The sequence below is a fragment of the Allokutzneria oryzae genome (assembly GCF_042429765.1).
GTDB classification, from domain to species: domain Bacteria; phylum Actinomycetota; class Actinomycetes; order Mycobacteriales; family Pseudonocardiaceae; genus Allokutzneria; species Allokutzneria oryzae.
The window spans coordinates 1-57,259 of sequence record NZ_JBHLZU010000034.1 but is presented as its reverse complement, the minus strand read 5'-3'; the positions used below and the strand labels follow the sequence as shown (position 1 = coordinate 57,259).

Below are 57,259 nucleotides of genomic sequence, written 5' to 3'. Positions count from 1 at the left end.
ATCGAGCGCCGGGGCGAGGGCTACGTGCTGGAGACCGAGCCGGAGTCGGTGGACCTGCACCGGTTCCGCGCGCTGGTGGCGCGAGCGCGCTCCGGTGACCGCGACGAGGGGGCCGCGGAGCTGCTGGCCGAGGCGCTCGGGCTGTGGCGCGGCGAGCCCTTCTCCGGGATGGACACGGCGTGGGCCGCTGACACCCGCACCGCGCTGCTGGCCGAGCGGCTGGGTGCGGAGCTGGACCACAACGACATCCAGCTCCGCCTCGGCGGGCACGGCGGCCTGCTGCCGAACCTGCTCTCCTGCGCGGCCGAGCACCCGTTGCACGAGCGGCTGGTCGGCCAGCTGATGCTGGCGCTCTACCGCGACGGTCGTCCGGCCGATGCCTTGGAGCAGTACCAGCACCTGCGGTCCCGGCTGTCGGAGGAGCTGGGCACCGAGCCGGGTCCGGCGCTGCGCGAGCTGCACCACCAGGTGCTGGCCGACGACCCCGCTCTGCCCGGCGCCCCGCCGCGGGTCGCGAACGCGCCGGTGCCGCGCCAGCTGCCCGCCGCGCCCCGGCTGTTCGTCGGGCGGGGCCGCGAGCTGACCGCGCTCACCCGGCGCATGGAGATCCAGCGGGAGGCGGGCGAGGCCGCGGTGGCGCTGGCCGTCGACGGCCCCGGTGGCATCGGCAAGACGTGGCTGGCGCTGACCTGGGCGCACGCCAACCTCGACCGGTTCCCCGACGGCCAGCTCTACGTGAACCTGCGCGGGTTCGCGCCGCAGGCCGAGCCGGTGCCGCCGTCGCAGGCGCTGCGGGCGTTCCTGGAGGCGTTGGGCGTGGCCGACACCGCGATCCCCGCCGACCTGGACGCGCGGTCGGCGTTGTTCCGCAGCCTGGTCGCGGGGCGGCGGATGCTGATCGTGCTGGACAACGCGCGGGACAGCGCGCACCTGGTCCCCCTGCTGCCCGCCGATCCCGCGTGCACGGTGCTGATCACCAGCCGGGACCGGCTGACCGGGCTGGCGGCGGGGCACGGGGTCCAGCCGCTGGACCTGGAGCTGCTCGGCGAGCGGCACGCGCGCGACCTGCTGACCGAACACCTTGGCGCGCACCGGGTTCGGGCCGAGCCTGGCGCCGTCCGCGAGCTGCTGAGCTGCTGCGGCGGGCTCCCGCTGGCGCTCGGGATCGTCTCGGCACGGGCGATCGCGCATCCGGACTTCCCGTTGTCGGTGCTGGCGGAGGAGCTGCGCGACGCCTCGGCCCGGCTGGACGCGCTGGACGTCGACGACACCGAGCTGAACCTGCGCACGGTGCTGTCGTGGTCCTCGCGCGCGCTGGATCCCCACGCCGCCAAGGTTTTCGCGACGCTCGGGCTCGCGCCCGGACCGGACATCGCGCTCCCGGCGGCGGCCGCGCTGACCGGCCTGTCGCGGTCGGCGACCCGGGTCGTGCTGCGGACGCTGGAGACCGCGAACCTGGTGTGGCAGCCGGCTCCCGGGCGGTACCGGATGCACGACCTCGTGCGGTTGCACGCCTCGGAGCAGGCGGAGGGATCGCTCAGCGACGACGAGCGGCGGGCGGCGCTGCGCCGCCTGCTCGACCACCTGCTGTGGACCGGTCACCGGGCCGCGCTGCTGATGAAGCCGAACCGCACGCCCTTGGAGCTGGCGGAACCGGTCAGGGGCGCCGACCCCGTCGAGCTGGCCGACCGGGACGAGGCGGCCGCGTGGTTCACCGCGGAGCGCCTGGTCGTGCTCGCCGCGATCGACGTGGACTGGCCCGAGTACACCTGGCGGCTGGCGTGGATGATCGCCGACTTCCTCGAACAGACCTGCCAGTGGCATGAGTACGTCGGCTCGCAAAGGAAAGCGCTCGCCGCCGCACAGGAGCTCGGCGACCTGGACGGCGAGGCGCGGGCGAGCCGCAACCTCGCGCGGGGGCTCGGCAGGGTCGGCACGCGCGAGGAGTCCATGGAACACCTCGAACGCGCGCTCGAACTCTCCCGCGAGCGCGGCGACCGGTTCAACGAGGGCATGGCGCACCTGGACATCGGCATGGTGCACAACAACGCCGGTGATCTGCGCGGCGCGCTGACGTGTGTGCGGGAGGCGCTCGCGGTCTTCGAAGCCGCCGGTCACCGGCACGGCCAGGCCATGGCGCTGAACAACATCGGCTGGTGCCTCGCCGAGCTGGGCGAGCTGCGCGATGCGCTGGCGTACTGCCACCGAGCCCTTGCGCTGCAAGAGGAAACGGGCGAGCCCGGAGCCTGTGCCCGGACGATGGACAGCATCGGCTACTGCCACCACCGGCTCGGTGAGCACGCGGAGGCGGTGACGTGGCTGAACCGCGCGCTGGACTCACTGCCGGACAACGACCTCGGCAGCCGGATCGAGGCGCTGACCCACCTCGGCGATGCCAGGCACGCGCTCGGCGAGCACGACGCGGCGCGCACGGCGTGGCTCACGGCCGCGGACCTCGCCGGCACGACGGGGGGACCGGCGGCCGACGCGCTGCGCGAGCGGCTCGGCGGCCACGTGCTCACCCCGTCGCCCTGAGCTCCCGTGGCACCAGCAGGACCTCGCAGTCACGGGTGACGCGGACCTTGGCGATGTCGTCGCGGCTGGGCACCTCGTACATGGCGGGCAGCAGCAACGCCTCCATGACCGCGCGGGCCGCTCGCGCACCGGTGCCCAGTCGCAGCGCCCTTTCGGCGATGGCCGGGAGCGCGCCCCTGGCGAACTCCAGTGCCACGCCGTCGTAGCGGAAGAGCTCCTGGTACTGCTTGACCAGCGCGTTGCGCGGCTCGGTCAGGATCCGGGTCAGCGCGAGCTGGTCCAGCGGCCGCACGGCGGTGACAACCGGCAGCCTGCCGACGAACTCCGGGATCAGGCCGAACCGCACCAGGTCCCGCGGGGTCACGTCCGCGGTGTCGTCGGCGGCACGGACCTGGGAGCCGAAGCCGATGCTCGTCGCGTCGGAACCCCTTTCCAGGCCGGGGAAAGCGCCCGCGACGATGAACAGCACGTTCGTCGTGTCGATCTGGATGAACTCCTGGTGCGGGTGCTTGCGACCGCCCTGCGGCGGCACGCTGGCGGTGGTGCCCTCCAGGATCTTCAGCAGCGCCTGCTGCACGCCCTCGCCCGAGACGTCCCTGGTGATCGAGGGGTTCTCGCTCTTGCGGGCGATCTTGTCGATCTCGTCGACGTAGACGATGCCCCGCTGCGCGCGCTCGATGTCGTAGTCGGCGGCCTGGACCAGCTTGAGCAGGATGTTCTCCACGTCCTCGCCCACGTAGCCCGCCTCGGTGAGCGCGGTCGCGTCGACGAGGGCGAACGGGACGTCGAGCAGCCTCGCCAGGGTCTGCGCGAGGTAGGTCTTGCCGCAGCCGGTCGGGCCCATCAGCAGCACGTTGGACTTGCCAAGCTCCACTGAGCCGTCCGAGCCGTCGCAGTGCCCGATGCGCTTGTAGTGGTTGTAGACGGCGACGCACAACGCGCGCTTGGCCTCGTCCTGACCGATCACGAACTGGTCGAGCAGCGCGCGGAGCTCCCGGGGCTTCGGCAGCTCGCGGTCCTCGGCGGGCGGCTCCAGCTCGTCGTCGATCAGCTCGTTGCACAACCCGACGCACTCGTCGCAGATGTGGACCCCCTCCGGTCCCGCGATGAGCCTGCGCACCTGCTCGTGGCGCTTGCCGCAGAAAGAGCACCTGGGCAGGTCGTTCCGCACGGGCCACCTCACTGGAGTCGCACAACGGGATGACGTGACCAGATGTTCTGATCATCTGTCCAGAAGGTAACCCGGGACCCCCGCGGAGGGCAACGTCGATCTCAGCTCGCGCTGAGCAGGGAGTAGCAGGCCAGGTGCAGGGCGAGGCGCTGGTCCGGCGAGTCCAGGTCCACCCCGCGCGCGCGGATGCGCTCGATCCGGCCCAGCACGGTGTTGCGGTGCACGCCGAGGCGCGCGGCGGCCTGGCCGGTCGAGCCCGCGCAGTCCAGCAGCGCGACCAGGGCCGCCAGCAGCACGTCCGCGTCCGGCGCGGCCAGCAGGTCGGCCAGCGCGACCCGTGCCGCCGCCGCGACCTCGGCCACCGGCAGGCACGCCAGCACCGCGCGCGGCCCGAGCGTGCCGAACAGCTCCACCCGCTCGCCGTCGCGGCGGCCCGCGACCGCCGCGGCCAGCCGGGCCTCGCCGATCGAGCGGCGCAGGCCGTCCACGCCGCCACCGGGCAGCCCGACACCGGCCGCGAGCGGCACCGGGCTGCCGGTGGCGCCCAGGTGCTCGCGCAGCAGCCGCGCGACCAGCTCCGGCGAGTCGGCGTCGGTCCACCAGCTCACCCAGCCCTCGCCCCTCGGGACGAGCGGCAGGTGCGGGAACGCCTCCTGCCACGCCGCGATCACCCTCGGCGTGGTGGCCTCCGGGTCGGCGGGCGCGTGGTCGGCGACCTGGAGGTGCACCGCGACGTGCTGGCCGTCGACCGCCCAGCCCGCCTCGCGCGCCAGCCGCTCCCCCTCGGTGTTCTCCTCGCGCAGCAGCGTGTCCAGCAGCAGCCGGTCCTTGGCCGCCTGGTGCACCGGTCCGAGCCATGCCCGCCCGACGCACGCGGCCAGCGGCGCCCGCGCCAGCCGCAGGATCGTGCGCACCGTGGACGCCCAGGACGGCGACCACGCGGCGAGCTGCGCCACCAGCCGCGCCCACGGCCTGCCGTCCGGACCCGGCACGTCGACCTCGATGCGGCGCTGGCCAGCAGCCTGGTCGGCGGCGGCACGGCCGGCGAGCACGTGGCCTTCCTCGGTGACCAGCGCGACGAGCACGCCCGGCACCTCGGTGTTGACCACGCCGACGATGTCGCGGACGGTGGCGCGCTCGCCGAAGAGCACCGCGCAGCGCGAGGTCAGCCGGGCGCGCGCCGCCTCGGTGTCGGCGACGGCGGCGGAGAGCTCCAGCGCGTGCTGCGCCGGGTCGGTGACCACGAACAGCGGGACCCTCAGCCGCTCGGCGAGCTGCGCGGTCGGGTTGGTCACGACGATGTCGCTGGGGGCGATCACGCAGGAGGCGTTGCGCTCCCACGCCAGCCGCAGCGCGGACTCCAGCGCCCACGCGCCCAGCGCCGCCGTCCCGTGCAGCACCACGGCGGAATGCGGCTCGCACTGCCGGATCTCCTCCAGCTCCGCGACCAGGACCACCCCGGAGACCTGGCGCTCCAGGTCCTCGGCCGCGAACACCTTGGCCTGGCCCAGCGGCCCGAAGTGGACCAGCTCGGCGACGCTGAGCTGCTCCGCGACACCCTTGCGGTTCACCTACGACCCCTCCTCGCGTGGGTGGGCGACCCCGAAGCCGAACGCGCGCGGCCCGGCAAGCGCCAGCCCGGCCCGGGTGTGCCACAGGGGATCGGCGGGCATCACCAGCACGTCCACGTCGTTGCCGATGGCGACCTGCTCCAGGCCGACGATGTGCGGCTCGCGCTGGTCCAGCAGGCACAGCACGTCCGGGACGGCCGCGGCGACCATGCCGTCGATCACCGCGAGGAAGATCTCGCTCTGCCCTTCGAGCCGGATCATCCGCCCGTCCGGCCCCGGTTCGCGCACCACCACGCTGGTCGGCGCGGCCGGGTACTGCCGAGCGCCGACGGTCCTGGTCGCGTGGCCGAGCTCGACGACCCGTCCGCCGCCGAGCACCCGGGCCTGGGCCACCGAGGCCAGCCCGGCCAGCAGCGTCGTCCGGTCGGGCGCGCCGCGCAGCAGCCTGCCGACCTCGACGACCTTGCTGGTGGAGCCGCGGATCGCGCACGTCCGCAGCTGGTCCACAGTGGACGGATAGGTGGCGCACAGCATCCAGCCGCCCGCGGCCTGCATCGCCGAGCGCAGCAGCAGCTCCGACCGCTGCAGGGAGGTGTCCAGCATCAGCACGTCCCCGGCAAGGCTGACCGCGGCGAGCGGGCCGATCGGCAGACCTGCCATGGCGTAGGTGGTCTGGCTCACCAGCGGCAGCACCCGGCCCATGCCGTCGCAGTCCACCAGCGGCAGCCCGAGCGCGGCGGCCGCGGCGACCGGGAACAAGGCGTTGGGGCCGCTGGCGTTCAACGAGACAACCGCGTCCACGCGCCTGCCGAGCCGGGCCTCCAGCGCGCGCACCGCCAGGACCGCCTCGTCTCCGTACGGCGGGAGCTCCAGCATCGGGCCGAACCCGCCGATCGCGCCGATGGCGACGCACAGCGCGTCCCCGTCGAGCTCGTCGAGCCCCACCATGCGCACCGGCCCGGTGCCGCGCAGCAGCTCGGCGAAGTTCTCCCTGGTGCCGTCGAAGTGCGTGCCCCCGGCCGAGGAGCACGTCAGCTGGCTCCCGGTCTGGATGGCGGGCAGGTCGTCCACCGTGATCTCGGTGATCACCGAGGGACCTCCTCGGGGAGGCTGCCCGCGCGCACGTGCAGCCGGTAGGCGTCGCGGCCGAGGAAGGCGAGCGCCGTCGCGACCGAGCTGACCACGCGTTCGCTGCCCGGCCGCGCGCCGCTGGCCGCGACCAGCGTCATCGCCTGCTGTTCTGCCAGGTGCTGTTGCCGCTGCAGCTCGTCGAGGGTGTCTGCGGGCACGACGACGTCCAGCCACGCGCTCGGCTCGGCGCACGCCGCGCCGACCGCGCAGGGGTGCGCCTCGGAGCGGACCGGGACCAGGTCGGGGCCGATCTCCGTGCACAGCCGGTCGGCCACGTCGCGGCCCTGCGGGCCCATGGCGGCGATCACCCGGGGACCGACCAGGCTGCGCAGCTCGGCGGTCACCGCGGGCACCCCCTCGTCGGTGCGGACGTTGAGCACCGGGATCGGTGGCACCATCCGGACCCCGAGCCTGCCCGCGAGGTCGGAGGCGATGCGCGGCATCCCGTCGGCGACCTGGCCGAGCGCGACGAGTCCGATGCCCGCGAGCACCACGTGCGCGTCGGGCCGGTGGGTGAGCACGGCCGCGCCGGTGAGCGCCGTTGCCGCGTCCGCGCCGACCCCGCGCACCGGGACCGCGCGCAGCCGCTTCGCCGAGACCCTCCCGCCGTCCCCGGTGGCGAACCAGCAGCTCGGCGGGCCGGGCAGGGCGGCGGTCAGCCGCTCGCAGCGCTCGATCAGCTCCTCCGCGGCGCCGAGCAGCGCGGCGTTGACGATCGTGGTGGCGTCGCGTTCGAGCAGGCCGAGGCCGCCCCCGTCGTTGGACAGCCGGATGCGCAGGTCCGGGAACTCCTCACGGAGCCGGGCGGCGACGGCCTCCTCGTGCCCGACGCAGGTGGCCGCGCCGGTCGCGGTGATGGTGAGCGTGCCGAGCCCCGCCGCCCGCGCCTCCGCCGCCGCGCGCACGGCCGCGTCCAGGTCCACCGGCGTGAGCTCGGCGCCGAAGAGGTCGTGACCGCCGGTGATCACACCGCGCCAGGCCACCAGCGACCGGACCAGCGGGGAGGGGTGGCCGGGCGCACGCGGCGGGCGCGGCAGCACCTGGAGCGCGGCGACGGGGGTCGCGGGCCGGACCGTGAACGCCATCGGAGGCAGGCCGGGCGAGCCCACGGCGCGCAGGGAGTGCTCAAGCAGCTCACCGACGTTCCAGGTCACGGAGTCCACTGTGGACTTCGCGGCGGCGGTGAGCTCGCGCAGCAGGGCCGAGAGTGCGCGCCAGCCGCCCTCGGCGCGGCCGGCGGCGGCGAGCGCCCTGCCGGAGTGCACGAGGGCCCCCTCGGCGCCGGAGGCGCCGAGCCGGACACCGATGCGCATGACCTCTCCCCCGGAGCCGCGTCAACGGCTCCGGGGGTGATCAATACACCGTCAGCGCGTCAGTGTCGAACAGCCGTTCGCCGACCCGAGTACTCCCGCACGACGTGAGCAGGGGAAACGTTTCCGTCCAGCAGATCGGCGTCGATCAGTTCGACGACCCGCCGCGCCGCGGGCCCGTACCCGCCGCCGCCCCCGGTCAGGCAGCGCACCACGTCACCGGCGCGCAGCCGCAGCCCGTTGCACTTGAGCAGCCGCCGCTCGTCCGGCCGCCCCGGGTTGACCACCACCTCCGGCCCGGCCGCGTCCCCGCCGCCGAACAGGCCCCACGCGGGGGTGACCGACCGCTCGAACCACAGCGACAGCGTGCAGTCGTGCAGCGCGACGTACTCGCGGACCACGCCGTTGCCGCCGCGCCAGCGCCCGGGACCGCCGGAGTCGGCGCGGATGCCGTACTCGGTGACCCGCAGGGGGAACCGGGTCTCGAAGACCTCGATCGGCATGTCCTTCAGCGAGCCGTTGACGTTGTTGATCAGCGCGGTCTCCCCGTCGCCGCCCTCCCACGCGCCCCACCCGCCGAGGGTGGCCTCCAGGCTCACGTAGTCGCGGCCGGAGCGCGGATCGGTCCCGGCGTACTGCACGATCATCGAGTCGCCGTGGCTGGCGGCGGCCACCCGCTCCGGCATGGCGGGCGCGAGCGCCTTGGACACCAGGTCGATCAGCAGCCCGAGGTGGGAGAAGTACCACTGGCACGCCGCGGGCGGGCGTGCCCCGAACACCGAGCCGTCGCGGACCTGGACCGCCAGCGGGCGGAACGAGCCGCCGTTGCCGGGAACGTCCTTGCTGATGAGCATCTTGTAGCCGACCCGGCAGGCCGAGACCGCCTGCGCGGCGCCGCAGTTGACCGGCCCGGTGGTCTGGTCGGCGGACTCGGTGAGGTCGAACTCGATGTCCTCACCGGTGACGGTGATCTTCAGCCGCACCGGCACCGGCGTGTCCAGGTCGATGCCGTCGTTGTCCAGGAAGCCCTCCGCGCGGTAGACCCCGTCCGGGATCTCCCGCACCACCGCGCGCTCCAGCCGCTCGGTCTGGTCGAAGATCTCCTCGCTGGCCTCCAGCAGCGTCCGCGCGCCGAAGCGCTCGACGATCTCCGACAGCCGCCGCTGGCCGATCTCGATGGTCGCGATCATCGCGTTCAGATCGCCCATGGTCGGGTACGGGAACCGCACGTTGGTGCGCACGGTGTCCAGCACGCCGTGCACCGGCTCGCCCGCCGAGACCAGCTTCTGCGGCCCCAGGCGCAGCCCCTCCTGGAAGATGTTCACCGAGTCCATCGACCCGCCGGGGTCCTTGGAGCCGACGTCGATCCAGTGCGCCCGCGTCGCGGTGAACCCGGTGAGCGCGCCGCCGGTGAACACCGGACCGAAGATCGTCACGTCGTTGAGGTGGGTGCCGCCGAGGTAGGAGTCGTTGAGGACCCACACGTCGCCCGGCCGCCACACGTCCCTGCCGAAGCGCTCCTCGGTGAACCGGGTGCAGACCTCCAGGTTGCCCAGGAAGATCGGCAGCCCCGCCGACTGGCCGAGCACGCGGTGCCGCGCGTCCAGCAGCGCGACGACGCAGTCCCCGCACTCGTAGATCACCGGCGTGTAGGCGGAGCGGATCAGCGTCGCGTTCATGTCCTCGGCGGCCGAGGTCAGCGCGTTGCGGATGATCTCGACCGTGACGGGGTCGACCGTCCGCGCGCGCACCGTTGTCGCTGTCATGGCAGTGGTCACCGTTCCTGCTCGATCACCAAGGAGCCGAGGTCGTCCACCGCGACCGCGTAGCCCGGCGGGACCACGGTGGTCGCGGTGGGTTCGAGAACCATCGCGGGGCCGGGGAAGGCGTGCCCGCTGAGCAGGTCGGCACGCCACACCACCAGCGTGTCGACCGGCTCGCCGTCGAAGACCACCGGGCGGCGCTCGTGCGGGAAGCCCGTCGAACCCGCCCTGGGCAGCCGCTCCGGCTCCGCACGGCCGAGATCGCCGTAGACGGTGGTGCGCAGCGCCACGAACTCCACAGGAGCACCGGGGTTGGCGTGCCCGTGCCGCCGCTCGTGCAGCCTGCCGAAGCGCGCGGCGACCACGTCGAGGAAGTCCGGCCGCGCGGGCTCCTCCGCGCTCTCCAGCGGCACGGTCAGCGCGTACTCCTGCGCGGCGTAGCGCAGGTCCACCGCGTGCTCGGCGCGGCGCGCCCCCTCCGGGACGCCCTCGCTGTCCAGCGACCGCAGGCCCTGCTCCGCCATCGCGGCGAGCCGGCTCGCCAGGTCGGCCCCGTCCAGGTCGGCGTCCAGGCGGTAGTACGGCTCGGTGAGGTCGCGGCGGATCTCCGTCTGGAGCATGCCCCACGCGGAGAACGCGCCGGGGAAGCGCGGCACGACGACCTCGCCGATGCCGAGCTCGCGCGCGAGGAACACCGCGTGCATCGGCCCGGCGCCGCCGAAGGCGACCAGCCCGAAGTCCCTCGGCTCGATGCCGCGCGCCACGGTGATCGTCCGGATCGCCTGCGCCATCTTCGCGTTGGCCACCGCGCAGATCCCCTCGGCCGCGGCGACGGTGTCCAGGCCGAGTGCGTGGCCGAACCCGGTGACCACCTCGCGGGCGGCCTCCGGGTGCAGCTCCAGGCGCCCGCCTGCGAAGGACCCCGGGTCGATGCGGCCGAGCACCAGGTTCGCGTCGGTGACCGTGGCCTGGTCCCCGCCGTGGCCGTAGCAGGCGGGGCCGGGCTTCGCCCCCGCCGAGTGCGGGCCGACGCGCAGGCCACCCGCCTCCACCCACGCCACCGAGCCGCCCCCGGCCCCGACGGTGTGGATGTCGACCGCGCTCATCAGCATGGGCAGCCCGTCCAGCCGCACCTCGGGCGCGATGTCGGGCTTGCCGTCCACCACCATCGAGACGTCGAAGGACGTGCCGCCCATGTCGATGTAGATCAGGTTCGGTCGGCCCATGGCCCCGGCAAGCGCGACCCCGCCCATGGTCCCGCCGACCGGTCCGGACAGCAGCGTCTGCAACGGCCGTCGCCGCGCCGACGCGGCCGTGGTCACCCCGCCGGAGGACTGCATCACGTGCAGTGGGACGGTCATCCCCCGCTCGGCCAGCTCACCGCCGAGCCGGGCGAGGTAGTCGCGCACGGCGGGGCCGATGTAGGACTCGACGACGGCGGAGGAGGTCCGCTCGTACTCGCGCCACTCGTTGGCCGTCTCGTGCGACAGCGACACCGCGACGTCCTCGCCCAGCTCCTCTGCGAGGATCTCCCGCGTCCGCAGCTCGTGCGCCGGGTTGAGGTGGCTGAAGACGTAGGCCACCGCGATCGCGCCGAAGCCCTCGCCGCGGTAGCGGGCCGCGGCCAGCCGCACGGCCGCCTCGTCCAGCGGCTCCAGCTCGGCACCGGCGGCGTCGAAGCGGCCGCCGACCGCGACCACGTCCCTGCGCGGCACCAGCGGGTCGGGCTTGCGGAAGTGCAGGTCGTACATCCTGGTCCGGGGTCCGCGCGCGATGTGGTAGACGTCCCGCGCCCCGGCCGAGGCCAGCAGCAGCACCCGGACGCCGCGCCGCTGGAGCAGGCTGTTGAGCCCGTGCGTGGTGCCGTGCACCAGGAAGGTGATGTCGGCGGGTCGCTCGACGACGGAGCCGACCGCGTCCAGCACGCCCTCGGCGAGGTCGTCCGGGGTCGTCGGGTACTTCCCGATCCGGTAGCGGCCGTCCCGTTCGTCGTAGGCCACGACGTCGGTGAACGTGCCGCCGATGTCCATGGAGACCCGTGCTCCGCTCATGGCGCGGAACGGTAGCCACCGGGGGAATCGATCATCTGTGCACGACGGACATCCAGGTGGCCCCGCGCAGTGCACCGCGCCTACCTGCGCCGTGAACGCCAAACGTGAAAGCCAGACATCCCACGTCTAGCGGGCCGCACAGTCGGGGGGACCCACGCTGTGCTCACCGCCCATCCCTGTACTGGGGTCGCTTCATAGAGTGATGACTCCATCATTTGTGGCCGTCCGTGTTGACGCGGTCGCGCCAGCTGGTCGCCAGCCAGGGAGGAGAGCAGCACCATGACCGCTCTTGAGCGTGCGGAGAGCTCCGCCGTGGACTTCCAGGCGTGCCAGATCCTGTGCCTGGACCTGCCGCCGGACATGCCCGCCGTGCGGGTGGTGCACGAGCTCGACGGCATCGCCAACCCGGTCGACCCGGCCCGTCTGCTCAGCGTCGGCCACGCCATGTGGTCGCAGTGGACGGACGACCCCGGCCACGAGCGGCCGGAGGTGCTGCTCGGCCTCGAAGGCGACGGCATCGTGCCGACCCTGGCGATGTCCCTGGCCTCCGGCCTGCCCTACCACCTGGCGTGGAAGCTCGACCACGGCAGGCTGCCCCGGCCGCGCGGCGCCGAGCTGTTCACCTACAACCAGCTCGCGGGCAAGCGGGTGCTGGTGGTGGACGCGGCGCTGTCGAACAGCCACATGATCGCCGGGCTGGTCTCGGTGCTGCGCGAGGAGGGCGCCACGGTCGTCGGCGTCGCCTGCCTGACCGAGGACCGCCCCGGGGTCGGCCGCCGGGTCGTGGAGGCCACGGGCGTGCCGATGACGGCGCTCTCGTACACCAGGTAACCCGTTCGGGGCAGGGTTTTCCCTGTTCAGCGGCTTGACTGGGGCTTGCCCTTGACTACTGTCCTCAAGCACACCGCCCCAGGCACTCCGTGCGAGGCAGCCCTCCGTTCTCCTCCTGAGCGCCTGCCGTGGGCGTGGAAGGAGAGATCCGGTGCTTCCCGTCGACAGAGCCCCGAACGACAGGGCCCCGCACCCCAGGGTCCCGCACCTGCCTGCCCTGCACATCCAGCGCGAGCTGCGCGGTTTCGCGGTCGTGGTGACGGTCTTCGGGGAGGTGGACCTCGCGGCCGCCCCGGCACTGCACGCCGAGATCAGCACCGCATCGGCACTGGCGACCCCGCCGTCCCCGGTGGTGCTCGACCTCCAGCGGGTGGAGTTCTTCTCCTCCGACGGCCTCAGCCTGCTCGCCCGGCACCACCAGCTGTGCGCCCGGCACCGGACGCCGCTGCGCGTGGTCGCCACGACCGAGCCGGTGCTGCGCCCGATCCGGCTGACCGACCTCGACCGCACCCTCGCCCTGTTCGGCAGTGTGGCCGCGGCGCTCAGCCTGCCGCCCACTCCTCGTGACGGTTCCAGGCGCCCAGCTCCCGCCGGCTCTCGAAGCGCCGCACCGCGCCCGTGACCGGGTCGGTGAACTCCAGGACCTTCGCGAGCAGCTGCAGCGGCCGGGTGAAGTCGTCCAGCGGTTTCTCCGTCAGCACCGGGTAGAAGTCGTCGCCCAGGATCGGCACGCCCAGCCCGCTCATGTGCAGCCGCAGCTGGTGCGTGCGCCCCGTTCTCGGCAGCAGCCGGTAGCGGCCGAGCCCGTCGCGGTGCCCGGCCAGCTCGACCCGGGTCTCGCTGTTGGGCGGGGCGTCCACCTCCCGCGCGGTGATCACCCCGCGCTCCTTGACGATGTGGCTGCGCACCGTGCGCGGCAGCTCCAGCTCGGGGTCGTGGCGCGCGATCGCCTCGTACTCCTTGCGCACAGCGCGGTCCCGGAACATCGTCTGGTACTTCCCGCGCAGCTCCGGGCGGACGACGAACATCACCAGCCCCGCCGTGACCCGGTCCAGCCGGTGCGCTGGCACCAGGTCCGGCAGGCCGAGGTCGTGCCGCAGCCGCACCAGCGCGGTCTCCATCACGTGCTGACCGCGCGGAATGGTGGCCAGGAAGTGCGGCTTGTCCACGACGAGCAGGTTCTCGTCCCGGTGCACGATCCCGATCTCGAAGGGCACGGGCACCTCGGTGGGCAGGTCCCGGTGGAACCACACGTAGGAGTCCGGGGCGTACGGGGTGTCCGGCCCGATCGGCCCGTCGAGCCCGACGATGCGGTCCTCGCGCAGCATCATGTCGATCCGCTCGGGGGCGACCCTGGGCAGCCGCTCGACCAGGTGGTCGCGGACCGTCGCCCACGGCCCCTCGGCGGGCAGTCGCAGCCGTGCCGGGTCGAGCCCGTTGCGCTGCGGCAGCGGGGCCTTGGGCTTGCGTCTCATCACCGCGAACCCTAGCCGCCGCGAGCAGGGCGGCAGAACGGGCCGGCCCCTCGGACGCCGGTCGAGCAGTCCCTGTCAGGCGCGCGCCAAGCCCGTGCTGGAGTCCCGCCCCACCACCGGCGCGCTGCCCGCCTCGGACATCATCTGCTGACTGGGGCGAGAACGGACGCAACAACCCGTCGTCTCCGACCACATGAGGGTGTGACACCAAGGTTCGCGGAGGTGGCTGAGCTGAGCTACGCGGAACAGCCGCCCGATCCGCCCGACACGCCAGAGACCTCCGACGCCCGGCTGTGGGAGCTGATCGCGGCAGACGACCACGCCGCGTTCACCGTGCTGTTCGAGCGGCACGCGCAGGCGGTGTGGAACTACGCCTACCGGCTCACCGCGTCCTGGGCCGCCGCCGAGGACCTGCTCGCGACCACGTTCATGACGGCGTGGCGGCGGCGGCACGAGGTCCGGCTCGTCCGGGACAGCGCGTTGCCGTGGCTCTACACCGTGACCGGCAACCTCTCGCGCGGTGAGCACCGGCGGCGGGGGCGGTTCCTGCGGCTGCTGCCCAGGCTCTCCGTCGCCGAGGACGTGCGCGACCACGCCGAGGAGCTGGCCGAGCGCGCCGGGACCGCCGAACGGCTGCGCCGGGTGCTCGCCGAGATCGAGCGGCTGCCCCGGTCGGAGCGGGAGGCGGTGCGGCTGTGCCTGCTGGGGCGCACCAGCACCGCCGACGCCGCCGCCCTGCTCGGCATCTCCGAGGTCAGTGTCCGTTCCCGCCTCTCCCGGGCCAGGGCCCGGCTCCGCACTCTCCCCGAGGACGACCATGTTGAATGACCGCGAGCTCCCCGACCTCGTCCGGCAGCGCGCCCGTGAGCGGGTGCTCACGTCGCTGCGCGCCGAGCGCTCTCCCTTTCGCACCAAGAGTTTCGTGCCCATCGCCGCGGCGGCGAGCGGCTTCGTGGTCGTCGGCTCCGCCATCGTGGCCGCGGCCGTGTTCGCCGGAGGGGCCCGGACCGTGACCCCTGCGGCACCGGTGGTCGCGCTGAACGAGCAGAACTGGGTCTTCACCCCCGAGCAGCACTACCGCGTCAAGCACGACTGGGCGACCCCCGACGACCTCGACCGCTGCCGGAGCGCCGGGCGGGAGTTCCCGGCGTCGTGGCAGTGGAAACCGGTGATGACCGCGACCGCCAGGGGCGCGACGGTGATCCCGTTCCGCTCCGCGGAGGGCGTGGCGTTCTGCGAGCTGACGCCCGCCACCATCAGCCTCAGCCCGATCCTCACCGACGGTCCCGGCGGCGATCCCGCGCGGATCCTGTTCACCACGGCGGCGGGCTCGGTGGCGGGCGTGGTCCGCCCCGACAGCCCGAGCGTGCGACTGACGAGGCTGGGCAGGGACAAGCCCGAGGCTGCCGACGTCGCGGTGCACGACGGGATCTTCGTCGCGCCCAACGCTTTCAGCCTCGTCGGGGCGCGGGCCGGGCTCAAGGTCGGTGGTTCGGCGAGGCACGAGGGTGCCGACTACCAGCTGCCGCCGGAGCTGGTGCCCTCACCGACGCCCGCGGTCACCGACCGGCCGCAGCCTCCCGGGGACCGGACCACCCCGGACGGCGTCCGCCTCGGCGAGTGCCTCGCGGGGCAGGTGTCCCCGCCGACTGTGGACGAGGCGAGCTGGCAGCCGGGCGCCTACCTCCGGCTGAACGCGCGCGAGACCGTGCAGCTCGGCCGCTACGGCGACATGATCGCGTCCTGCATGACTGACGGCACCAAGCGGACGTTGCTCGTCGACGACCACAACCCGCTGTACGCGCATGACCAGCCGACGATGCGCACGATCACCTTCAAGGAGCGCTTCTACGACTTCCGCGGGAGCGCTCAGGGTGGCAGCTCCAGCAGCACGGTCGTCGTCGTGGGCCGCGTCCTGGACGAAGCGGCGCGGTCAGTGAGCCTGGTTCGCCCGAACCAGCCCGAAGTGCGGGCGGTGATGGCCAACGGGAGCTACATCGTGCCCGGTGTGGAGCTGACGCAGTGGCCCGCGTCGAAGGACCTGCCGACTCGGCTGGTGGTGCGAGACGCCGACGGCGCGGTCCTGGAGGACGTGCGGGTGCGGATCTGAGAGGTGGTCATGTCCACAAGGGACGATCACCGCACGGCATGAGCAGGGCACGGCGAGTGCTGGCACTGGGACGCTGTCCGCACCCGGACTCCTGGTAGGACTGGCAAGCCCCTGACGCCTGTGCCGACGGCGTCGACGAAGGCGCGTCAGTGGTGGTGGCCGTTCCGGCCGAGGGTCTCCACGGGGCTCGCGCCGGGACGGCTCCACTGCGGAACGGGGCGGCTGGTCGGGCCCCAGGTGGCGTTTCCGTCCGCGTCCGAGCGCCAGGACCAGCACGAGCTGCGCCCCTCGGGCCAGCCATCAGGGTTGTCCTCCCACGCCTCGCCGCGGCCGTAGGGCGTCATGTCGAGCAGGCCGAGGGACCCGTTGACCCGCTCGTTGCCACGGCCCGTCGTGGAGTAGGTGAGGAACACGCGGTCGCCGTCGCGCAGGAAGCAGGTGAGGTTCCCCATGTTGTCGCCGACCGGCGCGTCCACGTCGCGCACCGAGTACCAGGGCTGGGTGTAGCCCATGAACTCGACGTAGGAGGCCACCTCGTCCCACCTACCCGTGGTCAGGATGGCGAACGAGACGCCGCGGGCGTTGAGGTAGACGGCGTCCTTCAGGTGCCAGGCCGTGGTGGTGCAGCCCTCGCACTGCCCCTGGTGCGGCGCGCCGTCGTGCCACATGTGCTTGTAGACCACGAGCTCGTCGCGGCCCTGGAACAGGTCCAGGAACGGGACCGGGCCATCGGGGCCGACAACCTCGACCGTCCCGTCGAACTCCACCATCGGCAGCCTTCGGCGGGCCGCGGCGAGTGCGTCGCCCTCGCGGGTGTGGGCCTTCTCGCGGACCAGGAGCTCGTCACGGGCGGCCTGCCAGGTGGCCAGGTCGACCACGGGCGGGCGGCCGGGCAGCGCGGTGGTGGGGTCGTCCGGCGTGGCTGTCATGGCGCCCTCCTCGGTGTCTCGTGTCGGGCGGCATCGTACGACCGTCCTCCGACAGTCACCGGAACAGACGCGCGACCCGGCCGAGTGGCCGGGTCCGCCCCTGCCCCTCCTGGTCCTGTTCCTACCTGCAGCGCAGGGACTTGCTCAGCATCAGGAAGTTCGTGACCTTGCCGTCCTTGACGTCGAAGGCCAGCACCCAGTCCGGCTTGCCGTCGACCGGGATCTCGTAGCGGCCCCGGTCCTCCTTCATCCCCTTGTCCCCGTAGGCCTTCGTCAGTTCATCCACAGTGGACTCACGTCCGATGCCCTCCGCGGTGCGGGCGAACGGCGGGGCGGAGATCAGCCGGAGCTGCCCCTGACCGAAGGACACGCCACCGGACTCGTTGGCGCGCTTGATGCGGGCCGCCGACCAGGCCGAGGAGTTCGCCGAAGCGTTGCCCATCCGCTTGAGCGCCTCGGCCGACTTGGCGAGCAGCTCCGCGCGTTCTGCGAAGTCGGCCGCGGAGGTGCCGTTCTTCGCCCGCAACGCCTCAAGCTTCGCGCGCATCTCGGCGTTGGCCTTCTTGGCCGACTCGTACTGCTTCTCGGCCGCGTCCTCCAGGGCCATCCGCGCGGGTTCCGGCGCGGGGCCGCCCTGGAAGGAGTAGTCCTCGCACCCGGTCACGACCGCGACCGGAGCCGGGCCGAGCGCGCCGGTGGCCAGCGCCTCGTCCTTGGTCATCCCGATCCTGAGCTTGCCGAAGCGGTCCGGGCCGAAGGTCGTCGCCTCAGCCCCCTCCTTCGTGCCCAGCACCGGGTCCTCGGCGAACAGCCACACCGCCCCGCCCGCGACCAAGGCGGCCGCGAGGACGCCCGCCCCGATGCCGATCCACACCCTGCGCGCCGCCCCCGCGGCGCTTCCCCCAGTTGTCATAGCGGAAAGCCTAAGCCAACGGGGACAGCCGTTTTACCAGGTGAGCGGCCTGTCACCGGCCGACTACCACTGGCGACGGGGACGGGAGGCTCCCGTGCTGCCTGGCACGGGGAGCCGTTGCTCGCTCTCCCCCGCGGCGCGGTCCGGGCGGGTGCTTGGCGGGGCCTGGCATTGGTGGGACTGTCGTCGTTGCGCCATCCGGACGCGGCGATGCGGCTGGGCGACGGCCTGGTGGTGAACTGCGACGCGCCCGCCGAGCACGGGTTCGGGCGGGTGCTGGAGTTGTTGTGCCAGCCACTGCCGGAGGTCTAGCTATGCTGGCTCCGTGATCGAGTTCCGGATCGACCGGCGGTCCGGCGTCGCGACGTACGTGCAGCTGGTCCAGCAGGTCGAACAGGCCCTTCGCCTGGGGTTGCTCTCCCCCGGCGACAAGCTGCCGACCGCGCGCGAGGTCGTGGAGGCGACGGCGATCAACCCCAACACGGTGCTGAAGGCCTACCGCGAGCTGGAGCGCTCCGGGCTGGTCGAGGCCAAGCGCGGGATGGGCACGTTCGTGCGGCGCTCGCTGGCCAGCGGGCAGACCGGCAAGAACTCGCCGCTGCGCTACGAGCTGTCCAAGTGGATGGGCCACGCGCGCGGCGCCGGACTGGTCCGCGACGACGTGGACGCCCTGTACATGGATGTTCGTACGGAGAACTACCCCAGCCCCTGACCTGCGGTTACTCGACTTCCACTACTTAACTGGTGAAAGGGCACAACCCGATCGGGTGCCGCACGTCTTCCAGGGCATGAGAAGACGCACGCTCCTGGTGGTGACACCGGCGGTGGCCGCCGCCGTGGCGATCGGCATCGCGGTCTGGCCCAGCTCGGACGCCTGGGCCTCCTCGTGCACCGGCGAGATCACCCCGACCAGGCAGTCCGCCGAGGTCAAGGACGCCGCCAGGGTGATCCAGTCGGCCGCGACCGGCACCTCGGCCGGGATCGCGATGGTGGACCTGACCGGCTGCACGGACGTGGCCGGGGTCAACGCCGAGGCGAGGTTCCCGTCCGCCTCCGTGGTGAAGCTGCTGATCGCCCTGGACGCGGTGGAGGGCGGCAAGAGCGCCCCCGCCGGGCTCGACCGGATGCTCTCGCTCAGCGACGACGCGGCCGCCAGCGCGCTGTGGACGGCCAACGGCGGCCCGGAGATCGTGCGCCGGACCGCCGCGAAGCTCGGCCTGGAGCAGACCCGGCCGCCCACCAGGTCCGGCAAGTGGGGCGAGACGACCACCTCCGCCGCCGACGTCGCCCGGATCTACCAGTACATCTCGGCGAAGCTGCCGAAGCAGCGGCGGGTAGAGCTGACCGACGCGCTCTCCGCGGCGCCGCGCACCGCCGCCGACGGCTTCGACCAGTACTTCGGCATCCCCGACGGGCTCCCGGGCCAGTCGTGGGCGATCAAGCAGGGCTGGGGCAGCACCGACAGCCGCACGGTGCTCAACACCACCGGCATGGTCGGCGGCAAGCGCCGCTACGTCGTGGTCGTGCTGACCACGTGGCCGAAGGGAACCCCTTGGCACACCGCGACAAGAGCGGTCACCGAGGCGGTCGGCGAGCTCCAGGGGCTCACCGGCGCGACAGCGCTGGTGTGACGGCGACGACCGAAGGCGCGGCCACCGCGAGGAGCGCGGCGGCGGCGAACGCGGGCAGCCACCCTGCCCCGTCGATCACCCATCCCACCACGGCAGCACCGGCGAGCTGCCCGGCGGACAGCGCCAGGAACGACGCGGCCACCGCGGAGGGCTCCCCCGCGGCGAGCACCATCACCGTGGTCAGCGCGACATAGCTCGCCCCGAACACCGCGGCGGAGACCATCGCCAGTAGAACCGAATCCGGCGCAACAGCAAGGGAAACCGTCGCCACCGCGAGCGCACCGGTCAACGGCCGCCACGCACGGGCGAGCCCGACACTCGCGACGACGTCCCCGGTCACCGCGGCCACGATCCCGGCCGCGCCGAGCACGATCCAGAACAGCGCGGACTCCACGCCTCCGAACCCGCCGACCGTGACGACGAGATCCCGGCCGAAGGTCACATAGGCCGCGCTCGCCGCACCGACCACCGCGCTCGCGACGACCAGCCTCGGCGCTCCACGCGACCGATCAGGCCGTTTCCCTTGGCGGGACGGCAGTTCCCGGCCCACGAGGGCCACCGCGCAGGTCGCCGCCAGGCTCAGCGCGGCGAACAACGCCCACGCCACTCGCCAGTTGCCGCTGGCGAACACCGCCGACGGCCCGCTCACCAGCACGCCGACCCCGGTGCCCGAGTTGACGATCGCCTGCGCGGCGCCACGACGCGCCTCACCGACGCCGCGGTTGACCATCGAGACCAGCGGCGGCGTGGCGAGCCCGGTGCTCGCGCCCGCGACCAGCACGCCGACCGCGAGCGCCGGGCCCGATCCGGCCGCCGCGACCAACGCGGTCCCCACCGCGGCGGTGGCGGCGGCGAGCACGGCGGTGCCGCGGTCGCTCCACCGGGCGGTCAGCGCCGCGCTGAGCAGGACGGCGAGGCAGTAGGCGGCGTACCCGGCGGAGGCAAGCGCCCCCGCCACCGAGGCGGTCAGCCCGAACTCGGCGCGGAACTCCGGCAGGTAGAGCCCGTAGGCGTAGCGGCAAAGCCCGTAGGTGACGGCGATGACGGCCACTCCGGCCGCGACCAGCCGCGATTCGACGGTGCGCACCGGCACCCCTCCTATAACGGTCGTTCTACTAGAACGGCCGTTATACTCGTCCGCATGGCAACGAAGCGCAAGCCCGCGGCGCCACGGGGGACCGCCCGCGAGCGCCTCATCGCGGCGGCGAACGAGCTCTTCAGCCGGGACGGCATCGCGGCGACCCCGGTGGACAAGGCGGTCAGCAGGGCGGGCGTGGCGACGATGACGCTCTACCACCACTTCTCAGGCAAGGACGGCCTCGTGGTCGCCTACCTGGAGCACCGCAACGAGCACTGGAACGCGAGCTGGGCGGCGCGCATCGACCGAGCGAAGTCCACAGTGGACAAAGTGCTTGCGATCTTCGACGCGCTCCAGGCGTGGGCGGACTCCGGCGAGATGGCACGGGGCTGCGCCTTCGTCGACGCGGCCGCGGAGATCACCGACCGCGCCCATCCCGCGTGGGCGGTCATCGACCGCCACAAGGCCGACCTGCTGGCGCGGCTGACCGAGCTGACCGGCTCGTCCCGCGACGCTCAGCGCGTCCTGCTGCTCTACGAGGGCACGCTGACCGGGCTGCTCATCGGCCACCTCGACGACCCGGTCGGCCAGGCCCGCGAGACGGCCCGCGCGCTGCTCTCCGGCTGACCGTGGCGGAGAACGGGGTTTCGGGCAGCGCCACAACGTAGGTGATGTGCAAGCGGACCTGCCTACCGTGCTGGGGGTTCCACTTCCCAACGGAGGAGGGTCCGATGCACCGCACCACCACCGGCGTCCTCGCGGCGCTGCTGTTCCTCGCGGGCCAGCCCGCACTGGCGGCGGCGAGCCAGGACGTCAACGCCGAAGCCCGGCCCGCGTTCCAGCTGCCGTTCCCCTGCAACCAGAAGTGGCGGCTCGACACGTGGGGCCACGCGCCCGCGCTGGACATGGTCAAGGAACCCAACCAGGTCGGCACCGAGGGCGCGCCCTACGTGGCCTCCGCCGACGGCGTGGTCAACCAGTCCTTCTACCACTCCAACGCGGGCAACATGATCCAGATCAACCACGGCGGCGGCTGGTTCACCACCGGCATCCACCTGCAGTCCCGGGCGGTGGGGGTCGGTGCCCGGGTCAAGCGGGGCCAGGTGATCGGCCGCGTCGGCAAGACCGGGCCGACCTCCAACGGCCACCCGCACCTGCACTACGAGCAGGCCTACGACCGCAACGGTGACGGCCGGGCCTCGTGGGGCGCCGCGGGCACCGAGCGCGTCCGCCCGGTGTTCAACGGCGTCGAGTACGGCCAGGCCAACGGCAAGACCTGGCGCAACGTCGCCAGCCGCAACTGCTAGCTTCCTCGCACCAAGAAATGATCTCGCGACGATGCGGTCCCTGAGTCGTTGTGGAGGCGTAGAAGGCTGCCCACGGACTACCGTTCGTCGTGGTCGATCTGCTGGTGTCCGGGTGACCTGGGATCAGGTCACCCGGGCACAGGTTCGTGATTGTGCGGTGCTGGTGTCCTCGGCCGCACTCGCGGAGGATGATGTGGCTGGGCCGCTATCTGGCGCGGGAACGATCCCGTCTGGAGCCAGAGACCAGCAGTCCGGCTTTCCCTGCCAGAACCGCCTCACCGCAGCTCCGGAATGCGCGGCGGTAGGCGTGCGGGCTCAGCCAAAACGTCGCGCCCGTTCTCTTTGTCACCGCAACAACGGCTGGTCGTGCGGGGCGACGGCAGCGAGAGTTCAAGGACACCTGTTGAGAGCATCCGCACAGGAGCAGCTCGCCTTGGGCCGCGCATGTGGGCCATTCATGTGTTTCACCGCGCTTCCTCTCCTAAGCGGAGCCGGAAACCTTACCGTGAACACCGGCACCAGAAGGCGAAGACCACCCTCGGTGCATCTTGGTTGAGTGCCATGTTCACACACGCACCATCGACGATGAATCCCCTGGCACTCCGTCGAAACGCCGTCGCGCAGAAGCCGGACACCACTTCCGCTCCTGAGCGGCAACATCACCCCAAGGGGAACCAATGCGACTCCATCCCTTCAGAACCGCAATCGCCGCCGCGGCAGTCGCCACAGGCGTCGCACTCGTCACGGCACCGGCCGCGAGTGCCGCCCCCGGCCTGACGACAACGGCCGACAGCGTCACACCCGTCACGTCGGCAGCCGATGCCGTGCCTGGCGCGACGCGAGTGTCGCAGCACGACCGGCAGTACCTGACCAAGGCCTACCAGGGTTACCTCGCCGACCTCAGGGCAGCCCGCCTCGTCCGCGCCAGGGGACCGTACGTGCGCTGCTACCACATCTACGACTTCGCCGCGAAGGTTCTCCACGACCAGCAGCAGCGGGTGCATGACCTGGTGCCGGTCGCCCGTCGGCTCGGCGTGCGGCTTCCCCAGTCGCCGACCCCGCGACAGATCGAGGAGCTCAGGAAGCTCGGCAAGCTGTTCAGCGGAGACATCAACGTCTTCTACAAAGCCTGGCTCCGCATGCAGATCGCCACGCACCAGGAGTCCATTCGACTCGCCGAACGCGTTCTCCAGTCCGGGAAGTCGCCCGAGGTGAAACGACTGGCGGAAGCAGCGGTGCCCATCCTCCGCAGTCATCTGGAGGAGCTCCGCTCGTGGCGTCAGGTCAGGTGCGGGTGACGCACACCGTCACCACGGGCGGACCGACGTGCACCACGACCGGGATCGTCGAGCACCGCCCGGGACACCGAGAAAAGGGAAGAGCACTCACATGACGAAGAAGAGGTGCTTCACCGCTCTCACGGCAGGCGTGGTCATCGGCGGGGCGTTGCTGAGTCCCGGCGCCGCGGCTGCGGAGAGCGCCGTCGACGTAATCACCGCCCGGCCCGCCTGCGGGGACGTGAAGGACGTGTCGTACCGGACCGGCGAGGCGCACTGGACGATCACCTGCACCGGAGGCTGGACGCGGGTGAACGGCTGGGTGAAGGACAAGCTGCCGTTCTTGGGCTGCGCCGAGGTCTACGGCACGTGGGCCGACGGCGCGGACTTCGGCACCGTGAAGACGTGCTGGCCCGAGGGTCCGAAGCAGTTCAACAAGTCTCATCGGGGCATGGGAGCCCAGATCTTCTTCCGGGTCGTCTGAACACACGCTGCCCGGTCGTCCCGTCGTGGCGGCTACGGCCCTCGGTCGCGGCCACCACCGCCGGACCGGGAGATCGCCGCTAGCGCCCTTCGTTTCCCGCCAGAGCCGCCTCACCGCCGCCCCGGAACGCGCGGCGGTAGGCGTGCGGGCTCGTTCCCACGAGCCGCTTGAACCGGTCGCGAAACGTTGTCGGGGAACCGAAACCGACCTGCGCGGCGATCCGCTCCACCGAGTGCGCGGTGGTCTCCAGCAGGTACTGGGCCTGCCTCAGCCGCGCGCGATGCAGCCACTGCAACGGTGTCGTGCCCGTCTGCTCGCGGAAGCGGCGGTTGAGCGTGCGCGTGCTCATCGACGCGCGCGCCGCGATGTCCTCAAGGGACAGTTCACGCCCCAAGTTCTCCGCGAGCCAGCGCAGCAACGGCTCCAGCGTCGCCCCGTCCGGCGCGGGCGGCTCGTGCACGATGAACTGCGCCTGTCCACCGGCGCGCTCCAACGGCATCACCATCATCCGCGCGGCGTCGGCGGCGACCGCGGATCCGTGGTCGTTGCGGATCATGTGCAGGCACATGTCCAGTCCGGCCGCGGCACCGGCGGAGGTCAGCACCTGGCCGTTGTCCACGTAGAGCACGTTGGGGTCGACGGAGATCCGCGGGTACCGGCGCGCGAGCTCGGCGGTACCGAGCCAATGCGTGGTGGCGCGCAAGCCATCCAGCACTCCGGCCTGCGCCAGAACGAAGGCGCCGACGCAGATCGAGGCGATCCTGGTCCCCGCCGCCAGCGCGGAGCGCAACGCCGACACCACCGGTGCGGCCAGCTCCAGCGACGGGTCACCACGGCCAGGAACGATGATGGTGTCCGCCGCGGACAGCCCGTCCAGCCCCCACGGCGCGCGCAGAGTGAAGACACCCGCGTCGATGTCGTTGCCCGCGCCGTCCTCCGCGCAGACCCGCACCCGGTAGGCCTGCTTGCCGCTGGGCAGCACCACCCGGCCGAAGGCGTCGATCGGCATGGCCAGATCGGAGACCACCACGTCCTGCAGCGCGAGCACCGCGACGGTGTGCATGGCAGGAACATAACCACACGACGGCACCGGGCAACCTCTTCGGCGGAAGAATTTTCCTTGCGCATCAGGCACTGTCGGGCGATTGCCAAAATCCGGTGGTCAGCGGTGTTCTTGCCAGCCGTCCCCGTTGCCGGGTCTCACCCGAAAACGCACCGTTGATCCAAAAGGCGCATATGACTGAGCTGAATGGTGCAGCCGCCCCCTACAATGCGCCCGTGAGTGAGATGCCCGTGATCGCGGCGCTGCGACAGGTCGTCGACGACATGGTCCGCGGCCTGCGCGAACTGTCCGGCCACCAGCTGCCGATCGCCGCGATCTCCGAGCTCGCCCTTCAGTTCGAGGCCGAGCTCGCCGTGATCGAGCCCTCCCTGGCCGCCCTCGCCGCGCGGGACCCGCACGGCCCGGTCGCCGAGACGATGACCCTGCTGGTCAAGGCCCGCGCCGCGCTCTCGGCGGAGACCTTCGATCCCGCCTCGATCCAGCCCGGCATGATCCGGCTGCGCTCGGCGGCCCGGCGACTGGAGGAGACCTCGGTCCCGGTCCCGGTCGGCGCGCACCGCGCGCCCCAGCCCCAGGAGTGGGCACTACCCGGCTAGGTGTATCTGGCCGTCACGTTGGTGACACCCCTGGCGCGATCACCCACGCGCCCCTCATTTCGCGTTTTGTAGGCTTAACGCGATTTGGGAGCGCTCTTTCGCGCATCAAGGTGACAAAACGCGAAAACCCGGCCACCCCGGCCACTCCGGCCAGGCCGCGCACGGGGCGCTGCCCGGCTAGCGGAGGTACGGCGCGATCACCAGCATGCCCTGGGGATCGGCCGATGCCGGGTCGGTCTCCACGCAGGCGGCCAGCCCGGCCCGCACGGCGCCCGCGTCGATCCCGGCGCCGATCATCACCAGCTGGGTGCGGTGCGCCTCGCCCGCCTCCCACCGGGACCGTTCGAAGCGCAGGAAACCGCCGACGGTGTGCAGCACGTGCTTCTGCCGGTGCCCGCGCAGTCCGAAGTGGACGAACCCCTTCATCCGGTACAGGCCGGCCGGGCGGGAGTCGAGGAAAGCCATCAGGCGGCGGGGGTTCAGCGGCTGGTCCGAGCTGAACTCCACGCTCTCGTACCGCGCGTGCGCGTGCTCGGAGTGGTCGTCGTCGAGGTCGTCGAAGGACAGCTGCCGCACGACCTCCTCGCGCTGGGGCCGCTGCTCGAACAGCAACGCGGGATCGACGCGGCCGTGCGCGGTCGGCAGCACCGGCTTCCCCTTGCTGAGCCCGGTGACGGTCTTGAGCAGCAGCCGCAGGTCCTCGTCGCCGACCCGGTCGGTCTTGTTGAGCACCACCAGGTCCGCGTAGCGCAGGTGCTTGTCCAGCTCGGGGTGGCGCCGCCTGCTGGCCTCGAACTCGGCGCCGTCGACGACCTCGACCAGTCCGCCGTAGCAGAGCCGGGGGTTCTCGCTGGCCAGCACCATCCGGATCAGGTCACGGGGCTCGGCGAGGCCGCTGGCCTCGATGACGACCACGTCGATCCGCGCGCTGGGCCGGGCCAGCCGGGCCAGCAGCTCGTCCATGCCGGAGGCGTCGACGACGCAGCACAGGCAGCCGTTGCCCAGCGAGATCATCGAGTCGACCTGCCCGGCGACCTGCAGGGCGTCGATGTTGATGCTGCCGAAGTCGTTGACCACCACGCCGATCCGCGTTCCGCCGCTGGTGGCGAGCAGGTGGTTGAGCAGGGTGGTCTTCCCGGAGCCCAGGAACCCGGCGACGATGACGACGGGAATCTGCTTGTGCCCCAACGACAATCCTTCCGAACGTGATCACGGCCGCTCGACGAGCAGGAACCTGGTCAGGATAAGCCTCAGCATCGCGAGCTCCTCGGCGAGGACGAGGTCGCGGTCCGTCGCCGCCCGCGTGAACACCGCGTCGACCAGCGCGACCACCCACCCCGCCGTCCGGTCCGGGTCCAGCCCCCGGTCGATCCGTCTGAGCCCGGCGGCGCGGCGCAGCAGCCCGGCGATGCCCCCGCGCAGCGCGGCGTCGTTGCGCGCGAGGACCACGGCCAGCTCCTCGTCGCGCCCTGCCTGCGCGATCACCTCGGTCACCAGCCCCGCGGCCCCGGGGTCCTCCAGCGGTCGCACCTGCGCCTCGACCAGCTCCAGCAGCCCGGCCACCGGGTCCTCCGCCTCGGCGGCCCGCGCCACGTGCCCGGCGATCAGCTCGCCGTCCTGTTCGAAGATCGCCACGAAGACCGCGCGCTTGCTCGGGAAGTAGTGGAACAGGCTGCCAGAGCTGATCCCGGCCCGTGCGCAGATGTCGGCCGTCGTGGTCCGCTCGAAACCCTTGCGGGAGAAGCAGAACTCGGCGGCTCCCAGGATGTGCGCGCGCTTGGCCTCGTGCCTGGCCGGATCGACGGTGCGCACGTCAGCGCTTCGCAGTCAGTCGCCAGTACTGGCGCTTCTTGTCGTCGCGGACCACCACTCCAAGCTTGACCAGCTCGGTGCGCAGCAGCCGCACGTCCTCGTCATCACTGCGGCTGATCGCGCGCTTGCGGGCTTTGAGAAGCGCGTCAGCGCCCGTGGGCAGCCCCGGGGTGTCCTCGACCCAGAGCCGGTAGTCCCCGCTGTGGGGATCGCCGTCAGCCAGCCACGTGTACCCGGTCGCGGTGAACGCCTCGCGCAGGGCCTTCGCGTCGAGGTCGGTGTTCTCCGACGCCAGCTCCTGGCCGTCGGCGCCCAGCAGCACGAGTTTCTTGCCGTCCAGGAAGACCGTCCCGACATCGGCGCCATCGATGCTCGTGGTGTCGTCACCGCGTTCGAGCACGACCCGCTCCGCCGAGACGGTCACCCGCAGCATGTCCATCGCGACCAAGAACGCGAGCGCGAGGCCGGCGAGCGCGCCGACGCCGATCAGGACCCAGTCCGGCACGGACTCGGCGAGCTTGAACGGCCCCTGCAGCGGGGCCCACGGCAGCGCGGCGACCCACGCGGCGAGCGGCTTGACCGCCCAGCCGACGCCCGCCCCGAGCACGGGCCCGCCGACCCACGCGATGATCCACTCCCACGCCCTGTGCGCGACGACGCGCTCCCCCGAACCGGTCACGCGCTCATTATTAGAGCGACCGCTCGGTTTAACAAAATCCCTCACGTCCGCAGCGGGTTTTCGCTCCGCCGCAGGGACGGATTCCCTTGCGCACCAAGGCGATCAGGGCACCGGGGAACTAATTTCATTGGACACTGAAGTAATCGCGGAAGCCGAATACGGGGCGTGTTCGTCTGCACGTTGCAGTGCCCGAACGGGCTAACCGGACCCGCCTCCAGGGCGAACGACGGGGTTGGCAAGATACGGCTCTCAACACCGGGCACACGTGGGACGACGGAAGGATCCGGGTGAACTCCGACACCACACAGGTCGACGATCTCCAACTCATCGCGCTGCCCAGCGCCGTGAACTGCACCGATCTCTTCGTGCGCTTCGCGTTGAGCGAGTGGTCACTGCGGCCGATGGTGGAGGAGACGAGCCGGGCCGCGTGCCAGCTGGTCACCGAGGTGGTCGACAACGCCGACCCGCGCGCGCCGGGCCTCATCACGGTGCGGCTGCGGGTGTGCGGGGACCGCCTGGTCGTCGAGGTCGACGACGGCCGCCTGGTCAGCCGTGAGCTGCCGCTACCCGCGGGGCTGACCGGCTCCTCGGTGCCGCTGCCGCGCCGCGAGCGCAGGCGGTCCAGGGCGGCCGAGCAGATCTCGGCCGAGCAGCCGGTGCACGGCGGTGCCGAGATCGGCCACGAGGTGATGCAGCGGATCCTCTTCGGCCTCAACCGCGACCAGGACTAGGACCCGTCCCGCGAGTCGCCCTCACCTGCACGGCCCTCCTTTCGCGTTTTGTCACCTTGATGCGCAAAAGAGCGCTCCCATTTCACATTAAGGTGACAAAACGCGAAAACCCCGGCCACGCCAGCTGGTGCACGCGTGCTCGGGGGCGCGGGGGCGGTGCCACCCCGGGGCATTAGGACGACGTGCAGGACAGGCTCTAGGACCCGTCCCGCGCACCACCGGTCCCGACCGGTGCTGTGGTCCTTCACCCGGCGGCTACTTGGTGGTGTCGGTCAGCAGCGACAGCTCCTGGTCGAAGTCGAACCACAGCGGCTCCTCGTCCGGCGCGACGACCTCGTAGGTCTCGTTGAGGAAGTCGACGAGGTCCTCCGGGTCCACGCCGAAACGCGCCTGCCCGGCCGGCGTGCTGAACTCCAGCACCACCACGTCCAGCTCGTCCATCACCGGCCAGATCCGGACGTCGCCCTCGCCCGCCTCGGCGAGCAGTCCGTCGGCGAGCAGGTCGCGGGCGAGGATCCACTCCACGCTCTGGTCGCCGTAGGGGTTGAACAGCACGCGGACCGCGTACGGGTCGCGGGTGGAGTAGCTGAGCTCGACCTCCACGGCGACCGGCGAACCGGCCAGCAGGTCGAACATCGCCGCGGACCGGATCTCGGAGTGCTCCCTGCTCATCGCCGTCGTCCCTTCCCTCACCGTTGCTCGGACGGGGAGGGGACGAACGAGTCAGCGAACCTTGACGCGGTTCCGCGTGCGTCACACCCGATCGTGCTATCGGAGCGCGGAAATCCCGGGCGCCACCACCGGGACGAGTGACAGACTGCGGCGGTGTTGCTGACGATCTCCTCAACCGCGGGAAAGGCCACTGACCTGGGTTTCCTGCTGCACAAGCACCCGGAGAAGGCGCAGACCTTCGACGTCTCCGGGGGCTCGGCCCACGTCTTCTACCCGGAGGCCACCGACCATCGCTGCACGGTCGCGCTGCTGCTGGAGGTGGACCCGGTCGCGCTGGTGCGCGGCCGTCGCCCTGGTGGGACGGACGGTTTCTCGCTGACGCAGTACGTCAACGACCGGCCGTACGCCGCGTCCTCGATGCTGGCCGTCGCGCTGGGCAAGGTGTTCCGCACCGCGATGGCCGGCCGCTGCGACCTGCGCCCGGAGCTGCCGGAGCAGCGGCTGCCCTTGGAGATCTGTGTTCCCGTCCTGCCGTGCCGGGGCGGTGCCGACGTGGCGAGGCAGATGTTCGAGCCGCTGGGCTGGGCCGTGGACGCCCGCCCGGTGCCGCTGGACCCGCGGATGCCGGAGTGGGGCGACTCGCGCTACGTCGAGCTGCGGCTGACCGGCGAGGTCCGGCTGTCCGAGGCGTTGAACCACCTCTACGTGCTGCTTCCCGTGCTGGACAACGCCAAGCACTACTGGGTCAGCCCTGACGAGGTGGACAAGCTGATCCGCGCGGGCGAGGGCTGGCTCGGCGCGCACCCGGCCCGTGAGGTGATCACGCGGCGGTACCTCGCCCACCGCGGGGAGCTGGTGAGCACGGCCGTGGGCAGGCTCGCCGAACGCGACGACGCCGAGCCGGAGGTGCTGGACAACGCGGTGCCCGACCCCGCCCTCGCGGACGGCGAGGAGGCGGAGCCGAAGGTCTCGCTCGCGTTGCAGCGGCGCGGTGCCGTGCTGGCGGCGTTGCGCGGCGCCGGTGCCGCGCGCGTGGTGGACCTCGGTTGCGGTGAGGGCGCGCTGCTCCGCGACCTGTTGGCGGACGCGAACTTCCGCGAGGTCCTGGGCGTGGACGTCTCGCACCGCGCGTTGGAGTTCGCCGCTCGCAAGCTGCGCCTGGACCGCATGCCCGACCGGCAGCGCGAGCGGCTGACACTGCTCCAGTCCTCGCTGACCTACCGCGACGACCGGCTGCGCGGCTACGACGCCGTGGTGCTGATGGAGGTCATTGAACACGTGGACCCGCCGCGCATCGGCGCGCTCGCGTCCACGGTGTTCGGGTACGCGCGGCCGACCACGGTCGTCGTGACGACGCCGAACGTCGAGTACAACGTCCGCTACGAGGACCTGCCCGCCGGGACGATGCGGCATCGCGACCACCGTTTCGAATGGACTCGCGCGCAGTTCCGCGAGTGGGCCGACGGCGTCGCGGCCACGCACGGCTACGGCGTCCGGTATCTGCCGGTGGGCCCGGAGGACCCGGAGCTGGGTCCGCCGACGCAGATGGCCGTTTTCTCAGTGGTGGGGGCGTGATGAGCATCGATCTGACAATCCCGGAGCTGTCGCTGGTGGTGCTCGTCGGCGCGTCCGGGTCAGGCAAGTCGACCTTCGCGCGGGAGCACTTCGGGCGCTTCGAGGTGGTCTCCAGCGACTTCTGCCGCGGCCTGGTCGCCGACGACGAGAACGACCAAGCGGCCAGCAAGGACGCCTTCGAGGTGCTGAACTTCATCGCGGCCAAGCGGCTCAGCGCCGGGCGGCTGACCGTGGTCGACGCGACGAACGTGCAGCCGGAGGCGCGCAAGAGGCTGGTCGAGCTGGCCCGCGCGCACGACGTGCTGCCGGTGGCCATCGTGCTCGACCTGCCGGAGCAGCTGTGCCACGACCGCAACTCCACGCGCCCGGACCGGGACTTCGGCGAGCACGTGGTGCGGCGGCAGCGGGCGCAGCTGCGGCGCGGGCTGCGCGGCCTGACCAAGGAGGGTTTCCGCAAGGTCCACGTGCTGCGCGGCGAGGAGGAGGTCGGGCAGGCGCGCGTCGTGCGCGAGCGGCTGCTCAACGACTTCCGGCACGAGACCGGGCCGTTCGACGTGATCGGTGACGTCCACGGCTGCCGCTCGGAGCTGGAGGCGCTGCTGACCTCGCTGGGGTACACGATCACCCGCGACGCCGAGGGGCGTGCCGTGGACGCGGCGCACCCCTCGCGGCGCGCGGTGTTCGTCGGCGATCTCGTCGACCGCGGCCCCGACTCCCCCGGCGTGCTGCGCCTGGTGATGGGCATGGTCGGCGCGGGGCACGCGCTGGCGGTGCCGGGCAACCACGAGAACAAGCTCGTGCGGTCGTTGCAGGGCCGCAACGTGCAGGTGACACACGGCCTCGCGGAGACCTTGGAGCAGTTGGAGAAGGAGACGCCCGAGTTCCGCAAGGAGGTCGAGGAGTTCTGCCACGGCCTGGTCTCGCACCTGGTGCTGGACGGCGGGAAGCTCGTCGTCGCGCACGCCGGGCTCAAGGAGGCCTACCACGGCCGCGCCTCCGGGCGGGTGCGCAGCTTCGCGCTCTACGGCGACTCCACCGGGGAGACCGACGAGTTCGGCCTGCCGGTGCGCTATCCGTGGGCGGCGGACTACCGGGGCAAGGCGATGGTCCTCTACGGGCACGTGCCGACGCCCGAGGTCGAGTGGATCAACAACACGATGTGCCTGGACACCGGCTGCGTGTTCGGCGGCAGGCTCACCGCGCTGCGCTACCCGGAGAAGGACGTGGTCTCCGTCCCCGCGGAGAAGGTCTGGTACGAGCCGACGAAGCCGTTCCCGACGTCCACTGTGGACAGTTTGGCGCCGCGTCGTGAGCCGGACGCGCTCGACGTCACCGACGTGCTCGGCAAGCGGGTCGTGGAGACCGCGCACCACGGCCGGATCAGCATCAGCGAGCAGAGCGCGGCGGGCGCGCTCGAAGTGATGAGCCGCTTCGCCCTCGAACCGCGGTGGCTGCTCTACCTGCCGCCGACCATGGCCCCGAGCGCCACCTCCACCCAGCCGGGGCTGCTGGAGCACCCGGCCGAGGCGTTCGACAGCTTCCGGGCCGACGGCATCGCCGAGGTCATCTGCGAGGAGAAGCACATGGGCTCCCGCGCGGTGGTCGTGGTGTGCCGCGACGAATCGGTCGCCGCGTCCCGGTTCGGCGCGTCCGGCGGCACCACCGGCGCAGTCCACACCCGCACCGGGCGGCCGTTCTTCGACCCGTCGCTGACCGAGCGGCTGCTGTCGCGACTGCGTGCCGCGGTCACCTCGGCGGGCCTGTGGGAGGAGCTGGACACCGGCTGGCTGCTGCTGGACTGCGAGCTGCTGCCGTGGTCGGCGAAGGCGGAGGACCTGCTGCGCAACCAGTACGCCGCGGTCGGCGCGGCGGCCAGGACCGCCTTGCCCGCTGCGGTGTCCGCGCTGCGGACGGCGAGCGAACGCGGCATCGACGTCCAGGAGCTGCTGGACCGGACGTCGGCACGCGCGGACAACGCGGAGGCGTTCACCGAGTCCTACCGCCGCTACTGCTGGCCGACGTCCGGTCTGGAGGGGATCGCCCTCGCGCCGTTCCAGCTGCTGGCGACGGAGGGCGCGACCTACTACACCCGCGACCACTCGTGGCACCTCGCGCTGGCCGACCGGCTGGTGGACGCGGACCCGGAGCTGGTGCGCCGCACCGGAAGGCTGCTGGTGGACACCACCGACCCGGCATCGACCGCCGCGGGCGTCCGGTGGTGGGAGGAGATGACGGCCGAGGGCGGCGAAGGCATGGTGGTCAAGCCGCACGCCAACCTCACCCGCGCCCGCAAGGGCCTGGCGCAGCCTGGGATCAAGGTCCGCGGCCGGGAGTACCTGCGGATCATCTACGGCCCGGACTACACCGAGGAGACCCACCTCGACCGGCTCCGCAGGCGCGGGATCGGCCACAAGCGCTCGATGGCGCTGCGCGAGTACGCGCTCGGCCTGGAGTCACTGGACCGGGCCGCCCGTGGCGAACCCCTCTGGCGGGTGCACGAGCCGGTCTTCGCCGTCCTCGCCCTAGAGTCCGAACCCGTAGACCCCCGCCTCTAAACCGGCCATTCGCGGGCTTATGGACGCTTCGCGACGCGCGAACAGGTCCATAAGCCCGCGAATGGCGGGTACGGGGGTGGGCTAGGGGTGGCGGAGCTCGGTGAGGAGGGCCTGGATGTGCTCGCGCTGGCCCTCCGCTTCCTCGGGGACCTCGGCCAGGGCGGCCGTCAGGACCGTGACCGCCTCGTCGCGGCGGTCCAGGTTCGCCAGCAGCCTGCCGCGCAGGACCTCCGCGATCGTCGCCTCGACCGCGGCGCCCAGCTCGCGGAAACCCTTGATGGCGACCAGGGCCCGCTCCAGCGCGGTGGTGAACTCGCCGACGTTGGCGAAGATGCGGGCACCGTCGTAGCTGACCAGCGAGCGCTGCCACAGCGCGTGCGGCTCGCCCTCGGGCAGCGCCGCCGCGAGAGTGTCCGCTGTGGACAGTTCGGCCATGCAGCGCTCCATGTTGTGCGCCCAGTGCCAGGACAACGCGGCCGCGCGGCGGTTGGCCACCTCCTCCAGCGGCATCTCCCCCGCCGCCTGGCACGCGTCCGCCGCCGCGGCGAAGTGGGCAGCAGCCTCGCCGTCGCGGTCGAGACGGTCCAGGATCTCGCCCGCGTTGGTGAACATCTGCGCGGCGCCAGCGAAGTCGCCGCCGGCGACGAAGTGCGCGGAGACCTGGTCCAGCAGGTCGACGGCCTGTGCTTGCTGGCCGAGCACTTCGTAGGCCTTCGCCAGCAGGAAGCGCGCGCGGAAGTCCTCGTCGGTGGCTCCGGCGCGTTCGAGCACGGGCAGGGCCTCCTCTGCGGCGTCGGCCGCGTCGGAGAACCGCTCGTTGTTCAGCGCGGCGGCGGCCAGGTCGACGCGCACATGGGCCGCGTGCACCGGTTCTCCGGCGTTGCTGAACACCGCGACCGCGTCGGTCAGGTGCTCCGTCGCGTGCTCGAAGCGGTTCTGGTCCATCGCCACGCGGCCCCTGGTGTGCAGAGCCGCCGCGCGCAGCACCGGGGACGTGCTGTGCGCCGCCTCGGCGAGCAGGCCGTCGGCCACGTCGAACTCGCCAGCGCCCGCGCGGAGGTTGGCCGCCATGAACTGCGCCTGGCGGAGCCGGTTGGTGCCGGGAACCGTGCTATAGAGCGAGATCGCGCGCTCGGCGAGTGCCAGTGCTGCGCCGATGTCCTGGCGCTGCACGAGCAGTGGCACCATCGCGAGGACGACGTCCGCGGTCAGCTCGGTGTCGCCGGTCGGCTCCACGAGCTCCCGCGCGCGCGTCAACGTCTCCCATGCCTCGTCGACGCGGTTCTGCGTCTGGTAGGCCGATGCGAGGCGGGACAGGGCGCGGACCTGCTGCTCGGCCTCGCCCAGCTCCCCGAGCCGGTCCACGGCGTCGGTGATCATCGGCAGCCCGTCATCGGGACGGCCCAGCAGGCAGCGGATCATGCCGATCCGGCTGCGCACGGCGAGGGCGAGCGCCTCCTCGCCCGCCTCGGTGAACAGCTCCAGCGCGCGCAGCCAGTGCCGTTCGGCCTCCTCGGGCTCCTCGCCAGCGGCGTGCGCGCCGAGTCCGGTGACCCGGCGGGCGAGCAGCAGCGAGTTCGGCTCAGGGCACAGCTCGTCGAAGCGCTCCCAGGCTTCGGCGGACACGGAGTCGTTGTCCCGCAAGAACTCCAGCTCCGCCAGGTCGGCAAGCTCGACCGGGTCCACAATGGACTCCACGACGCCCGCGGCAGGCGTGCTCGACTCGACCTCCTCCAGTAGCTCCGCCCTGCGGGCCACGCCGGAGAGCGGGAGGTACTCCACGATCGGCTCGGCCTCGATCAGCTCGCGGACGCGCTCACCCTGTTCGCCGGTGCCGTTGCGGGCGTCGAAGCGCGCCGCGATCTCCCGCGCCCGCGCGGCCAGCTCCGGCAGCAGGTCGCGGACCTCGACCTCGCCGCCGGGGCGCCGCACGGTGATGTCGTCGTAGCCCGCGTCGACCAGCCGGGCGAGCAGGTTGGCGGCGGCTCCGGCGAACCACATCTCCGCCATCGGGGTCGGTGGCTCCTCCAGCCAGCCGATGTGGCGCTCCAGCAGCTCAAGGCCGCGGGAGTGGTTGCCGGTCAGGGCGCAGAACCGCAGGTGCGAGCCGATCGCGTGCAGCTCGCCGCGGTCGTGCTGCATCGCACGGTAGGCCCTGCGGTGCGCGTCGACGGCCTCCTCCAGCCGACCCGTGCGCAGGTAGGCCACCAGGAGGTTGGTGAGGATTCCCTGGGGCTGCTCGGAGCAGTCGCCGTCGCTGACCAACCCGGGTTGCGCGACCTCGATCGCCTCCTCGTAGCGGCCGAGCCGGACCAGGTGGTTGACCTTGGCACCCGGTTCGCAGCGCTCGCAGTCGGACATGGCGTCGCGCGCGCTCGCGTTCCACAGGCGGTACTGCTCGCGAGCGGTGTCCATGTCGCCGATGTGCCGCGCCAGCATCTCCCTGCGCTGGTGCACCGCGTTCATGCCGTGGCCGGCGATCTTGTAGCGGCGCTCCATGTCGTCGAGCACCGCGCGGGCGCGGTCGAGGGGCACCTCGGGGAAGGTGGTCAGCGAGCCGACCATCCACTTGAAGTACCAGAACAGCTGGTGGTCGAAGCGCGGGTCGGCCTCACCGCGGTCGTAGGCGTTGAGGCACCAGGAGAAGGTGACGAACGCCTTGGAGGGCTCCGCGCCGTACTGGTAGCAGCGGGTCGCCAGGATGCGGCCCGCGTACTGCAGGTCCGGCCACATGTTGGCGTCGGCGTGCTGGATGACCTCCTCGGCTGCCGCGGTGGCCGACGGCCCGAACGGCAGCTGCCACGCGGCGACCATCATCTCGTCGAGCTGCTGGTGGGTCAGACTCACGGGGTGTCCTCCATGGGGACGGCCTGGTCGAGCAGGCCGAGGAACGAGCGGTTCAGCAGGGCGGCGTCGGCGGGCCGGATCGGGTGGTACCCGAGCAGCAACGCCTGGCCGTACAGGGATTCCACGGCGAGGGCGACCAGCTCCGGCTCGCGCAGCCCGCACACCCGCCGCACCAGGGCGTTGCGGTGGTTGAGCACGAGCTGCGGGCGGTCGTCGGCGGGTTTGTCGAACGCGGCGAGCACCCCGGCCCACAGCTCGTCCACTCTGTCCTTTGTGGACCGCAGCTCCGCATGGAACGCGGCGGAGCGGTCCAGCAGGTACAGCACGGGCAGTGCCGCGGGCTCGAAGGACCGCAGCACCACCTCGCACCCGAGCTGGTCCATCGCGCGCTGCGCCGCGGCCAGGAACGGCCGCAGCTCCAGCTCGGTGGCGGGGGCCACCGAGTCGAACCGGGTCATCAGGTCGGTGGGCTCCAGCCGCCGCACGGACTGGTCCGGGTCGAGCACGGGAAGCCGGGCGATGATCTCGGAGTCGTAGGTGTAACCGCCGTTGACCACGGCGAGGCCCTGTGCGGCGGCGACCGCGGCGAGCTGCCGGAAGTCGTCGGTGGTCAGGGTGTAGCGCACGTCGCCGTGGCGGGCGCGGAAGTCGGCGAGCGTCATCCTGCCGACGTTGGTCTCCATCGGCATCCACTGCTCGACCAGCCGCAGCATCTCCTCGTCGTGCAACGCGAGCGCCTTCACCCCGAGGTGGTGGATCTCCAGGAACCGGCCGAGCCGCGCGGGGTCGGTGCGCGCCAGCCCGACGAGCCACCCGCGCAGGTGCTCGCCGAGCGCCTCCCGCGTCGAGTCCAGCAGCCCGTCGGCGTAGAGCGCCTCACGGCTGGCGGTGGGCCGCAGCTCCTCGGCGTCGACCACGCACCGCGCGAAGAACGCCCACCCCGGCAGCAGGCTGTCGGCGCTCTCCGTCAGCAACATGCGCTTGAGGTACACGCGGTGCCCGGCCTGCTCAGCGGGGTTGGCCGGGAACGGCAGCACGTAGGCCACACCGCTCAGCCCGGCTTCCGGCACGTCGAGGTCGATCACGTCGAACGGCGTGAACCCGAGGACGTCCTGTGCGTACCCGACCAGGTCCGCCGTGCGCTGTCCAGGCGCGCGGTCGTCCTCGCGCCACGGCGTGCCCTCACCGCTGATCGCCTTGCCCCGCACCGTGACCGGGAACGGCAGCATCGAGCCGTACAGGGCGCACAGCTCCGTGACGGTCTCCACGGCGAACCACTGCTCGGCGCCCTGGCGCGCGGTGAGCTCCACCGTCGTGCCGGGCAGCTCGCGCTCGGCGGGGCCGATCCGGTAGGTGCCGTCCGCGCGGCCGACCCACTCCACGGCCGCGCCACCGCTGACCGATCGCGTGAGCACGCGGACCTCGTCGGCGACCAGGAAGGCCGACAGCAGGCCGATGCCGAACTGGCCGAGGAACTCGTGCCGGGCGAAGCCGAGCTCGTCGCGCTTCGAACTGCGGCCGATCGTGGCCAGCAGCTCGTGCACCTGCTCCTCGGTCAGGCCGACTCCGGTGTCGGTGACCGTGAGCGTCCTGCCGGTCACCTCGACCGCGATCCCGGTGGGCGCGCCGGAGTCGGCCGCGCGCCGGGCGGTGACCGCGTCGACCGCGTTCTGCATCAGCTCGCGCAGGTAGACACGGGGACTGGAGTACAGGTGGTGGCTGAGCAGATCGACGACGCCGCGCAGATCGACCTGAAAAGTGCGGTTCACAGTCGCTTACCCTAGGTGGGTCACGGCTTCCGGGTTATCCCATTCGGTGAACTGGGCCGTCCCGGTCACCGAGCGGCGCCCTGACCCGGCTGCGAGCGCGGAACGCAGCCGGGCCAGGGCTCCAGGCCGGGCCATTTCGACAGCAGTCGCCCTCTCGCGGACCCGCGCCGGTCCTCACACCGGCGCCGAGACGGCTCCTGCCCACACCGAGCGGCCCACGACATCGGACCCCGAGGAAGACGACCACGCTACCGAGGGGCGGCGCGGCCGTGACAGCAGCGAACGGGCGAACGTGGTGCTCTCCGCACACCCGTTCGCCCGTGCCCGTTGGGCGGGGCCGGGGGCGGGCAGGGCAGACTGCTCTGGATGCTCAGCACCGACGACGGCCTCGTCCTCTCCCCGACCGACCTGGTCGATCTGATGGAGTGCGACCACCGCAGCCTGCTCACCCAGGCGCTGGCCGTCGGACTGCCCGGCGCGCCGCGCCCGGAGCAGAGCGGCGCACAGCTGGTCGCCAAGCACGGCCTCGCCCACGAACAGGCTGTGCTGCAACGCTTCCGCGCCCGCCACGGCGCCGGAGTCGTGGAGATCGGCCAACCCGCGCCGACCCCGGCCGCGCTGGCCAAGGCGGCCGAGGAGACCCGCGAGGCGCTGAAGTCGGGAGCGCTGGTGGTCTACCAGCCGGTGTTCTACGACGACGGCTTCTACGGCCGCGCCGACTTCCTCGTGCTGACCGGCGACGGCGAGTACGAGCCGTACGACGCCAAGCTCGCGCGGCACGCCCGGCCCGCCGCCGTCCTCCAGCTCACCGCCTACGCCGACGCCCTCGCGCGAGCCGGTCATCCGGCGGGACCGGACATGCACCTGATGCTGGGCGACGGCACCCACCACAGCCTGCGCGTCGCTGACTTCCGGCCGTTGCTCACCCACCTGCGGGACCGGCTGCGGCAACGCCTGTCTGCCCCCGTCGAGCTGCCCGAGCGGCTGTGGGCGGACGAACGGCCCGCGTGCGCGTCGTGCCGCTTCGCCAAGCACTGCGACGCGGGCCGGACCGGGGCCCGCGACCTGTCCCTGGTGGCGGGCATGCGCACCGACCAGCGGCGCAAGCTCGCCAGCGCCGGCCTCGACACCATCGACGCGCTGGCCTGCGCCACGATGGAGCAGCGTCCTTCGACGCTGTCGATCGCCACGTTCACCGGTCTGCGCGCGCAGGCCACCCTCCAGATCCGGCAGGACGCGACGCGCACCGAGGACAACCCGGTCGGCGAGGTGAGCTACGAGATCGTCTCGCCGGGCGCGCTCGCGGGGCTGCCGGAGCCGAGTCCCGGCGACGTGTTCTTCGACATGGAGGGCGACCCGTACGCACTCGGCGGCACCGGGCTGGAGTACCTCTTCGGCGCGGTGACCGGTGACTCGGAGGAGTTCACCCCGTTCTGGGCGCACACGCGGGCGCAGGAGAAGAAGGCGTTCGAGGACTTCGTCGACTTCGCCCGCGCCCGGCTCGACGAACACCCCGGCGCACACGTCTACCACTACGCGCCGTACGAGACCTCGGCGTTGAAACGGTTGGCAGCACTGCATTCCACACGCGAGGAGGAGGTTGACGCGCTGCTGCGGGCGGGTGCGCTGGTCGATCTCTACGCCGTGGTGCGCAAGGCATTGCGCGTGTCGCAGCGGTCGTACTCCATCAAGTACCTGGAGCCGCTGTACATGCCCACCGCCCGTGCGGGCGACGTGCAGACCGCCGCGTCGAGCATCGAGGCCTACGAGGAGTACCTCAGCCTCCTGGAACGCGGTGAGACCGACCGTGCCGCGGAGATTCTGGCGGGCATCAGCGACTACAACGAGTACGACTGCGTTTCGACGCACCGGCTGTACCGGTTCCTGCTGAGGGTGCGTGCGGAAGCGGGCATCGAGCCGGACCCGGCCCCCGATCTGTCCACTTTGGACGCGGCGATCGAGTCGGCGGCGGACGAGCAGGCCGCCGAGCGCAGGGCGGAACGCGCGGCGCGGCTGGCGGCGATCGTCGAGCCGCTGATGGCGGACCTGCCGGACAACCCGGCCCTGGCCAGCGACGAGGAGCGCGCCCGCGCGCTGCTGGCGGCGGCGGTCGGCTACCACCGGCGCGAGACGAACCCGGCGTGGTGGGAGTTCTTCCGCCAGGTGGCGGCCCCGCTGCCCGATCTCGAAGCCGACAGCGGCTGCACGGTGCCGATCTCCGTCCACCCCGGGGACTGGACGATGCCGTCCGGCCGGATCCGCACCGCCAAGCGCGTCGTGCGGGCGGTGTGCGACCCGGAGCGACCGCACCCGTTCACCGTCGGCGACAAGGTCCGGCTGCTCTACCCGGGCACCTCGCAGGGCTGGACCCGGGACGCCGAGGTGCTGGAGTCGAGCACGGACGGCGTGGTGGTCCAGGAGAGCGCGAAGCCGACCGACCTCGACCAGCGGGCCGTCCCGGTCGCGGTGCTGCCGGGCAGCCCGGTCCGCCCGAGCCCCAAGGACGAGGCCGTCGCGGACCTCGCCCAGCGGGTCGTCGAGCTGCTCCCCCTGCTCCCGGCGCTGCCGGGCGTCGACCTGCTGGGCCGCACGCCACGGCTGCGCGGCGGACGGTTGCCCGCGCCCGGCCCCGACCTGGTCGCGACGGTGATCGAGGCGGTGGACCTGCTGGAGAACTCGGTGCTCGCCGTGCAGGGCCCGCCGGGTGCCGGCAAGACCTACCTGGCCAGCCGCCTGATCGCGCACCTCGTCGGCACCGGCAGGACGGTCGCGGTGACCTCCACCAGCCACAAGGCGGTGGAGAACGTGCTCAGCGCGGTCCAGCGCACCGGCGCGGTGGTCCCGGCGGCCAAGCGCCCCAAGAAGGCGGCCGACCCGGCGAACCCCTGGGAGCAGCCGAGGAGCACCGCCGCGCTGGCGAGCTGGCGGGCCGACCACCCCGGCGGCCACCTGGTCGGCGGCACCGCGTGGACCTTCGCCAACGCGGCGCTGCGCGCGGACCCCTTCGACGTCCTGATCATCGACGAGGCCGGGCAGTTCGCCCTCGCCGACGCGCTCGCGGTGTCGATGTGCGCCAGGAACCTGGTCCTGCTCGGCGACCCGCAGCAGCTCCCGCAGGTCGTCCAGGGCACCCACCCCGCGGGCGCGGACGCATCGGCCCTCGGCCACCTGATCGGCGATGCGGACGTGATCCCCGCCGCCCTCGGCTACTTCCTGGACCAGTCCCGCCGCATGCACCCGGCGGTGTGCGCCCCGGTGTCCCAGCTGTCCTACGCGGGACTGCTGCACGCCCACCCCAGCGCGGCGGAGCGGGCGGTCGCGGGCGTCTCCCCCGGTCTGCACGTCCGCTCGGTGGAGCACCAGCACAACACCACCAGCTCGACCGAGGAGGCCCGCGCGGTCGCGGAGATCGTGTCCACGCTGGTCGGCCGCACGTGGACCGACGGCGGGACCTCCCGCCCCCTGACCGCGGCCGACGTCATGGTGGTGGCGCCGTACAACCTCCAGGTGCGCGTGGTGCGCCAGGAGCTGGAGAAGGCGGGCCACGGCGAGGTGCGCGTGGGCACCGTGGACCGCTTCCAGGGCCAGGAAGCCCCGGTGGTGATCGCGACGATGACCTCGTCGTCGGCGGTGGACCTCCCCCGTGGCCTGGAGTTCCTGCTGTCCAGGAACCGGCTGAACGTGGCGCTGTCCCGCGCCCAGGCGGTGGCGGTGGTGGTCTGCTCGCCGAGGCTGGTCGATGCGGACATCCGCACGGTCGACCAGATGCGCCTGGTGTCCGGCATGCTCGGCCTGCTCGCCGACGCCACGCCGTGGCGGACAGCCGTTCCCGGCTGACTCGTTCGCCGAAATGTGACATCACGCTCGCGGCATTCACGTTCATGCAAACGTTGGCGACAATTCGCCGCACTCCGAACCGACACAAATCATGTGGCCCACAACACGCGAGAGAGCGCTTCCATTTCACATTCGACGGACACAAAAAGAGCCCCCTGCCGCGCCATCACCCTTTCGGGGAGGCGGAGCAAAGGGGGCTCGAATGACGCGGCGCGTGCGCCGTCAGAAGGAGGGCCAGCCGCCGGGGCGGCGGGAAGCGGGCTCCGGGGAGACCGGACGCCTGGAGCGGGGCGAGCTCAGCACGGAGCCGCCCACACGCCGCCAGGGATCGCCCAGCTCACGGGTCTTGGCGGCGACGCAGGCGAGGAAGCAGTCCGTGGTCTCGCAGCGCCTGCCACCGCAGGCCGTCGCGGCGCGCGGGGCCGGCGCGCACCGCACATTCGATTCGGGCTCGTTCGACGGTCGACTCATTGCCTCAACTCCTCCTCGCGTGGGGACGCATATCGCCCGCCCCGCTTCTCAAACTTTTTGCATTTGGCTTGCTAAAAGGTGGCAGGAATCGCGACCATCGTCAACCTGGGCTTAACCTCCGCTTGATAACACTTGATCTAGTCTTGATTACGTTCCAGGCCACCCTGAATCGATGCGCGCATTTCGCCAGGTCGCACACGAGAATTGCTCAAAAAGCGAGGAGCGTCACTGCGCGGCAAACGGGTGACGCGGAGGGCCGACGCGGGGCTACGGGCGAGCGAGGCGGTGCACGCCGAGCCGAAGGGTGTCCCGCAGGAAGCGCTCCGCCGCCTCTTCCTCCGCCGGGGAGCAGCCCACGAGCAGCTTCACCTCCACGTCGCCCTTGCCCGGGTCCGCCGTGACCAGCGCGGCGCGCACCCCTCCACCCGCCGTGCCCAGGAAGGCGTCCAGCTCCGCGCCGTCACCCCCGGCGGTCCCGGGCACGTGGCCGTAGTCCACCGGGTAGACCGCGTCCGGGAAGCGGGGGTGCGCCGAGCCTCGGCGGCGCTCGACCACCACTCCGGCTCGGCGCACCAGGTCGTCCACCACGGCGAAGAAGTCGGGCATCAGGCCAGTGTGACGACGTCGTCGTAGGCCAGCCGGGGCAGGCGGTCGAACCACGGGTTCTCCCCCGGCTTGCCGATGTTGACCACGAGCAGAGACCTCAGCCGTCCCTCCGGGAAGAACTCGCGATCGACGCCCTCGCGGTCGAAGCCGCCCATGGGGCCGGCCGCAAGGCCCGCCGCGCGGACGGCGAGCAGGAAGTAGCCCGCCTGCAGCGCCGAGTTGAAGTGGGCGGCATCGGTGCGCATCTTCTCGTCGGCGGCGAAGTACTCGCGCGCCTCCGGCCGGAACGGGACCAGGTGCGGGATGTGCTCGTGGAAGTCGGTGTCCGCCGCGAGGACCGCGACCACCGGGGCGCTGGCCGTCTTGGCCCGGTTGCCCTCGGCCATGTGCGGGACGAGGCGGGACTTCGCCTCCTCGGTGCGCAGGTAGTGCACGCGCAGCGGGTTGGTGTTGAGCGCCGTCGGCGCCCACTGGGCCAGCTCCCAGATCGCGCGGAGCGTCTCGTCGGGAACCGGCTCCTGGCTGAAGGTGTTCGCCGTGCGAGCCTCGGTGAACAGCAGCTCCTGGGCGGCCTTGTCCAGCAGCAGCGCGGAATCGGTGTTCGTGGTCATGTCGGTCCTCCTCGGGACGACCCCGGTAGGCAATCCGGAGTCACTTCGGAAAACGTAGCACTACTGGATTCGAAGCGGCTACGATCCTGATAGTTCATCTAGGATGAGCCGGTGCCCACACCGCCGAAGGAAGCCCGCAGCTGCGACGGGGCGCTGGCGCGCGCCTTCGACTTCCTGGGCAAGCGCTGGAACGGCGTGATCATCGGCACGCTCGCGCACGGACCGGCCGGCTTCGCCGAGCTCAAGCGGGCGATCGGCGGGATCAGCGACTCGGTGCTCTCCGACCGGCTGACCGAGCTGACCGCCGCGGGCCTGCTGGCCAGGGAGGTCAGCCCCGGACCGCCGCTGTCGGTGAGCTACCGGCTGACCGGCAACGGCGAGAACCTCAGCCCGGTGCTGGAGCAGCTCGCGCAGTGGGCATCGGCCAACCTGCCGGAGAAGAGCTGCCGCGAGCGCCGGTAGCCGATCACCTAGTCTGCACCTCCGACGAGATGTGCACACGCAAGGGATGATCGATGACCGACGCAGTGATCACCGGCCTTGGCGCGACCACCCCGCTCGGGGGTGACGTCGCCACCACATGGGCGGGGTTGCTGGCCGGGCGCTCCGGCGCGGCCGCGCTGACCGAGGAGTGGGCCGAGCCGCTCAAGGCCCGTATCGCCGCCCGGATGGCGGTGGACCCCACCGAGAAGATCGACCGGGTGGTCTCCCGGCGGCTGGACCGCTCCACCCAGGCCGCGCTGGTGGCCGCGCGGGAGGCGTGGGCCGACGCGGGGCTGACCGAGGGCGCGGTGGCTCCCGAGCGGCTCGCGGTGGTCATGGCGACCGGCATCGGCGGCATCACCAGTCTGCTGGAGAACAACGAGGCGCTGGTCACCAAGGGCCCGCGCCGGGTGTCCCCCCGCATGATCCAGATGATCATGCCGAACAGCGGGGCCGCCGTGCTGAGCCTGGAGTTCGGCGCGCGCGGCGGGGCGATCACCCCGGTCAGCGCCTGCGCCTCCGGGGCGGAGGCGGTCGCGCACGCGCTGGACCTGATCCGGCTCGGCCGCGCGGACGTGGTGATCGCGGGCGGCACCGAGGCGTGCGTGAACCAGCTGACCATGGCCGGGTTCGGCCAGGCGCAGGCGCTGTCCACCCGCAACGACGAGCCGGAGACGGCCTCGCGGCCCTTCGACAAGTCCCGTGACGGGTTCGTGCTCGGCGAGGGCGCGGCGGTGCTGGTCATCGAGCGCGCCGAGGTGGCGGCGGCCCGGGGGCGCACCCCGTACGCGCGGCTCGCGGGCGCGCGGGTCACCTCCGACGCCTACGACATGGTGGCCCCGGCCGCCGAGGGGCAGGTCCGGGCGATGCGGCACGCGCTGGACGAGGCCGGTCTGTCCACAAAGGACATCGTGCACGTCAACGCCCACGCGACCTCGACGCCCACCGGCGACGGCAACGAGGCCCGCGCCATCCACGAGGTCTTCGGGGACGCGGCGCTGGTGTGCGCGACCAAGTCGATGACCGGGCACCTGCTCGGCGCGGCGGGGGCGCTGGAGGCGGTGGCGACCGTGCTCTCGGTGCACCACAACGTGGTCCCGCCGACGCCGACCCTGCAGGACCCCGACGACGACCTGCCGGTGGAGGTCACCAGGGAGAAGGCGCGGCACATGGAGGTCGGCGCCGCGCTCAGCAACTCCTTCGGGTTCGGCGGTCACAACACCGCGCTGGTGTTCTCCACCGTCTAATGTGGATTCCCCGCGTGGGTCAGGGTCTGCCACGCGAGGAACAGGTTGTTCGAGCCTTCCGGGCGCTGCCGCTCCACCAGCCGCCGGGTGTTGTCCATCGGGATGCCCAGCCGGTTCGCCAGCGCGTTGAAGCCGACTTCCAGCACCGGGCCGAGGCCGCGCTTGACGCTGCCGCCGCACAGCCACGACGGCGCGGCCTCGCCCAGCTGGTACCGGGAGTGCAGGCCCAGCGCGTGCCGCAGCCGGTCGGAGATCTCCGGGTAGAGGTCCTGGCCCTGGTGCCGCGCGGTCTCGGCGATGTTGGCGATGGAGGCGAGCCCGTAGCCGGTGTGGGTGAAGTCGCGGCAGGTCTCCTGGCTCAGGCCGTCGACGAAGGTGCTCTGGCCGTGCCAGTAGTTGATGATCTCCTGCCGGGTGTCGATGCCGGAGCCCGGCGGCGTCTTGGGCAGCGCGCCGTCACTGGTGAGGTAGATGTAGGCGGGAACCCTGGTGCGGAAGATGCCGATCGCGCGGTCGTAGGCGCCGCGGTCTTCGAGGAAGACGGCGATGCCGACCGCCGCCTCCATCATGGTCAGCTCCCAGTTGCCGTTGGTGCCGGGGCGGCCGTTGGCCACCTCCGGCAGGTAGACGGTGCGCAGCATGGTGGCGAACCGGGTGACGCCGCCGGCCTGCCAGCCCGGTGCGGTGTGCCGGATGATCTCGGCGGCGCGCGTCCACGACGAGGCCGACCACGCCGTCTGCAACGGCGCGTTGGAGTTCGTGTGGTCCCGGATCACCGCCGACCACGCGTCCATGATCGAAATGGCTTTGTTCGCGTATTTGGCGTCCTCCGTGACATACCACGCGAGGGAAAGCGTGTACGCCGCGATGGCGTCCTCGCGCTCGTCGGTGCACCCGTTGTTCGGTTTCGAGTAAGGGCCGCATTCCACCACCGCGCGCGGTTTCGGAGTGCGCGACAGCGACGCGTACGGACTGGCCAGCAGGCGGTCGAACGCACCGCGCCACGGTTGCGCGCCCTCGTTCACCTTGCCCCGGACGAAGTCCAGCTGAGGCTTGCTGACCAGCACTCCTGGGTGCTGGAAGACCGGTGGGGCCGCGGCGGCGGGCTGGGCGGGCACCACCGTGACCGCCAGCGCGGCAACGGCGGCGGTGGCCGCAGACAGCATTCTTCGCGCCAACTCGGGCATTGTTCTCCTCGTGGTCCGCTGACGTTCTCCTAGGCGGCGGCGAGCAGAAACAGATGCCTTCCATTGTGCGGCACGGACCACAATGGTCAAGCGGCCAGAATGGCTAAAGCCTTTTCACGACCATGAACTTTCGCATTCATGAATAGGCGGTCTTCCGCACGGGGCGCTCGCGCGGCGCGCCGCGGCCACCGAACTTCCACTTATGGCCCATGCCGACGGTCGCGGGCCCCGGATTAGCTGACCGCCATGACGTTCAGGGTCGCAGTCGACTTCGCCTTCGGTCAGTGCAGGCTGAAGCTGACCTCCGGCACGGCCGCGTGCACACTCGTCGCCCACGCCGAGCCGAACTCGTTCACCGACCTGGTGACCGCGGTCGCGGACCTCGCGGAGGGCCGCCGAAGCGTCAGCGTGCGCTGGACCAGCGGGGACGGCTCGGCCGCTGACAGCTTCCTCGACCTCGCGCTCGCCCCCACCGGCCACGTCGGCATCGCGGTGCACGACTGCGTCACCGTGGACGGCGAGTGGAGCCCGGCGCGCGGCGAGGCGAGGTTCCTCACTCGGGTGTCCTACGACGAGGTCATCACGACCTTCGCCGCGGCGCTGTGGCGCACGCGGGTGCGCTACGCGGACGACTTCGGCTTCATCGAGCAGTGGGGCTGGCTGGTGCCGAGGCACCAGCTGGACTCGATCATGACGCGGGCGGGGCTCATCGGCTTCGCCCCGGCCTCCCGGCGGGAGGACGCGTGCTAGGCCACGCCCATCCGCAGGGCGAGCTGGGTCCGGCTGGTGCAGCCGGTCTTGGCCATCGCCTGGGACAGGTGCTTCTTCACGGTGCCCACCGAGACCCCGAGCCGCAGCGCGATCTCCCGGTTCGCATATCCCTCAGCGGCGAGCCCGGCGACCTGCGTCTCGCGCTCGGTCATGGGGACGGCCCCCTGGTGCGGCTGGCCGGGGACCGGGTGCTGCCTCAACAGGGGCGTGAGCATCCGGGACAGCTTGGTCAGGACCGCCCGCTCCCGGGGGCCGTCCTCCGCGAACACGCACAGCCCCAGCGCTCCCCTGCCGCCGCCGTCCACGGCGGTGTGCAGTACCTCGCCCATCCGGCGCGGGCGGATGTAGGTGTCGAAGTAGTGGCGCACCTCGCGGTCGGCGACCTTCGCCATCTCGGAGTGCGTGACCAGCCCCCTGCGGGACACCCCGGCGCCGATGGACGGCCCGAGCGGGTGCCGATCGCCCCAGCGCTCGACCAGTTCCTCGATCAGGTCCCGCCGCACGGTGTGGCTGAAGCGGGTCCGGTGCAGCCTGACGTTGCCGGACCGGAAGTCCACGAGTTCGGCCGGAGAGAGCTGGAAGACCAGCGACCGCCAGCCGAGGTGGGTTCGCAGCTCCTCCGCCACCGTCCGGGAGAACCGCTCGGCGGTGTCGAGCCGGTCGACGCTCTCCAGCACGCGGAACATCGCGCGGTAGTCGACCGCGTCCAGTGGATCACCCGACATCGCGCCCCCGGCCGGTCACAGTGGAGACCGTTCGCAGGCTACCCGGAACTGGACCATTCGGACCAACCCTTCACCCAGGCCTGAACGCCTGGCTTTACCGATTCCGGTGCCGCGACAGTGTCCCGGCGCCGATCCGCCGATCTCGTACTTCGCCAGGAGTCGTCCGTGGTTCACTCGCTTTCCTGTCCGGTTCCCGCAGCTGGTCCTGTCACGGCGTCCATCGACACGGCCGCGGTGACCGAGCTGATGGCGGACCAGGTCCGGGACCGGATCCCCGCGCTCGGCACGCTCGCCGAGGAGGACCGCCGGTCCATCCTGCGCTCGCTGCGGTTGGTGCTCGAACGCGCGGCGCAGCTGGCTCCGGCGCGGTCGTGGCCCAGCGCCGACAAGGACTTCTTCACCTCGTTCGCACGCCGGTGCGCCAAGGGCGGACTCCAGTTCAACGAGATCATCACCATGGTGCACACCGCGCTCTGGACGATGCTGAGCCACTTCTGGGAGAACGTCAGTCCCTGCGACCACGCGGTGCTGCCGGAGCTGCACCGGTGGGCCGGTGAGAACGTGCGCACCGTGCTGGCGTGGACGACCGACGGCTTCCGCGACGCCGTGCGACTGACCAAGGACGACGCCAAGGCGCTGCTGGCCGAGTCGGTGCTGCGCGGCGGCGGCGACCCGACGCTCGCCGCCTCCACCGGCCTGCGCCTGGCGGAGCGCTACCGCGTGCTCGCGGTCGCCAGCGACGTGGTGGAGTCCGCGCGGCGGGTCCGGCAGGCGTTCGCCGCCGTCCCCGACGTCCTGGTCTGCCCGTGGGGCGGGGCGATCGTCGCGCTCTGCCCCGCCGACGTGGAGACGGACACCGAGCGCCTGGCGCGGACGGTCCGCGGGGCGTTCCCGCCGAACTCGGTGGCCGTCGCCGCGGTGGGTCCGGTCGAGGCGCGGGGGGCAGGCGCCGCCGGCACTCAGGCGCACGAGCACGCGCTGCTGGCGAAGGCAGTCGGCATGACCGACCGCGTCGTCGGCGCCGACGACGTCCTGGTGGAACGGCTGCTGACCGCGAACCGGGACCTCGCGGGCAGGCTGGCCGACCTGATCCGTCCGCTCGCCGAGCACCCGAGCCTGCTGAACACGCTGGAATCGTTGTACCGCAACGATCTCGACCGCACGGCGACGGCGGGCAGACTGGCCATCCACCGCCGCACGCTGGCGTACCGGTTGGACCGCGTCACCGAGCTGATCGGCATCTCCCCCACCTCCGTGCGCGGCGTGCAGCTGCTGACGACCGCGCTCACGGCGGCGCGGCTGCGCGGCGGGTTCGCCCCCACCTCAGCCACCGACCAGCTCGGGACCGCGTGCTGAGCGGCTCAGCTCGCGAACCCGGGACGAGGCGAGGAGAAACGCCCCCAGCAGGAGCTCGCCGACGCCGGTGAACACCATCAGCCCCGCGCTGCCGACCGCATCGGCGAGCACCCCGCCGAGCAGCACCGCGAGCGGGTACGGGCCCTGACCGAGCAGTCTGCGCGCGCCGAAGACAGTGGCCTGGATGTCCGAGGGGACCCGCTCCTGCCAGATCGCGGTCAGCGGCGCGTTGGCCACCTGGGCGCAGGCGCTGCGCGCGGCCGATGCGGCGAACCACACGACGGGTGCGGTCGTGGCGGCGAGCCCGATCCGGCCGAGCAGTCCCGCGCCCATCACCGCGCCACCGATCAGGCCCTGACGCGGCACCCTCCTGGCGAGGACGACCACCACGGTGGAGCCGAGCAGCAGCCCGGCAGCGGCGGCGACGCCGACGGCGGCGAGGTTCCACGACGCCGCACCCGCGCTGGAGGCGGCCACCACGAACGCCGTCGCCGAGGCGACCGAGAGCCCGTTGAGGAAGTTGACCCCGGCGAAGGTGAGCTGGAGCTGCCGGAACCCCGGGTCGGCCAGGATGCGGCGCACCCCGCCCGCGGCCCCGGCGAAGGGGCGCAGCGGGCGACCGGTCGCACGCGGACGGCCCTGCCAGCGCACGGCCGCGACCGCGGCGGCACAGGCGAAGAACGTCAGGCCGTCCAGCAGGAACACCAGCGACGGGGTGAACTGCGAGTGGACCAGCGCGCCCAGCAGCGGTCCGGAGAAGGTCGGGATCCCCTCCAGGAACGACGTGATCCCGTTGACCCTGGTCAGGTCCGCCTCGCCGCGCAGCTCCCTGACGGAGGCGGCGAGGGTGACCGAGAGCATCGCGGCCAGCAGCGACCCGGCGAGCACAAGGCAGAGCACCACGGGCAGGTGCCGCCCGGCACCGAGCGCGGCGACCCACGCCAGCAGCAGCGCGACCGCCCCGGCACCGAGGTTCCCCACCAGTGCGGCGGTTCTGCGGCTCATGTGGTCGGCGACGGCACCGCACACCGGCGCGAGGTAGATGCTGCCGAGCGTGCTCACGGCGGTGATCAACGCCAGTGCCGCGGTGCTGCCGGTCTCGGCGTACACGGTCAGCCCCAACGCGAAGGACGCCGCGCTCGAACCGGCCAGCGAGAGGAGCTGACCGCCCCACAGCACCGCGAACGCGCGGGTCTTGTTCCCCGGCATCTAGACCTCCAGCAGTCCGGTTTCGAGGGAGTCGAGCGTGAGCCGCAGCAACGCGCCGCGGTTGTTGCTCGCCTCGACGATCCGGCCGACCGTCAACGCGCCTTCCGGCGTGAAGTGGCCGATGTGCTCGACAAGGGCGTCGCACAGCGTGGTCAGCGCGCCGATCGACTCGGCGGCGGCCCGCGCGACGAACGAGCGGTGCTCAACGCCGGAGGTGGGGTCGGTGAGCTCGGCGTGGCGCCAGCGCAGCAGGTGGCAGTACACGGCGGCCGCGTGCAGCACGCGGTCCAGCTCCCATTCCCGGTTGCGGGCGGCGTTGCCGGCTCCCGACCGCCAGTAGATCGGGATCTTCGGGCTGGTGGCCGAGCTGTAGGACGGGGCGAGCAGGTCGCGGGTGAGCAGGCTGTGGTTCACCGACTGGTGCACGGCCTCGTGGTAGATGTTCTCGGCGGCCAGCCGCGCGGACTCGGTCCTGCTGACGCTCAGCGGTGGGATGTGCACGAAGGCGCGCGGGGACAAGAACACGCACAGCGGGAAGTCCGGCAACGAGCAGGACGTGATCTGCCCCTTCTCGCCGTCCGGCCTCGTCGCCAGCGCGAACGTGGTGACGTACGTGGTGACCAGCGCCATCGCCCACGGGCGGGCGGCGATCAGCTCCAGCGCATGGACGACGCCCGCCTCGACCGCCCGCGACGGCCAGCCGACGCGGTGGCCGTCGAGACCGACAGCGGCGTCCAGCGCGGTCGAGCCGGTCTCAGCGGGACCCAGCCACCAGAACCGCGCGCCCCCGGCCAGGAACGGGCGGACTCGACCGGCCTTCGCCGTCGAACCCTCGGGCCTGCCGAGCAGGACCTCGTTGAGCGACAAGGGAAGCGTTCCCTCGGCGTGGCCGACGCGCAGGCCGAGCGACTCCGCGACCAGCTCACGGGTCGGCAGGCTCGGCCCGGTGGTCAACAGGCTGGGCCGCGCCGTGTCGACGATCAGCTCGGTGCCGGTCACACCCACCTCCTCGGCGAGACGCCCACGTCGGTCGAGCGGTAGTCGCCGAGGCGCTCCAGCCGCTGGATGGGGCGCAGGCCCTCGCCGGGGACCAGCTCCTCCAGCCGGGCGACCAGCCGTTCGAGCCTGGCCCTGCTGTCCAGCCCCGGGTCCGGCACGAGCTGCTCCAGCCGCTGGCGCAGCTGGTAGAGCTTGCTGCGGGCGGTGCGGCGGTGCGCGGTGACCAGCTGCGAGCCGGGCACCACCCTGGCGAGCCGTTCGAGCCGCTCGTCCGGGCTCAGCGAGGGGTCCGGCAGCAGCCGCAGCAGCCGCACGGACAGGTCGACGAGCTCCTGCGCGACGTCCTCGAAGTCGTCGTCGAAGCGCGGGCGGTACTCCTCGTCGGTGAACGGCTGCGTGCGCTGGGTGTCGTCACCGGGCATGAGCGGGTCGAAGACCACGTCGATGTGGACGGGTGTGATCGGCATCGGTCTGGCTCCGTGGGATGTGCGGGCGGGTCAGCGGAGGAGGAGCTCCGGCGCGGGCAGCGGCCTGCGGCGGCCGGACAGCTCGACGCCGAGTGCGCGGAAGCCCAGCGTGAGCAGCAGGACCTGCTCCTCGCCGGTGGTCGGGGTGCGGCCGTGCGGGGTGAACGCGCCGTCGAAGACCAGGAGCGCCCCTGCCTGGGCCGGGAAGTGCCGGTATCCGGAGCTGTCGATCACGACGGTTCCGCTGGCGGCCGTGCTCTCCCCTGCCGAGGGGCTCGTGGCGGGCCGGTGCCGCAGGCACAGGATCGCGGTGATCTCGCCGAAGCCCTGCTTGTCGAGGTGCAGCGACAGCGAGTCCCCCTCGTCGAGATAACCCAGGTAGGTGCCGCCGTGCGGTGGCGCGACGTGGACCCCGGTGAGTGCGTGCACCACGGCGGGCAGGTCCACCCGGTCCAGCATCCGCTCGGCGACAGGGCCGGGCCCGCAGTTCCACTTCCGGCCGAGGCCCCGGCGCTGCCGCTCGGTCGCGAGCAGGGCATCGGCCTCGACGGCCAGTGCCTCGACGAGGTCGGCGGGCACGTGGGCGCCGCTGGTGTCGTACACCGGCGGGGTCAGCGCCAGCGCCGCGAACGTCCGGGCCGCGCGGGTGGCGTGGCGGAAGACCTCCCCGCCCGGCGCTGGCAGGTCCTCGACCGGACAGGACCGCTCGAACCAGGAGGTCCAGCGCTCGTGCCATTCCGGTGTCGGTGGTTCGAGTGGCTTGGTCAACTCGGGCTCCAGTGCGCTACCGGGCGGTGGACGCCGGCTCGCGCCGACGCCCACCCGATCCCGGGACGGGATCAGCGGTACTCGGGGACCATGTGGTCCAGGCGGCGGGTCAGCCGCTCGACAACGGGCCGCTCGGCCTCGGCCGCAGCGTCGTTCACCACCGGGTTGGCGTTCGCCGACATTGTTTTCTCCTTGTTCGGGAAACACATGAAAAGTGCCAGGAAATGCAACAGCAGAGATTTCATTTCCCGGCAATACGAACATTACCCAGACAACAAAGAGCAGGTCAACGAAACTTCTCAGATGCGCAAAGCGGAAGGGGGCCCTTTCTGCTTTAATCAGTTGCTTCAGTTTTCTCGACGTTGTCCCCGGAACGGAGGACAGGTACGGAGCGCAGCTGGGACCGCCGGGCGACGCCGAGCTTCGGAAAGATCTTGTACAGGTGGTAGCCGACCGTGCGGTGGCTGAGGAACAGTCGCGCGCCGATCTCCCGGTTGCTCAGCCCGGCGGCCGCCAAGCGCGCGACCTCCCATTCCTGCGGCGTCAGCGCACCGTTCTCGGCGGGACCGGAAACGGCTCCGCACGCGCGGAGCTCCATTCTGGCGCGCTCGGACCACGGCGCGGCGCCGAGTCCGTCGAAAAGCTCGACGGCCAACCGCAACAAAACCCGCGCCTCGCTCACCTGCTTGTTCCTGCGCAGTTCCTGACCACGCCGCAAAGCGACGCGCGCCCGTTCGAAGGGGTGTTCCACGTTGTCCTGAGCCGCTTGGCGCGAAACGAGCTCATGCGCCTGGGGAAGGCCGGGGGTGGACAGCGAGGCCACCCGTTCGTCCGCCGCCTCCTGATCACCGAGCCCCTCGTCCAGCAACGCCAGCGCCCATGTCGCCCGCGCCGCCGCGAGCCGGTCCCGCACCGCGGTCGCGATCTCCACCGCGTTCGCCGCGTGGCCGCGGCACACCGCGGCGGCGCCGCGTCCGGCCGCGAACAGCGCCAGCACCGCGTGCGCGTTCGCCTCTCCCGGGCGCTGCCCGGCGTCCCGCGCCGCGCGCAGGCTCTCTTCGGCGTGCGCGATGCCCTCATCCCACAGTCCGAGCCGGTACTCCGTCTCTGCCAGCCAGTACAGCGGAACGGCGTGGATCGCCAGCATGCCCCGCTCACGCAGGTCGGCGACGGCGGCGAGCCCGAACTCCCGCGCCTGCCGGAGGTGCGGACCACGCACGCTGATCGCCATGGGCACCAACCACCGGTGCGCGCCGGAGCCCCGAACCGCCGCCGGGGCGGAGTCGAAGACCTGCCACGGCTCGGGCACGTCGTGGCCCCACCCGGCGAGCCAACGCCCGAAGTCCTGGTAACCCGGATCGGGCCCAAGATCGACCACCGTGCCCGCGAGGGCGACGGCCTCGTCGAGCAGCCCCGCGTGCACGGCCGCGTCGGCTGCCATGAAAGCCAGGTCGGCCGCTTGCTCGGGCGCCTTGTCCCACAACGACTTCGACGCGCGGGAGAGCTGTTCGAACGCGGTGACCTGGTCGCCGCTGTACAGCTCGATCAACCCGCGTAGACGCGCCAGCGTGCGATCGGTGACCTCGTCGGGAGTGGTGCGCGCGACGAATGACCTGGCGAGGTCGGTGTGACCCGACTTCCACGCCGCGTGCGCCGCCGCGGCCAGCCTGCGGCTCCGCGCCTCGGCAGTACCGCTGAGCCGCGCCGCCTCGGCCAGCACGGACACCGCGGCGCCGACACCACCGCGCGAGCCCGCGTCAGCGGCGTCGGCTTCCAGCTCCGCCGCAAGGGTTTCGTCCGCCGTCCCGGCCGCGAGCGCCCGATGCCACCGCGCGGCGGCACCAGTCTCCACTTTGGACAGTGCACCGTGTGCTCGTTGCCGACGTTCCCTGCTCGCGGCGCTGTAGATGGACGAGCGCGCGAGTGGATGGGAGAACCGGCCGAGCGCATCGGTGGCTTCGGCTGGCAGCCCCAGCTCCGCGCAGGCCGCCAGCACCGTCTCCAGCCGCCCACCGCTTTCCGCCGCCGCGACGAGCAACGCGTCCTGGCTGGCCTCGGGCAACGCCGAGATCCGGCCGACAAAGGCCGCGCGCAGCGCTTCCCCGACCGGGACCGTGCCGGTGACAAGAGCGTTCAGCAAGGCGTGATCGGGCTCCAGCTCGCGCAGTGCGAGTGGATTGCCGCCGGTGGCCCGCACCAGGACCGCGAGCGTGGCGGGCGCGAGCCCGGGGAGCAGCTTCGCGGCGGCGGTCTCGTCCAGTCCGGACACGGTCAGCTCCGGCAGACCGGCCGTGTCCAGTCCGCGCACGTCCGGGTCACGCACACCGAAGAACATCGCGACCCGGCTGTCGTGGAGGCGGCGCGAGGCGAACAACAACGCCCGCACCGACGCGCGGTCCACGTTCTGCGCGTCGTCGACGACCACGACCAGGGGTTCCGCCGCCCGCAACAGCGCGCAGACCGCCGCGCACACCAGCAGGTCGGTCGTCTCGCCCGCCGCGAGCCCCAGAGCGCGGCGCAGGGCGTCCGCCTGGACGTCCGGCAGATCACCGAGCCGCCCGAGCACCGGCCCGAGCAGCTGGTGCAGACCGCTGAACGCCAGCTCGACCTCGGCTTCGACCCCGCACGCCCGCAGCGACGCGGGCACGTCGCCGAGCAACGTGGTCTTGCCCACCCCGGCGGGACCGCGCAGCACCAGCGCTCCGCCACGTCCAGCGCGGGCCTCGTCCACGAGGTGACCGATCCGGCGCTGCTCAAGCTCCCGGCCGCACAACACGCCGTCCACCCTAGTGATCCGTCGTCGCGACGGGTCGTTCCGCGCGACCGGTCAATCTGACAGATGCCCAACCACGGGGAGGGCAGCGAGTCTGACCACGTGGACGAGAAAGAGACACCCGAGAAGCGCTTCTCCCGTCGCCGTGTGCTGACCACCGGCGGTGTCGCGGCGGGCGCGGGCGCGGTCGCCGGGCTCGCGGCCGGAGTGGCCCTGGTGCGGGGCGGCGCCCCGACCCCCGAGATCACCCCGTCAGCGGCCCGCCGCTTCGCGGGCAAGGTCGTGGTGATCACCGGAGCCACCAGCGGAATCGGCAGGGCCGCCGCGCTGCGCTTCGCCGCCGAGGGCGGCAAGGTCGGCTTCTGCGGCCGCCGCGAGAACCTGGGCCGCGAGGTGGAGCAGCAGATCCGCGCGGCAGGCGGCGAAGCGATGTACGTGCGAGCGGACGTCCGGGTCGAGGAGGACGTGCGACGCTTCGTCGACCACGTCGCCACCACCTACGGCGGGCTGGACGTGTGCTTCAACAACGCGGGCATCACCATCCAGAAACCCTTGCACGAGTACAGCTCCGCCGAGTGGGACGACGTGGTGAACACCAACCTGCGAGGCTCCTTCCTGGCGTTGAAGTACGAGGTGCCGCACCTGCTCCGGCGCGGCGGCGGCACCGTGGTGATCACCTCCTCCAGCAACGTGAAGTCCAGCAGCGAGGCCAGGAGCGCGTACGCGGCCTCGAAGAGCGGCATCGTCGGTCTCGTCCAGTCCGCCTCGCTGGACTACGCGGCACAGGGAATCCGCATCAACACCCTGGTTCCGGGCACCACCAACACCGAACTGGTCCGCCGGGTAGCAGGAGCGATGAACCTGCCGGACCCGGTATGGGACACCATGGCGGCGACCTGGGCGAAGTCCAACGTGCGCGGCCTGCGCCGAATGGCAACGGCGGACGAGATCGCGACCTTCGCCCTGGCGCTGGCCTCCGACGACTTCCCGTTCCTGACCGGCTCGCACCTGGCGATCGAAGGCGGCTCGGGAAGCGCGTAGTTTCGGTGGCTCGGTTCCGAGGTGGGGGCCTGTCGCGAGTTCCGCTGCGTTTAGTGTGTTGCGAGGCGGGTGTCGTTGGGTTGCGCCCCGTCCTTCCAGCGCGCTGAGCATCGGCTCGGGCAGGGTTCCCAGGTCAACCACCGTTGCGTGCGCCCACAGTCCGAAGCCCGTTGAGCATCCTCCCGCCCTCCCAGCAACCCCTTAGCTTTCACAGCAAACCGATCTTTGGACTCAGCCCCGGCAGGCCAACCCACCCAGGAACCCAGCGGTGAGCAGGCGTGGTCACCCGTCCAGGACGACGGCACCCACGTGCGGCAGAACGATCCGGGACCCGCCAGCCCACTACCCAGGGTTCTCGTACCGACCACCGCCGGTCGGCAGCATCGTCTGCCACGCCGTCCGGATATTGCGCCGGGGTTGTCGCGCCGGGTCGACCCAGGAAGGTGGGATGAACACCGGCAACCCGTGGTCGAACTCGATCTCCCAGTCCCCCTCGTGGATCACCGTGTGGTGATGTCGGCACAACAACACCGTGTTGTGCAGGGCCGTCGGGCCGCCTTCGGACCAGTGGATCACGTGGTGGGCGTCCGCCCACGCGGCGGGCATCGTGCACCCGGGGAACGCGCACCCCTTGTCGCGGACGGCGAGGGCGGTGCGCAGGGGCCCGGTGACGGTGCGCTGGGCCTGGCCCACGTCCAAGGGAATACCCATGGTGTCGAGCACCACGGGGATGATCTTGGCGTCGCAGGCCATCCGCCGGATCGTCTTCGCCGTCATGGGTCCGCCCCAGGACGCCCAGCCGCTGGAGAGGCCATCGCGGAGGTCGGCGTAGTCGATGGTGA

50 protein-coding genes (1 of these 50 cut by a window edge) are annotated in these 57,259 nt (G+C 72.0%); 22 read left to right on the top strand and 28 right to left on the bottom strand.

Annotation, left to right across the window (positions count from 1 at the left end; genetic code table 11):
* A protein-coding gene (locus ACFFQA_RS36460) for an AfsR/SARP family transcriptional regulator (protein ID WP_377862373.1) crosses the window boundary here: on the top strand, nt 1-2,535 show its 3' portion. Its footprint begins 237 nt before the window's first position; only the last 2,535 of its 2,772 coding nucleotides appear in the window; the start codon falls outside the window, past its left edge; the stop codon is at nt 2,533-2,535.
* Here ACFFQA_RS36460 and clpX read toward each other — a convergent pair.
* From clpX to ACFFQA_RS36430, 6 genes are all read right to left on the bottom strand, one after another.
* Nucleotides 2,519-3,706, bottom strand: coding sequence for an ATP-dependent Clp protease ATP-binding subunit ClpX (clpX, locus tag ACFFQA_RS36455; RefSeq protein WP_377862372.1), 1,188 nt, complete (start codon nt 3,704-3,706; stop codon nt 2,519-2,521). The genes ACFFQA_RS36460 and clpX overlap by 17 nt on opposite strands.
* A 101-nt stretch (nt 3,707-3,807) precedes the next feature.
* Entirely contained in the window at nt 3,808-5,277 is a 1,470-nt protein-coding gene (locus ACFFQA_RS36450) for a helix-turn-helix domain-containing protein (RefSeq protein ID WP_377862371.1), read from the bottom strand.
* Complete coding sequence (locus ACFFQA_RS36445; RefSeq protein WP_377862370.1) at nt 5,278-6,366, bottom strand: DUF917 domain-containing protein; 1,089 nt, start codon at nt 6,364-6,366, stop codon at nt 5,278-5,280.
* The gene (locus ACFFQA_RS36440) at nt 6,363-7,721 is read right to left on the bottom strand and encodes a hypothetical protein (protein WP_377862369.1); all 1,359 of its coding nucleotides are present in this window, start codon (nt 7,719-7,721) and stop codon (nt 6,363-6,365) included. Before ACFFQA_RS36440 ends, ACFFQA_RS36445 begins: the two co-directional genes overlap by 4 nt.
* A 59-nt stretch (nt 7,722-7,780) precedes the next feature.
* Nucleotides 7,781-9,484: a hydantoinase B/oxoprolinase family protein gene (locus tag ACFFQA_RS36435; protein WP_377862368.1), complete on the bottom strand. Its 1,704-nt coding sequence runs from the start codon at nt 9,482-9,484 to the stop codon at nt 7,781-7,783.
* 8 nt (nt 9,485-9,492) lie between these two features.
* Nucleotides 9,493-11,532, bottom strand: a complete 2,040-nt coding sequence (locus ACFFQA_RS36430) for a hydantoinase/oxoprolinase family protein (RefSeq protein WP_377862367.1) — start codon at nt 11,530-11,532, stop codon at nt 9,493-9,495.
* 279 nt (nt 11,533-11,811) lie between these two features.
* Here ACFFQA_RS36430 and ACFFQA_RS36425 point away from each other — a divergent pair, with 279 nt between their 5' ends.
* Together ACFFQA_RS36425 and ACFFQA_RS36420 are read left to right on the top strand one after the other, a co-directional pair.
* Nucleotides 11,812-12,363 (top strand): phosphoribosyltransferase, encoded by a 552-nt coding sequence (locus tag ACFFQA_RS36425; RefSeq protein ID WP_377862366.1) that lies wholly within the window; start codon nt 11,812-11,814, stop codon nt 12,361-12,363.
* A gap of 151 nt (nt 12,364-12,514) precedes the next feature.
* Nucleotides 12,515-12,985 carry an STAS domain-containing protein gene (locus tag ACFFQA_RS36420; protein WP_377862365.1) on the top strand — a complete coding sequence of 157 codons (471 nt, stop codon included), beginning with the start codon at nt 12,515-12,517 and terminating at the stop codon, nt 12,983-12,985.
* Here ACFFQA_RS36420 and ACFFQA_RS36415 read toward each other — a convergent pair.
* Nucleotides 12,906-13,838, bottom strand: a complete 933-nt coding sequence (locus ACFFQA_RS36415) for an RluA family pseudouridine synthase (RefSeq protein ID WP_377862364.1) — start codon at nt 13,836-13,838, stop codon at nt 12,906-12,908. The genes ACFFQA_RS36420 and ACFFQA_RS36415 overlap by 80 nt on opposite strands.
* Nucleotides 13,839-14,060: 222 nt before the next feature.
* Between ACFFQA_RS36415 and ACFFQA_RS36410 the strand changes: the two genes are divergently transcribed.
* Both ACFFQA_RS36410 and ACFFQA_RS36405 read left to right on the top strand, forming a co-directional pair.
* Nucleotides 14,061-14,666 carry an RNA polymerase sigma factor gene (locus ACFFQA_RS36410; protein WP_377862363.1) on the top strand — a complete coding sequence of 202 codons (606 nt, stop codon included), beginning with the start codon at nt 14,061-14,063 and terminating at the stop codon, nt 14,664-14,666.
* Entirely contained in the window at nt 14,656-15,948 is a 1,293-nt protein-coding gene (locus ACFFQA_RS36405) for a hypothetical protein (RefSeq protein ID WP_377862362.1), read from the top strand. The genes ACFFQA_RS36410 and ACFFQA_RS36405 overlap by 11 nt, the downstream gene beginning before the upstream one ends.
* 146 nt (nt 15,949-16,094) lie before the next feature.
* On the opposite strand, the gene ACFFQA_RS36400 is transcribed toward ACFFQA_RS36405, so the two are convergent.
* On the bottom strand, nt 16,095-16,877 hold the full coding sequence (locus ACFFQA_RS36400) for a DUF899 domain-containing protein (RefSeq protein WP_377862361.1): 783 nt from the start codon (nt 16,875-16,877) through the stop codon (nt 16,095-16,097).
* A 121-nt stretch (nt 16,878-16,998) separates the two neighbouring features.
* Complete coding sequence (locus tag ACFFQA_RS36395) at nt 16,999-17,790, bottom strand: hypothetical protein (RefSeq protein ID WP_377862360.1); 792 nt, start codon at nt 17,788-17,790, stop codon at nt 16,999-17,001.
* 117 nt (nt 17,791-17,907) lie between these two features.
* On the opposite strand from ACFFQA_RS36395, the gene ACFFQA_RS36390 reads away from it, so the two are divergent.
* The 3 genes from ACFFQA_RS36390 (at nt 17,908) to ACFFQA_RS36380 (ending at nt 19,421) form a co-directional block, all read left to right on the top strand.
* Nucleotides 17,908-18,102, top strand: a complete 195-nt coding sequence (locus tag ACFFQA_RS36390) for a hypothetical protein (protein ID WP_377862359.1) — start codon at nt 17,908-17,910, stop codon at nt 18,100-18,102.
* Between the two features lie 13 nt (nt 18,103-18,115).
* Nucleotides 18,116-18,502 carry a GntR family transcriptional regulator gene (locus ACFFQA_RS36385; protein WP_377862358.1) on the top strand — a complete coding sequence of 129 codons (387 nt, stop codon included), beginning with the start codon at nt 18,116-18,118 and terminating at the stop codon, nt 18,500-18,502.
* 76 nt (nt 18,503-18,578) lie between these two features.
* Entirely contained in the window at nt 18,579-19,421 is an 843-nt protein-coding gene (locus tag ACFFQA_RS36380) for a serine hydrolase (protein ID WP_377862357.1), read from the top strand.
* Here the strand turns inward: ACFFQA_RS36380 and ACFFQA_RS36375 are convergent.
* Entirely contained in the window at nt 19,396-20,508 is a 1,113-nt protein-coding gene (locus tag ACFFQA_RS36375) for an MFS transporter (RefSeq protein ID WP_377862356.1), read from the bottom strand. The genes ACFFQA_RS36380 and ACFFQA_RS36375 overlap by 26 nt on opposite strands.
* Nucleotides 20,509-20,562: 54 nt before the next feature.
* Here ACFFQA_RS36375 and ACFFQA_RS36370 point away from each other — a divergent pair, with 54 nt between their 5' ends.
* The 4 genes from ACFFQA_RS36370 (at nt 20,563) to ACFFQA_RS36355 (ending at nt 23,567) form a co-directional block, all read left to right on the top strand.
* On the top strand, nt 20,563-21,126 hold the full coding sequence (locus ACFFQA_RS36370; protein WP_377862355.1) for a TetR/AcrR family transcriptional regulator: 564 nt from the start codon (nt 20,563-20,565) through the stop codon (nt 21,124-21,126).
* Nucleotides 21,127-21,230: 104 nt separating this feature from the next.
* Nucleotides 21,231-21,806: a M23 family metallopeptidase gene (locus tag ACFFQA_RS36365; RefSeq protein ID WP_377862354.1), complete on the top strand. Its 576-nt coding sequence runs from the start codon at nt 21,231-21,233 to the stop codon at nt 21,804-21,806.
* Between the two features lie 677 nt (nt 21,807-22,483).
* A complete protein-coding gene (locus tag ACFFQA_RS36360; RefSeq protein ID WP_377862353.1) occupies nt 22,484-23,104 on the top strand; it encodes a DUF4142 domain-containing protein in 621 nt (206 codons plus the stop codon).
* Between the two features lie 91 nt (nt 23,105-23,195).
* Nucleotides 23,196-23,567: a hypothetical protein gene (locus tag ACFFQA_RS36355; protein ID WP_377862352.1), complete on the top strand. Its 372-nt coding sequence runs from the start codon at nt 23,196-23,198 to the stop codon at nt 23,565-23,567.
* A 79-nt stretch (nt 23,568-23,646) separates the two neighbouring features.
* Here the strand turns inward: ACFFQA_RS36355 and ACFFQA_RS36350 are convergent, their stop codons facing one another.
* Nucleotides 23,647-24,630 carry a GlxA family transcriptional regulator gene (locus tag ACFFQA_RS36350; RefSeq protein ID WP_377862351.1) on the bottom strand — a complete coding sequence of 328 codons (984 nt, stop codon included), beginning with the start codon at nt 24,628-24,630 and terminating at the stop codon, nt 23,647-23,649.
* A 215-nt stretch (nt 24,631-24,845) separates the two neighbouring features.
* Here ACFFQA_RS36350 and ACFFQA_RS36345 point away from each other — a divergent pair, with 215 nt between their 5' ends.
* Complete coding sequence (locus ACFFQA_RS36345; protein ID WP_377862350.1) at nt 24,846-25,226, top strand: hypothetical protein; 381 nt, start codon at nt 24,846-24,848, stop codon at nt 25,224-25,226.
* A 177-nt stretch (nt 25,227-25,403) separates the two neighbouring features.
* Here the strand turns inward: ACFFQA_RS36345 and ACFFQA_RS36340 are convergent, their stop codons facing one another.
* Genes ACFFQA_RS36340 through ACFFQA_RS36330 form a run of 3 tightly spaced genes read right to left on the bottom strand, consistent with a single transcriptional unit; the run spans nt 25,404 to nt 27,717 of the window.
* Complete coding sequence (locus tag ACFFQA_RS36340; RefSeq protein ID WP_377862349.1) at nt 25,404-26,414, bottom strand: CobW family GTP-binding protein; 1,011 nt, start codon at nt 26,412-26,414, stop codon at nt 25,404-25,406.
* Nucleotides 26,415-26,435: 21 nt separating this feature from the next.
* A complete protein-coding gene (locus ACFFQA_RS36335; protein WP_377862348.1) occupies nt 26,436-27,038 on the bottom strand; it encodes a TetR/AcrR family transcriptional regulator in 603 nt (200 codons plus the stop codon).
* A 1-nt stretch (nt 27,039) separates the two neighbouring features.
* Nucleotides 27,040-27,717 carry a YqeB family protein gene (locus ACFFQA_RS36330; protein WP_377862347.1) on the bottom strand — a complete coding sequence of 226 codons (678 nt, stop codon included), beginning with the start codon at nt 27,715-27,717 and terminating at the stop codon, nt 27,040-27,042.
* A gap of 287 nt (nt 27,718-28,004) precedes the next feature.
* Here ACFFQA_RS36330 and ACFFQA_RS36325 point away from each other — a divergent pair, with 287 nt between their 5' ends.
* The gene (locus ACFFQA_RS36325) at nt 28,005-28,448 is read left to right on the top strand and encodes an ATP-binding protein (protein ID WP_377862346.1); all 444 of its coding nucleotides are present in this window, start codon (nt 28,005-28,007) and stop codon (nt 28,446-28,448) included.
* A 255-nt stretch (nt 28,449-28,703) separates the two neighbouring features.
* On the opposite strand, the gene ACFFQA_RS36320 is transcribed toward ACFFQA_RS36325, so the two are convergent.
* Nucleotides 28,704-29,120: an SsgA family sporulation/cell division regulator gene (locus tag ACFFQA_RS36320; protein ID WP_377862345.1), complete on the bottom strand. Its 417-nt coding sequence runs from the start codon at nt 29,118-29,120 to the stop codon at nt 28,704-28,706.
* Between the two features lie 153 nt (nt 29,121-29,273).
* Between ACFFQA_RS36320 and ACFFQA_RS36315 the strand changes: the two genes are divergently transcribed.
* Nucleotides 29,274-30,695 (top strand): 3' terminal RNA ribose 2'-O-methyltransferase Hen1, encoded by a 1,422-nt coding sequence (locus ACFFQA_RS36315; RefSeq protein ID WP_377862344.1) that lies wholly within the window; start codon nt 29,274-29,276, stop codon nt 30,693-30,695.
* Between the two features lie 5 nt (nt 30,696-30,700).
* Nucleotides 30,701-33,250 carry a polynucleotide kinase-phosphatase gene (locus ACFFQA_RS36310; protein WP_377862382.1) on the top strand — a complete coding sequence of 850 codons (2,550 nt, stop codon included), beginning with the start codon at nt 30,701-30,703 and terminating at the stop codon, nt 33,248-33,250.
* An 81-nt stretch (nt 33,251-33,331) separates the two neighbouring features.
* Here ACFFQA_RS36310 and ACFFQA_RS36305 read toward each other — a convergent pair whose 3' ends face one another.
* Together ACFFQA_RS36305 and ACFFQA_RS36300 are read right to left on the bottom strand one after the other, a co-directional pair.
* Nucleotides 33,332-36,097 (bottom strand): tetratricopeptide repeat protein, encoded by a 2,766-nt coding sequence (locus ACFFQA_RS36305; protein WP_377862343.1) that lies wholly within the window; start codon nt 36,095-36,097, stop codon nt 33,332-33,334.
* Complete coding sequence (locus tag ACFFQA_RS36300) at nt 36,094-37,866, bottom strand: HSP90 family protein (RefSeq protein ID WP_377862342.1); 1,773 nt, start codon at nt 37,864-37,866, stop codon at nt 36,094-36,096. Before ACFFQA_RS36300 ends, ACFFQA_RS36305 begins: the two co-directional genes overlap by 4 nt.
* Nucleotides 37,867-38,232: 366 nt before the next feature.
* Between ACFFQA_RS36300 and ACFFQA_RS36295 the strand changes: the two genes are divergently transcribed.
* Nucleotides 38,233-41,703, top strand: a complete 3,471-nt coding sequence (locus ACFFQA_RS36295; protein ID WP_377862341.1) for a TM0106 family RecB-like putative nuclease — start codon at nt 38,233-38,235, stop codon at nt 41,701-41,703.
* 222 nt (nt 41,704-41,925) lie between these two features.
* On the opposite strand, the gene ACFFQA_RS36290 is transcribed toward ACFFQA_RS36295, so the two are convergent.
* The 3 genes from ACFFQA_RS36290 to ACFFQA_RS36280 form a co-directional block, all read right to left on the bottom strand.
* The gene (locus tag ACFFQA_RS36290; RefSeq protein WP_377862340.1) at nt 41,926-42,174 is read right to left on the bottom strand and encodes a hypothetical protein; all 249 of its coding nucleotides are present in this window, start codon (nt 42,172-42,174) and stop codon (nt 41,926-41,928) included.
* Nucleotides 42,175-42,441: 267 nt separating this feature from the next.
* The gene (locus tag ACFFQA_RS36285; protein ID WP_377862339.1) at nt 42,442-42,780 is read right to left on the bottom strand and encodes an inorganic pyrophosphatase; all 339 of its coding nucleotides are present in this window, start codon (nt 42,778-42,780) and stop codon (nt 42,442-42,444) included.
* The gene (locus ACFFQA_RS36280; protein ID WP_377862338.1) at nt 42,780-43,391 is read right to left on the bottom strand and encodes a malonic semialdehyde reductase; all 612 of its coding nucleotides are present in this window, start codon (nt 43,389-43,391) and stop codon (nt 42,780-42,782) included. The genes ACFFQA_RS36285 and ACFFQA_RS36280 overlap by 1 nt, the downstream gene beginning before the upstream one ends.
* Nucleotides 43,392-43,502: 111 nt before the next feature.
* Here ACFFQA_RS36280 and ACFFQA_RS36275 point away from each other — a divergent pair, with 111 nt between their 5' ends.
* A complete protein-coding gene (locus tag ACFFQA_RS36275; RefSeq protein ID WP_377862337.1) occupies nt 43,503-43,853 on the top strand; it encodes a winged helix-turn-helix transcriptional regulator in 351 nt (116 codons plus the stop codon).
* Between the two features lie 53 nt (nt 43,854-43,906).
* On the top strand, nt 43,907-45,121 hold the full coding sequence (locus tag ACFFQA_RS36270; RefSeq protein ID WP_377862336.1) for a beta-ketoacyl-[acyl-carrier-protein] synthase family protein: 1,215 nt from the start codon (nt 43,907-43,909) through the stop codon (nt 45,119-45,121).
* Here the strand turns inward: ACFFQA_RS36270 and ACFFQA_RS36265 are convergent.
* Nucleotides 45,118-46,308, bottom strand: coding sequence for an alginate lyase family protein (locus ACFFQA_RS36265; RefSeq protein ID WP_377862335.1), 1,191 nt, complete (start codon nt 46,306-46,308; stop codon nt 45,118-45,120). The genes ACFFQA_RS36270 and ACFFQA_RS36265 overlap by 4 nt on opposite strands.
* Nucleotides 46,309-46,554: 246 nt before the next feature.
* Between ACFFQA_RS36265 and ACFFQA_RS36260 the strand changes: the two genes are divergently transcribed.
* A complete protein-coding gene (locus ACFFQA_RS36260) occupies nt 46,555-47,058 on the top strand; it encodes a hypothetical protein (RefSeq protein WP_377862334.1) in 504 nt (167 codons plus the stop codon).
* Here ACFFQA_RS36260 and ACFFQA_RS36255 read toward each other — a convergent pair.
* Nucleotides 47,055-47,804: a helix-turn-helix transcriptional regulator gene (locus tag ACFFQA_RS36255; protein ID WP_377862333.1), complete on the bottom strand. Its 750-nt coding sequence runs from the start codon at nt 47,802-47,804 to the stop codon at nt 47,055-47,057. The two genes, ACFFQA_RS36260 and ACFFQA_RS36255, sit on opposite strands and share 4 nt — an antisense overlap.
* A 165-nt stretch (nt 47,805-47,969) precedes the next feature.
* On the opposite strand from ACFFQA_RS36255, the gene ACFFQA_RS36250 reads away from it, so the two are divergent.
* The gene (locus ACFFQA_RS36250) at nt 47,970-49,160 is read left to right on the top strand and encodes a PucR family transcriptional regulator (protein ID WP_377862332.1); all 1,191 of its coding nucleotides are present in this window, start codon (nt 47,970-47,972) and stop codon (nt 49,158-49,160) included.
* Here ACFFQA_RS36250 and ACFFQA_RS36245 read toward each other — a convergent pair.
* From ACFFQA_RS36245 to ACFFQA_RS36225, 5 genes are all read right to left on the bottom strand, one after another.
* The gene (locus tag ACFFQA_RS36245) at nt 49,128-50,369 is read right to left on the bottom strand and encodes an MFS transporter (protein WP_377862331.1); all 1,242 of its coding nucleotides are present in this window, start codon (nt 50,367-50,369) and stop codon (nt 49,128-49,130) included. The two genes, ACFFQA_RS36250 and ACFFQA_RS36245, sit on opposite strands and share 33 nt — an antisense overlap.
* The gene (locus ACFFQA_RS36240; RefSeq protein WP_377862330.1) at nt 50,370-51,368 is read right to left on the bottom strand and encodes a hypothetical protein; all 999 of its coding nucleotides are present in this window, start codon (nt 51,366-51,368) and stop codon (nt 50,370-50,372) included. It abuts the gene before it with no gap.
* Nucleotides 51,365-51,835, bottom strand: coding sequence for a hypothetical protein (locus ACFFQA_RS36235; RefSeq protein WP_377862329.1), 471 nt, complete (start codon nt 51,833-51,835; stop codon nt 51,365-51,367). Before ACFFQA_RS36235 ends, ACFFQA_RS36240 begins: the two co-directional genes overlap by 4 nt.
* Nucleotides 51,836-51,865: 30 nt before the next feature.
* Entirely contained in the window at nt 51,866-52,603 is a 738-nt protein-coding gene (locus ACFFQA_RS36230; RefSeq protein ID WP_377862328.1) for a hypothetical protein, read from the bottom strand.
* Nucleotides 52,604-52,937: 334 nt separating this feature from the next.
* The gene (locus ACFFQA_RS36225; RefSeq protein ID WP_377862327.1) at nt 52,938-55,388 is read right to left on the bottom strand and encodes a helix-turn-helix transcriptional regulator; all 2,451 of its coding nucleotides are present in this window, start codon (nt 55,386-55,388) and stop codon (nt 52,938-52,940) included.
* A gap of 90 nt (nt 55,389-55,478) precedes the next feature.
* Between ACFFQA_RS36225 and ACFFQA_RS36220 the strand changes: the two genes are divergently transcribed.
* Complete coding sequence (locus ACFFQA_RS36220; protein WP_377862326.1) at nt 55,479-56,417, top strand: SDR family NAD(P)-dependent oxidoreductase; 939 nt, start codon at nt 55,479-55,481, stop codon at nt 56,415-56,417.
* A gap of 342 nt (nt 56,418-56,759) precedes the next feature.
* On the opposite strand, the gene ACFFQA_RS36215 is transcribed toward ACFFQA_RS36220, so the two are convergent.
* A partial coding sequence (locus ACFFQA_RS36215; RefSeq protein WP_377862325.1) for an HNH endonuclease signature motif containing protein occupies nt 56,760-57,259 on the bottom strand: 500 nt, incomplete at its 5' end.

Bases quoted from the DNA above. Each gene is read 5' to 3' on its own strand.
- ACFFQA_RS36440 (WP_377862369.1), bottom strand. From the start codon at position 7,721: ATGCGCATCGGTGTCCGGCTCGGCGCCTCCGGCGCCGAGGGGGCCCTC.
- ACFFQA_RS36435 (WP_377862368.1), bottom strand. From the start codon at position 9,484: ATGACAGCGACAACGGTGCGCGCGCGGACGGTCGACCCCGTCACGGTC.
- ACFFQA_RS36430 (WP_377862367.1), bottom strand. From the start codon at position 11,532: ATGAGCGGAGCACGGGTCTCCATGGACATCGGCGGCACGTTCACCGAC.
- ACFFQA_RS36425 (WP_377862366.1), top strand. From the start codon at position 11,812: ATGACCGCTCTTGAGCGTGCGGAGAGCTCCGCCGTGGACTTCCAGGCG.
- ACFFQA_RS36415 (WP_377862364.1), bottom strand. From the start codon at position 13,838: ATGAGACGCAAGCCCAAGGCCCCGCTGCCGCAGCGCAACGGGCTCGAC.
- ACFFQA_RS36405 (WP_377862362.1), top strand. From the start codon at position 14,656: ATGTTGAATGACCGCGAGCTCCCCGACCTCGTCCGGCAGCGCGCCCGT.
- ACFFQA_RS36400 (WP_377862361.1), bottom strand. From the start codon at position 16,877: ATGACAGCCACGCCGGACGACCCCACCACCGCGCTGCCCGGCCGCCCG.
- ACFFQA_RS36395 (WP_377862360.1), bottom strand. From the start codon at position 17,790: ATGACAACTGGGGGAAGCGCCGCGGGGGCGGCGCGCAGGGTGTGGATC.
- ACFFQA_RS36380 (WP_377862357.1), top strand. From the start codon at position 18,579: ATGAGAAGACGCACGCTCCTGGTGGTGACACCGGCGGTGGCCGCCGCC.
- ACFFQA_RS36370 (WP_377862355.1), top strand. From the start codon at position 20,563: ATGGCAACGAAGCGCAAGCCCGCGGCGCCACGGGGGACCGCCCGCGAG.
- ACFFQA_RS36365 (WP_377862354.1), top strand. From the start codon at position 21,231: ATGCACCGCACCACCACCGGCGTCCTCGCGGCGCTGCTGTTCCTCGCG.
- ACFFQA_RS36360 (WP_377862353.1), top strand. From the start codon at position 22,484: ATGCGACTCCATCCCTTCAGAACCGCAATCGCCGCCGCGGCAGTCGCC.
- ACFFQA_RS36355 (WP_377862352.1), top strand. From the start codon at position 23,196: ATGACGAAGAAGAGGTGCTTCACCGCTCTCACGGCAGGCGTGGTCATC.
- ACFFQA_RS36350 (WP_377862351.1), bottom strand. From the start codon at position 24,630: ATGCACACCGTCGCGGTGCTCGCGCTGCAGGACGTGGTGGTCTCCGAT.
- ACFFQA_RS36320 (WP_377862345.1), bottom strand. From the start codon at position 29,120: ATGAGCAGGGAGCACTCCGAGATCCGGTCCGCGGCGATGTTCGACCTG.
- ACFFQA_RS36295 (WP_377862341.1), top strand. From the start codon at position 38,233: ATGCTCAGCACCGACGACGGCCTCGTCCTCTCCCCGACCGACCTGGTC.
- ACFFQA_RS36290 (WP_377862340.1), bottom strand. From the start codon at position 42,174: ATGAGTCGACCGTCGAACGAGCCCGAATCGAATGTGCGGTGCGCGCCG.
- ACFFQA_RS36285 (WP_377862339.1), bottom strand. From the start codon at position 42,780: ATGCCCGACTTCTTCGCCGTGGTGGACGACCTGGTGCGCCGAGCCGGA.
- ACFFQA_RS36280 (WP_377862338.1), bottom strand. From the start codon at position 43,391: ATGACCACGAACACCGATTCCGCGCTGCTGCTGGACAAGGCCGCCCAG.
- ACFFQA_RS36270 (WP_377862336.1), top strand. From the start codon at position 43,907: ATGACCGACGCAGTGATCACCGGCCTTGGCGCGACCACCCCGCTCGGG.
- ACFFQA_RS36265 (WP_377862335.1), bottom strand. From the start codon at position 46,308: ATGCCCGAGTTGGCGCGAAGAATGCTGTCTGCGGCCACCGCCGCCGTT.
- ACFFQA_RS36260 (WP_377862334.1), top strand. From the start codon at position 46,555: ATGACGTTCAGGGTCGCAGTCGACTTCGCCTTCGGTCAGTGCAGGCTG.
- ACFFQA_RS36255 (WP_377862333.1), bottom strand. From the start codon at position 47,804: ATGTCGGGTGATCCACTGGACGCGGTCGACTACCGCGCGATGTTCCGC.
- ACFFQA_RS36245 (WP_377862331.1), bottom strand. From the start codon at position 50,369: ATGCCGGGGAACAAGACCCGCGCGTTCGCGGTGCTGTGGGGCGGTCAG.
- ACFFQA_RS36235 (WP_377862329.1), bottom strand. From the start codon at position 51,835: ATGCCGATCACACCCGTCCACATCGACGTGGTCTTCGACCCGCTCATG.